Source organism: Sphingomonas endophytica (genome assembly GCF_014199415.1).
GTDB lineage: Bacteria > Pseudomonadota > Alphaproteobacteria > Sphingomonadales > Sphingomonadaceae > Sphingomonas > Sphingomonas endophytica.
In genome coordinates this window covers 1-56,455 of record NZ_JACIJN010000002.1, presented here as the reverse complement: position 1 = coordinate 56,455, position 56,455 = coordinate 1, and the positions used below count along the sequence as shown (strand labels likewise).

General features: G+C 66.9%; 51 protein-coding genes, 1 tRNA gene and 4 pseudogenes (1 of these 56 cut by a window edge). 42 read left to right on the top strand and 14 right to left on the bottom strand.

What is annotated here, in order from left to right; genetic code table 11:
- Positions 1-1,243 carry the 3' end of a DUF11 domain-containing protein gene (locus FHS97_RS03035; protein ID WP_184033150.1) on the top strand. The gene continues 3,704 nt to the left of window position 1, outside the view, so 1,243 of the gene's 4,947 nt are visible here — the last part of the coding sequence; its start codon lies beyond the left edge, outside the window; the stop codon is at positions 1,241-1,243.
- 52 nt (positions 1,244-1,295) lie between these two features.
- Here FHS97_RS03035 and FHS97_RS03030 read toward each other — a convergent pair whose 3' ends face one another.
- From FHS97_RS03030 to FHS97_RS03020, 3 genes are read right to left on the bottom strand one after another with little or no spacing between them, the layout of a single operon-like run.
- A complete protein-coding gene (locus FHS97_RS03030; protein WP_184033149.1) occupies positions 1,296-1,667 on the bottom strand; it encodes a response regulator in 372 nt (123 codons plus the stop codon).
- Positions 1,664-3,733, bottom strand: a complete 2,070-nt coding sequence (locus tag FHS97_RS03025; RefSeq protein ID WP_184033148.1) for an ATP-binding protein — start codon at positions 3,731-3,733, stop codon at positions 1,664-1,666. Before FHS97_RS03025 ends, FHS97_RS03030 begins: the two co-directional genes overlap by 4 nt.
- Positions 3,730-4,383: a response regulator gene (locus FHS97_RS03020; protein ID WP_184033147.1), complete on the bottom strand. Its 654-nt coding sequence runs from the start codon at positions 4,381-4,383 to the stop codon at positions 3,730-3,732. The genes FHS97_RS03025 and FHS97_RS03020 overlap by 4 nt, the downstream gene beginning before the upstream one ends.
- Before the next feature lie 206 nt (positions 4,384-4,589).
- Here FHS97_RS03020 and FHS97_RS03015 point away from each other — a divergent pair, with 206 nt between their 5' ends.
- Both FHS97_RS03015 and FHS97_RS03010 read left to right on the top strand, forming a co-directional pair.
- Complete coding sequence (locus FHS97_RS03015; RefSeq protein ID WP_184033145.1) at positions 4,590-5,117, top strand: hypothetical protein; 528 nt, start codon at positions 4,590-4,592, stop codon at positions 5,115-5,117.
- Positions 5,118-5,164: 47 nt separating this feature from the next.
- A complete protein-coding gene (locus tag FHS97_RS03010) occupies positions 5,165-6,223 on the top strand; it encodes a spore coat protein U domain-containing protein (protein ID WP_184033143.1) in 1,059 nt (352 codons plus the stop codon).
- Between the two features lie 3 nt (positions 6,224-6,226).
- Here FHS97_RS03010 and FHS97_RS03005 read toward each other — a convergent pair whose 3' ends face one another.
- The 5 genes from FHS97_RS03005 to FHS97_RS02985 all read right to left on the bottom strand — a co-directional run bounded on the left by FHS97_RS03005 (position 6,227) and on the right by FHS97_RS02985 (position 11,682).
- Entirely contained in the window at positions 6,227-7,021 is a 795-nt protein-coding gene (locus FHS97_RS03005) for a MetQ/NlpA family ABC transporter substrate-binding protein (RefSeq protein WP_184033141.1), read from the bottom strand.
- 8 nt (positions 7,022-7,029) lie between these two features.
- Positions 7,030-7,695, bottom strand: a complete 666-nt coding sequence (locus FHS97_RS03000) for a methionine ABC transporter permease MetI (protein ID WP_184033139.1) — start codon at positions 7,693-7,695, stop codon at positions 7,030-7,032.
- Complete coding sequence (locus tag FHS97_RS02995) at positions 7,692-8,420, bottom strand: methionine ABC transporter ATP-binding protein (protein WP_184033137.1); 729 nt, start codon at positions 8,418-8,420, stop codon at positions 7,692-7,694. Before FHS97_RS02995 ends, FHS97_RS03000 begins: the two co-directional genes overlap by 4 nt.
- Positions 8,421-8,575: 155 nt before the next feature.
- Positions 8,576-9,322 carry an SDR family NAD(P)-dependent oxidoreductase gene (locus FHS97_RS02990; protein WP_184033135.1) on the bottom strand — a complete coding sequence of 249 codons (747 nt, stop codon included), beginning with the start codon at positions 9,320-9,322 and terminating at the stop codon, positions 8,576-8,578.
- A gap of 68 nt (positions 9,323-9,390) precedes the next feature.
- Positions 9,391-11,682, bottom strand: coding sequence for a TonB-dependent receptor (locus FHS97_RS02985; RefSeq protein ID WP_425506277.1), 2,292 nt, complete (start codon positions 11,680-11,682; stop codon positions 9,391-9,393).
- Between FHS97_RS02985 and FHS97_RS02980 the strand changes: the two genes are divergently transcribed.
- Both FHS97_RS02980 and FHS97_RS02975 read left to right on the top strand, forming a co-directional pair.
- Positions 11,681-11,872 carry a hypothetical protein gene (locus FHS97_RS02980; RefSeq protein ID WP_184033131.1) on the top strand — a complete coding sequence of 64 codons (192 nt, stop codon included), beginning with the start codon at positions 11,681-11,683 and terminating at the stop codon, positions 11,870-11,872. The two genes, FHS97_RS02985 and FHS97_RS02980, sit on opposite strands and share 2 nt — an antisense overlap.
- Positions 11,873-12,236: 364 nt before the next feature.
- A complete protein-coding gene (locus tag FHS97_RS02975; RefSeq protein ID WP_184033129.1) occupies positions 12,237-16,682 on the top strand; it encodes an NACHT domain-containing protein in 4,446 nt (1,481 codons plus the stop codon).
- Positions 16,683-16,768: 86 nt separating this feature from the next.
- On the opposite strand, the pseudogene FHS97_RS17360 reads toward FHS97_RS02975, so the two are convergent.
- Positions 16,769-16,963: pseudogene (locus FHS97_RS17360) on the bottom strand (IS630-like element ISSpo6 family transposase); the annotation flags it as partial.
- Positions 16,964-17,445: 482 nt separating this feature from the next.
- On the opposite strand from FHS97_RS17360, the gene FHS97_RS02970 reads away from it, so the two are divergent.
- From FHS97_RS02970 to FHS97_RS02960, 3 genes are read left to right on the top strand one after another with little or no spacing between them, the layout of a single operon-like run.
- Positions 17,446-19,707 (top strand): ATP-binding protein, encoded by a 2,262-nt coding sequence (locus FHS97_RS02970; RefSeq protein ID WP_184033127.1) that lies wholly within the window; start codon positions 17,446-17,448, stop codon positions 19,705-19,707.
- A complete protein-coding gene (locus FHS97_RS02965) occupies positions 19,704-20,807 on the top strand; it encodes a hypothetical protein (RefSeq protein ID WP_184033126.1) in 1,104 nt (367 codons plus the stop codon). The genes FHS97_RS02970 and FHS97_RS02965 overlap by 4 nt, the downstream gene beginning before the upstream one ends.
- Before the next feature lie 3 nt (positions 20,808-20,810).
- Positions 20,811-21,614 carry a hypothetical protein gene (locus FHS97_RS02960; protein WP_184033125.1) on the top strand — a complete coding sequence of 268 codons (804 nt, stop codon included), beginning with the start codon at positions 20,811-20,813 and terminating at the stop codon, positions 21,612-21,614.
- Here the strand turns inward: FHS97_RS02960 and FHS97_RS02955 are convergent.
- Positions 21,562-23,211, bottom strand: coding sequence for an N-6 DNA methylase (locus FHS97_RS02955; protein WP_184033124.1), 1,650 nt, complete (start codon positions 23,209-23,211; stop codon positions 21,562-21,564). The two genes, FHS97_RS02960 and FHS97_RS02955, sit on opposite strands and share 53 nt — an antisense overlap.
- A gap of 467 nt (positions 23,212-23,678) precedes the next feature.
- Between FHS97_RS02955 and FHS97_RS02950 the strand changes: the two genes are divergently transcribed.
- The 12 genes and pseudogenes from FHS97_RS02950 to FHS97_RS17740 all read left to right on the top strand — a co-directional run bounded on the left by FHS97_RS02950 (position 23,679) and on the right by FHS97_RS17740 (position 32,504).
- Positions 23,679-24,347 carry a DNA methyltransferase gene (locus tag FHS97_RS02950; RefSeq protein ID WP_184033123.1) on the top strand — a complete coding sequence of 223 codons (669 nt, stop codon included), beginning with the start codon at positions 23,679-23,681 and terminating at the stop codon, positions 24,345-24,347.
- Between the two features lie 244 nt (positions 24,348-24,591).
- Positions 24,592-24,876, top strand: a complete 285-nt coding sequence (locus FHS97_RS17750) for a transcriptional regulator domain-containing protein (RefSeq protein ID WP_425506276.1) — start codon at positions 24,592-24,594, stop codon at positions 24,874-24,876.
- 49 nt (positions 24,877-24,925) lie between these two features.
- A complete protein-coding gene (locus tag FHS97_RS02945; RefSeq protein ID WP_184033122.1) occupies positions 24,926-25,414 on the top strand; it encodes a DUF2285 domain-containing protein in 489 nt (162 codons plus the stop codon).
- Positions 25,415-25,549: 135 nt separating this feature from the next.
- Positions 25,550-25,819: a helix-turn-helix transcriptional regulator gene (locus FHS97_RS02940; protein ID WP_184033120.1), complete on the top strand. Its 270-nt coding sequence runs from the start codon at positions 25,550-25,552 to the stop codon at positions 25,817-25,819.
- Complete coding sequence (locus tag FHS97_RS02935) at positions 25,820-26,875, top strand: replication initiator protein A (protein WP_184033118.1); 1,056 nt, start codon at positions 25,820-25,822, stop codon at positions 26,873-26,875.
- On the top strand, positions 26,875-28,035 hold the full coding sequence (locus FHS97_RS02930) for a DNA cytosine methyltransferase (protein WP_184033117.1): 1,161 nt from the start codon (positions 26,875-26,877) through the stop codon (positions 28,033-28,035). The genes FHS97_RS02935 and FHS97_RS02930 overlap by 1 nt, the downstream gene beginning before the upstream one ends.
- A complete protein-coding gene (locus tag FHS97_RS02925; RefSeq protein WP_184033115.1) occupies positions 28,032-28,550 on the top strand; it encodes a DUF2840 domain-containing protein in 519 nt (172 codons plus the stop codon). The genes FHS97_RS02930 and FHS97_RS02925 overlap by 4 nt, the downstream gene beginning before the upstream one ends.
- Positions 28,547-29,092: a S26 family signal peptidase gene (locus tag FHS97_RS02920; RefSeq protein WP_184033113.1), complete on the top strand. Its 546-nt coding sequence runs from the start codon at positions 28,547-28,549 to the stop codon at positions 29,090-29,092. Before FHS97_RS02925 ends, FHS97_RS02920 begins: the two co-directional genes overlap by 4 nt.
- A 44-nt stretch (positions 29,093-29,136) precedes the next feature.
- Positions 29,137-29,472 carry a DUF736 domain-containing protein gene (locus FHS97_RS02915; protein ID WP_184033111.1) on the top strand — a complete coding sequence of 112 codons (336 nt, stop codon included), beginning with the start codon at positions 29,137-29,139 and terminating at the stop codon, positions 29,470-29,472.
- A gap of 4 nt (positions 29,473-29,476) precedes the next feature.
- Positions 29,477-30,172, top strand: coding sequence for a lytic transglycosylase domain-containing protein (locus FHS97_RS02910; protein WP_184033110.1), 696 nt, complete (start codon positions 29,477-29,479; stop codon positions 30,170-30,172).
- Positions 30,173-30,452: 280 nt separating this feature from the next.
- A pseudogene (locus FHS97_RS17745) lies at positions 30,453-31,082 on the top strand (hypothetical protein); the annotation flags it as partial.
- Between the two features lie 189 nt (positions 31,083-31,271).
- A complete protein-coding gene (locus FHS97_RS17740; protein WP_425506281.1) occupies positions 31,272-32,504 on the top strand; it encodes a DUF3363 domain-containing protein in 1,233 nt (410 codons plus the stop codon).
- Here the strand turns inward: FHS97_RS17740 and FHS97_RS02900 are convergent.
- The gene (locus tag FHS97_RS02900) at positions 32,501-33,313 is read right to left on the bottom strand and encodes an AraC family transcriptional regulator (RefSeq protein ID WP_184033106.1); all 813 of its coding nucleotides are present in this window, start codon (positions 33,311-33,313) and stop codon (positions 32,501-32,503) included. The two genes, FHS97_RS17740 and FHS97_RS02900, sit on opposite strands and share 4 nt — an antisense overlap.
- Positions 33,314-33,387: 74 nt before the next feature.
- Here FHS97_RS02900 and FHS97_RS02895 point away from each other — a divergent pair, with 74 nt between their 5' ends.
- The 5 genes and pseudogenes from FHS97_RS02895 (at position 33,388) to FHS97_RS17355 (ending at position 39,211) form a co-directional block, all read left to right on the top strand.
- A complete protein-coding gene (locus FHS97_RS02895) occupies positions 33,388-34,929 on the top strand; it encodes an efflux transporter outer membrane subunit (RefSeq protein ID WP_184033104.1) in 1,542 nt (513 codons plus the stop codon).
- A gap of 176 nt (positions 34,930-35,105) precedes the next feature.
- Entirely contained in the window at positions 35,106-36,182 is a 1,077-nt protein-coding gene (locus FHS97_RS02890) for an HlyD family efflux transporter periplasmic adaptor subunit (protein WP_343053349.1), read from the top strand.
- On the top strand, positions 36,179-37,714 hold the full coding sequence (locus tag FHS97_RS02885; RefSeq protein ID WP_184033102.1) for a DHA2 family efflux MFS transporter permease subunit: 1,536 nt from the start codon (positions 36,179-36,181) through the stop codon (positions 37,712-37,714). The genes FHS97_RS02890 and FHS97_RS02885 overlap by 4 nt, the downstream gene beginning before the upstream one ends.
- Positions 37,715-37,839: 125 nt before the next feature.
- Positions 37,840-38,238: a hypothetical protein gene (locus FHS97_RS02880; RefSeq protein WP_184033101.1), complete on the top strand. Its 399-nt coding sequence runs from the start codon at positions 37,840-37,842 to the stop codon at positions 38,236-38,238.
- 4 nt (positions 38,239-38,242) lie between these two features.
- Positions 38,243-39,211: pseudogene (locus tag FHS97_RS17355) on the top strand (LysR family transcriptional regulator).
- Between the two features lie 16 nt (positions 39,212-39,227).
- On the opposite strand, the gene FHS97_RS02870 reads toward FHS97_RS17355, so the two are convergent.
- Complete coding sequence (locus FHS97_RS02870; protein WP_184033100.1) at positions 39,228-39,479, bottom strand: helix-turn-helix domain-containing protein; 252 nt, start codon at positions 39,477-39,479, stop codon at positions 39,228-39,230.
- 103 nt (positions 39,480-39,582) lie between these two features.
- Here FHS97_RS02870 and FHS97_RS02865 point away from each other — a divergent pair, with 103 nt between their 5' ends.
- From FHS97_RS02865 to FHS97_RS02855, 3 genes are all read left to right on the top strand, one after another.
- Positions 39,583-39,882 carry a DNA -binding domain-containing protein gene (locus tag FHS97_RS02865; RefSeq protein ID WP_184033099.1) on the top strand — a complete coding sequence of 100 codons (300 nt, stop codon included), beginning with the start codon at positions 39,583-39,585 and terminating at the stop codon, positions 39,880-39,882.
- A 108-nt stretch (positions 39,883-39,990) separates the two neighbouring features.
- Positions 39,991-41,982, top strand: coding sequence for a conjugal transfer protein TraG (locus FHS97_RS02860; RefSeq protein WP_184033098.1), 1,992 nt, complete (start codon positions 39,991-39,993; stop codon positions 41,980-41,982).
- A gap of 12 nt (positions 41,983-41,994) precedes the next feature.
- Positions 41,995-42,429 (top strand): ribbon-helix-helix domain-containing protein, encoded by a 435-nt coding sequence (locus tag FHS97_RS02855; RefSeq protein WP_184033097.1) that lies wholly within the window; start codon positions 41,995-41,997, stop codon positions 42,427-42,429.
- 21 nt (positions 42,430-42,450) lie between these two features.
- On the opposite strand, the gene FHS97_RS02850 is transcribed toward FHS97_RS02855, so the two are convergent.
- A complete protein-coding gene (locus FHS97_RS02850; RefSeq protein ID WP_343053348.1) occupies positions 42,451-42,942 on the bottom strand; it encodes a DUF2867 domain-containing protein in 492 nt (163 codons plus the stop codon).
- 243 nt (positions 42,943-43,185) lie between these two features.
- On the opposite strand from FHS97_RS02850, the gene trbB reads away from it, so the two are divergent.
- The 13 genes and pseudogenes from trbB to FHS97_RS17350 all read left to right on the top strand — a co-directional run.
- Positions 43,186-44,190, top strand: coding sequence for a P-type conjugative transfer ATPase TrbB (trbB, locus tag FHS97_RS02845; protein ID WP_184033093.1), 1,005 nt, complete (start codon positions 43,186-43,188; stop codon positions 44,188-44,190).
- The gene (locus FHS97_RS02840; RefSeq protein ID WP_184033091.1) at positions 44,187-44,519 is read left to right on the top strand and encodes a TrbC/VirB2 family type IV secretion system protein; all 333 of its coding nucleotides are present in this window, start codon (positions 44,187-44,189) and stop codon (positions 44,517-44,519) included. The genes trbB and FHS97_RS02840 overlap by 4 nt, the downstream gene beginning before the upstream one ends.
- Positions 44,519-44,794, top strand: coding sequence for a VirB3 family type IV secretion system protein (locus FHS97_RS02835; RefSeq protein WP_184033089.1), 276 nt, complete (start codon positions 44,519-44,521; stop codon positions 44,792-44,794). Before FHS97_RS02840 ends, FHS97_RS02835 begins: the two co-directional genes overlap by 1 nt.
- A 12-nt stretch (positions 44,795-44,806) precedes the next feature.
- Positions 44,807-47,245, top strand: coding sequence for a conjugal transfer protein TrbE (gene trbE, locus FHS97_RS02830; RefSeq protein ID WP_184033087.1), 2,439 nt, complete (start codon positions 44,807-44,809; stop codon positions 47,243-47,245).
- Positions 47,242-48,003: a P-type conjugative transfer protein TrbJ gene (gene trbJ / locus FHS97_RS02825; RefSeq protein WP_184033085.1), complete on the top strand. Its 762-nt coding sequence runs from the start codon at positions 47,242-47,244 to the stop codon at positions 48,001-48,003. The genes trbE and trbJ overlap by 4 nt, the downstream gene beginning before the upstream one ends.
- Before the next feature lie 8 nt (positions 48,004-48,011).
- Positions 48,012-48,281 carry a putative entry exclusion protein TrbK-alt gene (gene trbK-alt / locus FHS97_RS02820; RefSeq protein WP_184033084.1) on the top strand — a complete coding sequence of 90 codons (270 nt, stop codon included), beginning with the start codon at positions 48,012-48,014 and terminating at the stop codon, positions 48,279-48,281.
- A gap of 3 nt (positions 48,282-48,284) precedes the next feature.
- Positions 48,285-49,613 carry a P-type conjugative transfer protein TrbL gene (trbL, locus tag FHS97_RS02815; protein ID WP_184033083.1) on the top strand — a complete coding sequence of 443 codons (1,329 nt, stop codon included), beginning with the start codon at positions 48,285-48,287 and terminating at the stop codon, positions 49,611-49,613.
- Positions 49,613-50,302 (top strand): conjugal transfer protein TrbF, encoded by a 690-nt coding sequence (gene trbF / locus FHS97_RS02810; RefSeq protein ID WP_184033082.1) that lies wholly within the window; start codon positions 49,613-49,615, stop codon positions 50,300-50,302. The genes trbL and trbF overlap by 1 nt, the downstream gene beginning before the upstream one ends.
- Positions 50,303-50,352: 50 nt before the next feature.
- Entirely contained in the window at positions 50,353-51,258 is a 906-nt protein-coding gene (trbG, locus tag FHS97_RS02805; RefSeq protein ID WP_221233114.1) for a P-type conjugative transfer protein TrbG, read from the top strand.
- 86 nt (positions 51,259-51,344) lie between these two features.
- On the top strand, positions 51,345-52,499 hold the full coding sequence (locus FHS97_RS02800) for a TraB/TrbI/VirB10 family type IV secretion system protein (protein ID WP_221233113.1): 1,155 nt from the start codon (positions 51,345-51,347) through the stop codon (positions 52,497-52,499).
- A 5-nt stretch (positions 52,500-52,504) separates the two neighbouring features.
- Positions 52,505-52,747: a DUF2274 domain-containing protein gene (locus FHS97_RS02795; protein ID WP_184033079.1), complete on the top strand. Its 243-nt coding sequence runs from the start codon at positions 52,505-52,507 to the stop codon at positions 52,745-52,747.
- Between the two features lie 147 nt (positions 52,748-52,894).
- A complete protein-coding gene (locus FHS97_RS17825) occupies positions 52,895-53,632 on the top strand; it encodes an HVO_A0114 family putative DNA-binding protein (protein WP_484592883.1) in 738 nt (245 codons plus the stop codon).
- A pseudogene (locus FHS97_RS17350) lies at positions 53,629-54,672 on the top strand (recombinase family protein); the annotation flags it as partial. The gene FHS97_RS17825 and the pseudogene FHS97_RS17350, both read left to right, overlap by 4 nt.
- A 576-nt stretch (positions 54,673-55,248) precedes the next feature.
- Here FHS97_RS17350 and FHS97_RS02785 read toward each other — a convergent pair.
- A tRNA-Ser gene (locus FHS97_RS02785) sits at positions 55,249-55,339 on the bottom strand.
- 90 nt (positions 55,340-55,429) lie between these two features.
- Here FHS97_RS02785 and FHS97_RS02780 point away from each other — a divergent pair.
- On the top strand, positions 55,430-56,281 hold the full coding sequence (locus FHS97_RS02780; RefSeq protein WP_184033078.1) for a peptidylprolyl isomerase: 852 nt from the start codon (positions 55,430-55,432) through the stop codon (positions 56,279-56,281).
- The last annotated feature ends 174 nt before the right edge of the window (positions 56,282-56,455 follow it).

Here is a 56,455-nt window from a genome sequence, read left to right as displayed (position 1 = left end):
CACCGGGCGCGACCGGACCTCGCAATTGCTGACGCTGGGCGGCACGCAGTCGGTCCTCGACGGCAAGCTGACGCTCACCGGCCAGACGCAATTCGCGCCCGGCGGCGACACCGACAGCCTTGACTTCCCCGCTCGCCACCAGCTGCTCGCCGGCTACCGGCTGACCCCCGGCGTCCGGCTGATCGGCGGCTATGAGGTCGCGCAGGGCGCCGGCAGCGACGCGCAGACCGCGCGCCTCGGGTTCGACGTCGCGCCGTGGACCGGCGGCAAGTTGTTGACGACGCTCAATCAACAGGCGTCGGGCAGCGAGGACGCGCCGCGGCTGTTCGCGCAATACGGCCTCAGCCAGTCGCTGCCGATCGGCGCGCGCTGGATCGTCGACGCCTCGCTCGACGCCAGCACCACGCTGCGCGGCCACGCCGACCCCGCCACGGCGCTCAATGCCTTCGGCGCGCTTGCCCCCGGCATCACCGTGCAGGACAATGGCGGCGGCGATTATGCCGCGATTACAATGGGTGCCAGCTATCGCGCCCCGCGCTGGTCGTGGAACGGCCGCGGCGAATATCGCGCCAGCGCGCAGGGCAACCGCTTCGGGCTGACCACCAACCTGTTGCGCCCGCTCGGCGAAGGCCGGTCGCTCGCGCTCGGCGTGCGCTGGTACGGGGTCGGGAATGCCTCGTCGCTGACCGCCGACGCCGCGTTGGCATGGCGACCGATCGACAGCCGCTGGTCGATTCTCGAGCGTCTGCAATGGCGTGACGACCGTGCCGGCGCGGGCATCACCGCCGCCAACGTGCTCGGCGTCGCGGCGGGGGGCGACCTGTTCCAGGCGACCCGCCGCGCGATCAACAACATCGCGATCAATTACCGCAGCGGCGCGGAAGGCGACGGCCATGGTCTTGAGATGACGCTCTATCACGGCGTCAAATGGGTGCGCGGCAGCTTCGGCGGCGACGATTACACCGGACTGACGCAGATCGTCGGCGCAGAGGTCCGCCGCGACCTCGGCGCGCATGTCGACCTCGGCGTGCAGGGCTCGGTCCAGCACGGCATCACCAGCCGCACGCTGGCGTTCAGCGCCGGGCCGAACATCGGCGTCTCGCCGGTCCGCGACCTGTGGATCAGCGCCGGCTACAATGTCAGCGGCTATCGCGACCGCGATCTCGCGCAGGATCGCTACACCCGCCGCGGCCCGTTCGTGACGCTGCGCCTGAAGCTCGACCGCAACGCCGCGCCGCGCTGAGGTCGGCCATCGGCGGCGGCACCGGCCCGCTTCGACGTAAGTGGATCAAACTCTAGGGCAGCAGCGCGCGCACCTGCACCGCCAGCGTCAGCGGATCGAACGGCTTGACGATCACCCCCCGCGCCCCGGCCGCGTACAGCGCGACCAGTTCATGCGCGCGGCTGTGCGCGGTCATGAAGATCACCGGCAGGTCCGGCACGATCGCCCGCACCGCGCCGAGCAGCGCCGGCCCGTCCATGACCGGCATCGTCACGTCGAGCAGCGCGGCATCGAACGGCGGCCCGGCCGCAATCGCCGCCAGCGCCTCGTCGGGCGTGCCGACCGCGACCAGCGTCATCGCCGGATCGAGCCCGAGCGCCAGCGTCACGATCGTGCGGATATCGGGATCGTCGTCGACGAGCAGCAGCCGCAGCGGCCCGGTCATCGGTGCGCCCCCAGCTCGCGGAGCTGTCGCCGGATGGTCTCGACCACCGCCGCCAGATCGTGCCGTCCCTTGACCAGCACCGCCGTCGCGCGCCGCGCGATCTCCGGCGGCACGTCCGCCGCAGTGAGCAGGACGAGCGGGATCGGTTGCCCGCAGGCGTCGAGCAGCTCCGGTATCAACGCCGCGCCCGTGCCGTCGCCCAGCGCCATGTCGAGCAGGACCAGCGTCGGTCGCCGGTCGCGCATATCGGCGCGTGCCGCATCCAGCCCCTTGGCGCAGATCATCGTCGCGACATCCTCCAGCGCCACGGTCATCGCCTCGCACAAGTCGTGATCGTCATCGACGTGCAGGATCAGCGGCGTCCCCGCCTGCCCCGCCGCGTCGCCGGTCGCATCCGTGAGCAGCGGCAGGTCGAAGGCGAACCGCGTCCCGCCACCCGCGCGGTCCTCGAACCAGATCGTGCCGTCCAGCCGCCGGACGATCTCGCGCGCGATCGCGAGCCCCAGCCCGGTGCCGCCCGAGGCGCGCTGCGACTGGAAGCGGTCGAACAATCGCGAGCGCAGGTCGGCGGGCACGCCCGGGCCATGATCGTCGACGCTCACCCGCGCGCGTCCCCCCGCCACCTCGGTGCGCAGCGTGACGGTATCGCCGCGCGCCGAGGCGTGGATCGCGTTCGACACCAGATTGGTGACGACCTGGAGCAACCGCCCGACGTCGCCGGCGACCATCACCGGCGCGGGCGCGACCACATCGACCAGCGTCATCGCGTGTCGCTGCGCCACCCCTTCGCCATCGAGCGTGGCCTGCGCGGTGATTGTCCGCAGATCGAGCGGCTTGCGCGCGATCGTCAATTGCCCGCTCTCGATCCGGTCGACGTCGAGCATGTCGTCGATGAGCCGGATCAATCGCCGCGCGTTATTGTCGGCGATCGCCACCAGCCGCACCGCCTGCGGCGGCCATTCGCCGGCATCGGCGGCACGCAACAGCGCCAGCGATCCGACCACCGAGGTCAGCGGCGTCCGCAATTCGTGGCTGACGGTCGAGATCAGCTCGTCCTTGGCGCGGGCGATCCGCAGCCGGTCGGACGCATCGCGCAGCGAGAGCACGAGCCGGTCGCCATCCGGGCCATGCATCACCCCGATCGCGACATCGACGGTCACGTCGCTGCCGTCGCGCCGCCGCGCGACCTGATCGGGGAAGACGCCGCGCGCCGCGCCTGCGCCGAACCGCGCGCGAAGGTCGTCGTCGCCCGCGCGCGATGGCAGCACCGTCGCCAGATCGCGTGCGCTGAGTTCCGCCGCGCTATAGCCCAGCAAGTCCTGCCCGGCGGCGTTGATCGTCTCGATCGTCCCGCCGGTGGTGACGATCAGCAGCGTGTCGGTGGTACTCGCCAGGATCGCGGCGTGGCGCGTCGCGGCCTCGTGCGCGGCGCGCGCCGCCGCATGGCGTTCCGACAGCGAGCGCCACAACGCCAGGATGATGCCGAGCAGGATCAGACCGGCCAGCGCGCCGCTCACCTCGAGCAGCCGGTAACTGTCGTCGCGATGGCGCCTGAACGAGGCCGAACGCTCGGCGCTGCGGGTGCGTTCGGCCGCCGCGGCGGCCGCCACCGCGTCGCGCAGCGCGTCCATGATCCGCTTGCCGCGCCCCGACGCGACCTCCCGCCGCATCGCCGCGGCATCGCCGCGCTCGAACAGCGCGATCGTCGCGTCCAGCTCGGCGAACTTGGCCGCGATCGCCGGGCGCAGCGACCGGCCGGCCGCGCCCGCCGCGCCCAGCAGTCGCTCGACCTCGGCGCGCGCCGGGGCATAAGGTGCCAGGAACGCACGATCGCCCGTCAGCAGCAGCCCGCGCTGCGCGGTCTCGGCGTCCTTCACCGCCGACATCAGCAGCAACAACACCCGCTCGCGCTCGAACGATCGCGCCGCTTCCGCCTGCGCTTCCAGCGACCGTGCATGTTCGACGCCGGTCCAGCCGATCAGCGCCGCCAGCAGGAGCGGCGTCAGCGTCGCGATCAGCAGGAAGCGCCACCGCGACGGCGGAGCGGGTGGCGCAAGCGCGGTCACGGCTCCGCGCGGCCGATCAGCGGTCGCGCGGCGAGCAGCGCCTGCGCGCGGTTGGCGACCCCCAGCTTGCGGAAGATCGCGGTCAGATGCGCCTTGACCGTCGCTTCGGTCACGCCGAGGTCGCGCGCGATCTGCTTGTTCGCGCGCCCGTCGGCCAGCGCCACCAGCACCGCGCGCTGCGCATTGGACAAGGACGCCAGCCGCGCGCGCAGGTCGGCCAACCCGGCCGCATCGGCCGGCGCGACCGGCGGGAAGATACGCTGCCCGCCATCGACGCGCCGCAGCCGCTCGGCGAGATCGTCGAGCGGCAGGCTCTTGAACAGATAGCCCGCCGCCCCGACCGCGCGCGCCGCTTCCACCAGCCGCGATTCCTCGCTGGCGGACACCACCACGATCGGCGTGGTCGGCGCATCCATCTGCAAGGTCAGCAGTCCGGAGAAGCCGCGCGCATCGGGCAGGTGGAAATCGAGCAGGATCATCCGCATCGGCGATCGTTGCGTCAGCGCGCGCGCCTCGGCGATCGAACCCGCCGCCACCACCGAAACGCCCGGCAGCGCCGCACGCGCCGCCATCGCCAGTCCCTCGCGGGTCAGCGGATGGTCATCGGCGACCAAGGCGCGTCCTCCCAGCCTGCGTCCGTCTTCTGCCATGCCGTTGTGGTTGCAGTTGTTATCGCTATCGAAGATTGCGGTCCCCTCCCCCGTTGTCCAGATGCAATTGCAACCAAAACCCAAGTAACTGAGTAACATAGCATAGGATGATTGTACTGATTGACTCCATCTCGGATGCTATCCGCGAGGCGGCGAGGCTCGCGGGGCATCGCGGTTGGCGCTTCCGGCGCTGCGCCGCTTCGGCCGTGGTCGTCGGAGACGATGACATCCTGCTGCACGCGGCTGATGAAGCGGATCCGGCGGAGCTGCGTGCGCTGCTGCTCGATCGTGTCACGCCCGCCCTTGCCATCGCGTCGCGGGAGTGGATCGCGGCGACCGACTGGAGCGCACGCGGCTATGTCGCCGCCATCGACCTCCGCCGGCTCGGGGCGGACTTGCCCGCTGCCGTCGCCGAATGGCGCCACGCCGAGCGGCTCGCCACGATCGAGCGGCTTGACGCGACGTTCGGTACGGCGGCGGTCACGAGGCTGCTGCAGGGCCTGCGCTGCGCGCTGAAGGCGGTGCTCGATGCGCCCTATGACGCGCGGCTGGCCGCCGAGGCGCATCGTATCGCCGGCCTCGCCGGGACGCTGGGCTTTGCGGCGCTCGGGCGGCATTGGCTGCGCGTCGCCGAGCACCGGCAAGCCCCCGATGCCGCGACCCGCCGCGCTACCGCCCATGCGCTCGCCACGCTCGACCGCGCCGAAAACCGCGAGGCTTTCACGATATCTTAGTTACTCCGCTCTTAGGGTAGCGGCCTGCCTAGCGGCTTGAGAGCATGATGTCCCGCGCCATCCCGTCCCGATCGTCGACCCTGTGCCGCGCGCTCCTGCTCGCGCTGACGGCGGTCCTCGGGGCGTTCGGCGCGACGCCTGCGCTCGCCGCCGCCTGCACCGCCACCGCGCTGACCGCGACCGATCTCGGCAGCTTCTCGCCCGCCGCCGTCGCCACCACCGGCGCGGTGCCGGCGTTGCGCAGCCGCGCCGGGCTCGTCTGCACGCCGGGGCTGCTCAAGGTGTTGAGCGGCAATTACATCAAGGCGACGTTCCAGAGCCGCAATGCGCTCAAGCTCGCCCCGGCCACCGCCGGCGCGCCGACGCTCTCCTATGCGCTGTCGGCCGATCCCAACAACAGCGTGCCGATCGCCAACAACGGCACGGTCGATTACATGCAGGGCGATCTGCTGAACCTGCTCGGGCTGCTCGGCGGCACCTCGGCCGAGCTGCCCTTCTTCGTCCGCCCGCTCGCCACCGCCGGACTGGCGGAGGGCGTCTACACCGATCGCCTGACGATCAAATGGGACTGGTACATCTGCCAGGGGATCGGCGCGCTTGGCGCGTGCATCCTCGGGCTGGAGAAGGACACCGCCACCACGATCGTCGACATCACGCTGACCGTCGCGGCGCGCAAGTTGGTGCTCACCGCCAGCGGGAGAACCACCTGGGATCCGGTCAACGGCACCAGCTTCCCCAAGGCAGTGCCGGGCGGCAAGCGCCGGGTCAGCGTCCAGCTCAACAACCCCGACATCGTCGCGACCGACGGCAACGTCACCGTGGTGATGCCGATCGCGCCGCTCCAGACGCTCGCGCTCGACGGCGACGGCACGTCGGCCGGGCTGGTGAGCTTCGCGATGACCCCGTCGGGCAATGCGGTCGCGCTCAGCTATGACGGGCCGGCAAGCACGAGCGACGATGTCGACTTCTCCGCCGATCAGGGGCTGACCTGGACCTACGTGCCCGGCGCGACCGCCGGACTGACCAACGCGATCCGCTTTCGCCCCCGCGGCCGGGTCCCGGCCGGGGCGACACTCGACTTTTCGGTCCCCGTGACGGTTCGATAGCAATCAGAAGGCCGGTAAAACCGCGCCGTTATAGGTCCGCTGGATGAACGCACGCGTCTGCGCACTGTGCAAGGCAGCCACCAGCTTGCGCACGCGCGCGTCTTTTTCCGCTCCCGGGCGTCCGACGACGTAATTGACATAGGGTGACTTCCGGTCCTCGATCACCAAGGCGTCGCGCACCGGGTTCAGCCCGGCATCGAGCGCATAATTGGTGTTGATCAGCGCGAGATCCACCTCACCCAGCACCCGCGGCACGGTCGCCGCTTCCAGCTCGCGGAATTGTAACCTCTTGGGATTGACGACGATATCGCGCAACGTCGGGAGCGGATCGGCGGGGTTCCTCAGCCGGATCAGCCCGGCCTGCTGCAAGAGCAGCAGCGCCCGCCCGCCGTTGCTCGCATCGTTGGAGAGCGCGACGCTTGCTCCGGCTGGCAGCGCGGCGATGCTCTTCCAGCGCCGCGAATAGCCCCCCAGCGGCTCGACATGCACCGCCGCGACCGGCACCAGCCGCGTGCCGTGCGCGCGGTTGAACTCGTCGAGATACGGCTTGGTCTGGAAGTAGTTGACGTCGATCTGCCCCTGATCGACCTGCACGTTCGGCTGCACATAGTCGTTGAAGACGCGCACCTCCAGCGTCACGCCCTCCTTCGCGAGCAGCGGCCTGGCCTGTTCGAGGATCGCGGCATGCGGCACCGCCGTGGCGGCGACGGTCAGGCGATTGGGCGTGCTGTCCTTTGCCCCGCACGCGGCCAGCAGGAGCGCGGGCACGGACGACAGGAGCAGGCGGCGATGCAGCATGATGATCCTCAACGATGGTCGAGGCGGCGCGCCAGCTGGTCGCCGCCATATTGGATGAGCTGGACGAGCACGACCATCAGCACGACCGTGACCAGCATGACGTCGGTCTGGAAGCGCTGATAACCGTAGCGGATCGCGAGATCGCCGAGCCCGCCGGCCCCGACGACCCCCGCCATGGCGGTGAAGGAGACGAGCGCGACCGCAGTCACGGTCGCCCCGGACACGAGCCCCGGAAGTGCCTCGGGCAGCAGCGCTTTGGTGACGATTTGCCAGCGCGTTGCCCCCATCGCCTGCGCCGCCTCTATCGTGGTGCGCGGCACGTCGCGCAGTGCCTGCTCGACCAGCCGCGCATAGAAGGGGGCGGCCGCGACGACGAGCGGCGGGATCGCCCCCGCCACCCCCAGCGACGTGCCGACGATCCGCAGCGTCACCGGAATCATCACGATCAACAGGATCACGAACGGGATCGAGCGCAGCACGTTCACCACCGACCCCGCCAGCCGATTGAGCCACGCGCGCTCCGCCAGCTGCCCGCGGTCGGTGAGAAACAGCAGCACGCCCAGCGGCACGCCGGAAAGGATCGTCAGCAACAGCGACGCGGCGAGCATCACCAGCGTCTCGCGCGTCGCGATCGCGACATCGCCCCACACGACATGCGCGAACAGCCCGCTCACGCCGCATCCCCCAGCAGCGCGAGCGTCGCGGCATGACGGGCGCCGCCGAGCACCGCATCGACCGTGCCGCTTTCGACCACACGCCCGCGGTCGAGCACCGCCACCTGCGTGCAGACCGCGCGCACCACCGACATCTCATGCGTAATCAACACGATCGTCAGCCCGAGTTCGCGGTTGAGGTCGCCGAGCAGGGTCAGCACCGCGCGCGTCGTCTCCGGGTCGAGCGCGCTGGTCGCCTCGTCGCACAACAGCACGTCGGGCCGGGAGGCGAGCGCACGCGCGATCCCGATCCGCTGCCGCTGTCCGCCCGACAGATGCGCAGGATAGACGCCGGCCTTGTCCGCCAGACCGACACGTTCGAGCAGCTCCGCCACCCGCGCGCGCCGCTCGACAGTGGAGACGCCGGCGAGTTCGAGCGGCAGCGCGACATTGCCCGCGAGGGTGCGATTGGCGAGCAGCCCGAACGACTGGAAGATCATCCCCACGCGTCGCCGCACCGCGCGCAGTCCGGCGGCTCCGGTCGCTTCGAGCGACTGCCCGTCGACGCGCACCACACCCGCGCTCGGCCGCTCCAATCCGTTAAACAGCCGCAGCAGCGTCGACTTGCCCGCGCCCGAGCGGCCGATGATCCCGAAGACCGCGCCCCGCGGGATCGTCAGCGAGATAGCGTCCAGCGCGACCGTGCCGTCCGCAAACCGCTTCGACACCTGCTCCAGCACGATCATGCCGCCACCGCCACCTGCGCGGCAGCAAGCGGGCGGGATCGCGGCGGATGATCGTGGCAACACGCGGAGGGTTTCATTTCGGCTGCGTAATAGCCGCTCGAGGCGCACGCCGGGAGGAAATTCGCCTTCGAGCCCGCCTAGCCCAGCTTGCGGCGTCAGCCGCCGCGCGCGACCTGAAAGCCCGCGAACGACTGGCTGACCGGCATCAATTCCAGCCGGTTGACGTTCAGATGCGGCGGCAGCGTCGCGATCCACAGCACGGTCGCCGCGATATCCTCGGCGGTCATCGGCGTCGCGCCGGCATACAGCGTATCGGACGCGCCCTGGTCGCCGCCGGTCCGCACCAAGGTGAATTCGGTTTCGACCATCCCCGGATCGATCGCGCTGACGCGCACTCCGGTGCCGTGCAGGTCCGAGCGCAGGTTAAGCGTGAATTGCTGCACGAACGCCTTGGTGCCGCCATAGACGTTCCCGCCCGGATACGGGTACGTCCCGGCCACCGACGCGATGTTGACGATCCCGCCCTTGCGCGCGATCAGCCCCGCCAGCAACCGGTGCGTGATCGACACGAGTGCGGTGACATTGGTATCGATCATCGTCCGCCATTGATCGAGATCGGCCTTCTGCGCCGGCGCGGTGCCGAGCGCGAGCCCGGCATTGTTGACGAGCAGGTCGATGTCGCGGAACCGCGCCGGCAGAGCGTCGAGCGCGGCATCGCGCGCCGCTTCGTCGCGGACGTCGAAGACGGCGGCATGCACGCGGTCACCGAACGCATCGGCCAATGCGGCAAGCCGGTCGGCACGACGTCCGGTCGCGATCACCTGCCAGCCCGCGTCCGCCAGCGCGCGGGTCGTCGCCTGACCGATCCCCGAGGTGGCACCCGTGACAATCGCCGTCTTCATCCGTCCGTCTCCCGTGCGCCGTGCCACCATGATCGGCGGCGCGTGACCATGGGCGCGATCTGCAACGATCACAGATGCATTTCCAGCCCCGCCCCCAACGTCTGCGGATCGCCGACGATGCCGCGCCGGCCGTCCGGGCCGCGATATTGCAGATAATCGGCATCCAGCAGGTTGCGCGCGAACGCGAACACCGTCCACCGTCCGGCGTCGTAGCCGATCCGGGCATTGACCACCGTCCGGCCCGGCAGGCGGTTCTGCCCCTGCGCGACGCCCACGTCGGTATAGACGCCGCTGCGGTAATTGGCGTTGACGTTGCCGGTGATCGCTCCGGCGCGTGCGTTGACGCCGCCCGCCAGCGTCCAGCGCGGTGCATAGGGGAATTGCGACCCGGTCAGATCGATGATGCTGGTCGCGCCGGCCGGCAGCGCGAAGCGATCGAAGCGCGTGCGCACATGCCCGGCCGAGACATAGGCGTCGAGCAGGCGATTGACGCGTCCGAGCACCTCCAGCTCGCCACCGTACAGATGCGATTTGCCGGCGTTGACGGTACTATAGTCGAAGGCGTTGAGCCCGAAGAACGCGTTGGTCTGCTGGTCGCGCCAATCGACGTAGAAGACGTTGGCATTGATCGTCAGCCGCCCGTCGAGCCAGCGCGATCGCAGCGCGCCTTCGTAATTCCAGCTATATTCGGGATCATAGGGGGTCAATGTCGCCCGCGCGATATTCTGGCTCGACCCGCCCGAGCGATAGGCGCGCTGCACCGTGACGGCGGTGGTCAGCTCCGGCGTCCATTCCATGCTGATGCCGGCTTTGGGCAGGAAGGCGTCGAAGCTGCGGGCGTTGCTGGCGCGCGCCGACGCCGCCTGCGCGACGAGCGCCAGCACGCCGCGGTTGATCGCGATCACCGCGCGATGGAGCGGCGTCCCGGCGGCCGCGAACACGGTCGGCGCGGGCAAGGTGCCGTTGAAGGTTGCGGTCGTTTCCGCGCCGTAGCGATTGTCCTCGTGATCGTAGCGGAAGCCGCCGATCAGCGAGAGGCGATCGGTGACGCGCAGTCGCGCGTCGCCGAACAACGCCGCATTGCGAACGCGCATCGGCTGGTCGGCGACGTAGCGGACCGGGATCTGCGGCAGCACGGCGACATAGGCGGTGGCGATCTGCCGCGCGGTTGCCGCGGGAAAGCCGCCGCCTTGCAGCAATTGGGTGATCGTGGCGACCGGCGTAACGATGTTCACGCGGCTGTTGGCATCGTACAGGCCCGCGCGTCGGTACGCCCAGGCACCCAGCACGCCGCTCAGCCGCTCGCCATCGTAGTTGAGCCGCAGCTCCTGCGTCCACGTCCGGTAGCGGCTGTCGTTGTTGATATATTGCACGTCGGCCGCAGTGCCGTCGCCGTCGGCCAGCGCGAGGGTCGCGGTGCGGTTGAACGATGTCACCCCCGACAGGCGCACGCGCGGCGCGATCTCGTAGCCGATGTTCAGCACGGCGATGTCCGACCTGATATAGCCGCGGTTCCGCTGGTCGTTGCTCGACTGACGATGCTTGTAGAAGTCGGGCGTCGTCAGTTCGGTATATTCGTAGAGATAGCCGCCGTCGCGCCGCACGCGATTGTAGCTCGCGCGCACGTCGAGCCCGGGCAGCGCCTGCGGCGTCCAGCGGAGTTTGCCGCGCAGGTTGAGCAGCGCCAGCTTGTCGTCATAGCCGCCGCGCGTCACGTTGCGGATCAACCCGCGATCGGCGCGACGCTCCGCCGACACGCGGACGCCGAGCTCGTCGCGGATCAACGGCCCGCCGATCGCCGCCGAAAAGGTGCGATCGTCTTGATTGGTCCACATCACGCGCCCATCCGCGCCGTAATCGGTGACGGAGGCGTCGCGCGTGGTCAGCACCACCGCGCCGGCCAGCGCGTTCAGCCCCTGGATGGTCGACTGCGGCCCGCGCAGCACCTCGACCTGCTCGACATCCCACAGGTCGGTCGGCCCCCCGAACAGCGCCAGTCGCGGGATCGGCGCACCGTCGACATAGACGGTCGCGGTATCTGCGTTCCCGCCCGCGCCGATGCCCTGATTGTTGATGCCACGGATCGTGAAGCCCGCCGCGCCATAGGTTTCCGAGACGTTGGCAGTGCGGTTGTAGACATCCTGCACGGTCAGGATGTTCTCCTGCCTGATGCGTTCGGGCGTGGTCACCGCGACGCTGGTGGTGGTCTGCTGAAGCGTCCGGTGCGATTTCTCGCCGGTGACGATGATGTCGTCCGGCTGCGTGTCTGCCACTGCGGTGGCTTGCGTCTGTTGCGCATGGCCCGGCGATGCGACGATCAAGCCGGTGGTGCAGAGCAGACAGGAAAAGAACTTCATCATGGCCCCCTTTTTGCGGCGGGCTACGCATGATCGTAATGCGAATCAATATCAGATTGCCAAGGTGCTGTTTCTACAAGCGCCTTTGACCGAAGGAATGAGGCCGGCGGTGAGTAACAGCGAGCAGATGCCGCAGCGCCCCCGTGACGAAAAGCGGCGAGGATATGTGCCGGCCCGTGACCTGCCGGCCTGATCAACGATCGTTTTAACGGGCTAAGTGGCGGGCCGCGCCAGACCCGGATGAGCACTATGTCTACGCTATAGCCCTCTAGATCCCGATTTTGGGACATTTCTGCCGTTTCCTAGCGAAGGGTTGAACGGCAGATTTTGCCAATACTCGACATCCGCCGTCTGCCCGACCCGCACCGGAGAACGACAGAGATTGGGCCGTTTCCAGCAACGCCGCTTTTTGAGCTGATGCTGCCATAGGCGGACAGCAAGAATGCCTACGTTCGGCAAGTGTAGCTCCCTATCGGAAGCGCCCCAATGCCCTGCGCCCGGGACCTTTATGGCAGCTCATTGCGTCCTTAAATGATGAGGCTTGCCGAGGAACCGATATGTCTCTGCCCGATATTGATTTCAAAGAGATCCGCCTGCACGGCAACCAGGCGGACGCCTTCGAAGAGCTGTGCTGCCAGCTCGCTTCGGACGAGGCGTCGTCCGATCGGGTGCGGTTCGACCGCAAGGGACGCGGGGGCGATGCTGGCGTCGAATGTTTCGAGACGCTCGCCGACGGCTCGGAGATCGGTTGGCAGGTCAAGTTCTACTGGGACATCGACTCGATGCTGCGCTCGCTCGGCAAGTCGCTCGACACCGCGCTGGTCAAGCATCCCAAGATGCGCAAGTTCATCGCCTGCTTCCCCTTCGACCTTGCCGATGCCCGCAAGGACGGCACGACGACTGCGCTGGAAAAATGGGACGCCTGGCGCGCCGAGCGGATCGCGCAGGCGGGAACGGTCGGGCGGACGATCGAGATCGAGCGCTGGGACGCGCATGCCCTGCGGCAGCGGCTGACCAGCAACAACCCGCGCGCCGCAGGGCGCGTCGCCTTCTGGTTCGACCGGCAGCTCTTCACCCAAGACTGGTTCGCCGGCAAGTTTATGCGCGCCAAGGCCGGGCTCGGGGAGCGCTACGACCCCGAAGGCCATATCGATCTCGCGATCGGACGCGCGATCCGGGCCGTCACCGGCGATCCAGCCTTCTTCGTCGAGTTGGGTGAGCTCGGCGATGCGATCCGCCGCGCTGCTGGCGAGGCGTTCCCGATTGTCGGGACGACCGTTGCGGACGCGTGCGATGCCGCTGCCGCGGCGCTCCATGCCGCCGGCCGGTCCCGCATCGTGCCGGCCGCTTCGCTATGCGAGGCGGTGCGCGCCGCCGCCGATGCGGCATTTGCGCTGCATGATGAGCTGGATGCCGCCAATGGCGAGCGAGATCCGAGCAAAGCGATGGGAGCAGTGTCGGACCTGGCGGCGCGGCTTCGCGGCATCCTGACCGAGCTTCGCCTACCGCACTGGGCGCTGCTGGACCGGTGGTCGCTGCTGGTCCACGGCGACGCCGGCAGCGGCAAGTCGCATCTCCTCGCAGACGCCTGCGCGCATCAGCTGGCGGCGGGCTGTCCGGCATTGATGGTGCTGGGCGGCACGCTCGCCGACGACGAACCCTGGAGCCAGATCCTCAAAGGGCTCGACCTTCCCCGCCATCTCGAGGTCAGCCAATTCCTCGGCGCGCTCAATGCCGCGGGCGAAGCGGCGGGAGTGCGCACCCTGATCGCGGTAGACGCGCTCAACGAGAAGAACGGACAGGCGATCTGGCCCGAGCGGCTCGCGGGTCTGCTCCACGACATCAAGCAATTTCCCTGGATTGCCGTCGTCCTTTCGTGCCGCACCACCTATCTCGAGCTGGTGATTCCTGACACGCTTGACGCCGCGAAACTGCCGCGGATCGAGCATCGCGGCTTTTCGGTCGGGGAAGTGCGCGCCTATCTGCGACAGCGCGGGATGACCTTGCCCGAGACGCCGCTCCAGGCTGGAGAGTTCCGCATCCCCTTGTTCCTACGGCTATATTGCGACGCGCTTGAGTTCGAGGGCGAGGCGCTGCTGGCACGTGGACTCGGCGGCGTTACTGAAATCTTCCGCGCCTATACCGACGCGGTGGCCCGCCGTGTGCAGCGCCAGCTGAAGGTGCCGCCCGGCCGCAGTCCGGCCGCGCAGGCGCTCGCCGGGCTGGCGCGCGAGATGGCCGACACCGGCCGCGCGGACATCCCGCTCGACCGTGCCGAGGCGATCGTCCGCGCCGTCCATCCGGGTCGGTCGGCCGATGAGGATCTGCTCTTCCAGCTCGAGAATGAAGGGATGCTTGCAGTCGATCCGATGTTCACCGCCTCTGGCGGAATCGTCCAGGCGGTGCGGTTCACCTTTGAGCGGATGGGCGACCATGCGGTCGCGGCGGACCTTCTCGCGCGTAGCGGTGGCAGCGGCGCGGCCGGACTGTGCGCGGCGGGAACGCCCTTGCGCGCGGCGCTCGACGATGACGATAGCTTGATAGTGCCCGGTCTTCTCGAGGCGCTGGCAGTGCAATTGCCCGAGGGCTTCGGGATCGAGCTGCCCGACCTTCCCGGCCTGCCGGCTGCGCTCGAGCCCGACCATGCGTTTGTGCAGAGCCTCCCGGCGCGCCGCCTCGAGGCGTTCACCGCGCGAACCTGGGAATTGGTCGATGCGATCGGCGGTGATGCCCTGCGCTATGATACGCTGATCACCCTTGCCACCGAGCCCGGCCACCCCAACAATGTGCGGCATCTCGACGCCGAGCTTCGCGCGCTGTCGATGGGCGGACGCGATGCGCGCTGGACGATCCACCTCGCCCAATCGCCCGATGCGGCGTTCCATCTGATCGACTGGGTCCGCGCGGCCGACCCTGACGGCATCGCCGACGAACGTGCGGAGCTCGCCGCGACGCAGGTCGCCTGGTTCCTCACTGCGACGCGCCGAGCGTTGCGCGACAAGGCGACTAAGGCGCTGGTCGTGCTGTTCGCCAACCGCGCCGCGCTGGCGACACAGGTTTGGCGGGCCTTCGCCGGGCTCGACGACCTGTACGTCGTCGAGCGGCTCACCGCCGCACTGTTCGGCGCTGGGATGCAGGGGCGCTGGAGAATGGAGGAGCTGCGCGCCGTCGCCGGGATGTTGCACGCCGACCTGTTCGCCGGTGGCAGTCCGCCCGCCAACAAGCTGCTCCGCGACCACGCCTCAGGCCTGATCGGCTATGCCGCGGCACAGGGCGCGCTGCCGGCGGAACTCGACTTGGCGTCGACCAGCCCGCCCTTCTCGAGCGCTTGGCCGATCGAGAAAATCTCCGAGGACCAGATGGAGGCGTTTAAGGTCGCTTATGGCAAAGATGGCGAGCGCCATCGCGACACGATCGTCGCTTCGCTCAAGGACGGTGACTTCGCGCGCTATATCCTCGATCCGGTCGCTCGCCGCTTCAGCCCAGCACCACGCGGCACCGACCCGCTGCCCACCGCGAAGGATTTGAGGGACCAGTGGCTTGCCGATTTCACTACCGGCGCGAGCGAGGCGGAGCTTGCCGCCTACGACACGCTCCAGGCCGCGGTCGCTGCGATTAAGGGAGAGCGGAACGGGCCAGTCCATGCGGACCGGCGCGACGACCTCCGCGCCGCGAAGCGCGCCTTTCGCGACGCCATCGGTCCCGAACGGTTTGAGGACTGGCGCGCGCGCGCCGAGAGCTGGCGCGACGAAGGCATGTACCAGGGCTTTGCGGCGCGTGGGCCGGCCGAGTTCAACCTGGCCTGGGCGCGCCGCTGGGTGACGTGGCGCGCGCACGACCTCGGCTGGTCCGAGGCGCTGCACCAGGAATTCGACCGGCGCATCGGAACCGGCCGCAACAGCCACGAGGTCGAGCGGATCGGCAAGAAGTACCAATGGCTCGCGACCTATGAACTCGCGGCGCGGATGGAAGACAATCTCGCGGTGCTGCCCGGCGAGGAAGAGGATGGACCAAGCCGGTTGCGCGACATCGACCCGTCGATGCTGCGCGAGCGCACCGAAGACGATGGCTGGCGCCGCCCGCGCGAGGCAAGCTTCTGGGCGCCTTATGCTCCGACCATCGACGCCGCCACGCCCGGCGAGGCGCTGGCCTGGCTCAATTCCAGCGCGGCGATGCTCGACGGCGCGGAAAATGTCGAGGTCGTCGATCGGGACGGTCGTCAATGGCTCGTGCTCAATGGGTTTGAGCTATGGGAGGAGGATCGCGACCAGGTTCGCTCGGAATCTTGGCGCAGGATCGGCTGCACTATTCTCCGCGCCGCCGACCTCGGACAGCTGATCGCCCGTCTTGAGGGCATCCACATGACCGGGCATCACGACATGCCGGTCGGCGGTGCCGACGGCTATTATATGCATCTAGGCGAACATCCCTGGGCTTGGCCCGACCGCAGCGACGATGGTTGGATCAAATGGCGGCCTAATGGCGGCGACTGGCAGGCGCCAGCCTTGGCCGTGCGGCCGCCCACCGCTGAATACACAGCGGAGAGCACCGGCTATGATTATTCGATTACCCAGAACATCACCCTCAACCTGCCCGCCAGCTGGCTGATGGACGCGCTCGGCCTGCGCCTCTCCGACGGCCAATCGATCGAATACCGCAATGCCGCAGGCGAAGTGGTATTCATGGATCCGACGGTGTATCGCGTCGGACGTAATGCGGCCTTGGTCGACCGCGTCGCGTTCCTCGACATGCTCGCGCGTGAGGAGCTGGTCGCGATATGGGCGGTGGCGGGCGAGAAAAGCGTGTTCGGTGAATTGCACAGCGATGGTTTTGGCGGGCGCCGGGCCTTCACCCGGCTGTTCCATTCAAACAGTGCTACACTTCAGGCGCTTCCGAGGTTCGAGACGTTCGAAAAGCCTTCGCGTCGTCAGCGCGCGATCCTGCTCGGGGGGGATGCCGACGGGGTGGCGGACGACGAGGAGGATGCCGATGTCGAGATGTGACTGCGATTGACCACGCGGCAGGTAGGCATCGCGGTCGAAACTGCTCTCGCGCAGGCAGGTCCAGCTGTATGACTGCATGATTAGGATCTCGGACTCTTGTGACTGGAAAGCCTGCCGAAGATCACGACGTCACCGCGCGACGAGGCGGCGGCGAGCGGCGTTTCGATCCAGCTTTCGAAGACCTCACGGTTGATCGGCCGGTCGATGAGCCCAGGTGCAGTCAGGCCGTCACAGCGCAGACCGGCGATGAAGGTTTGCGTGACCCAGTGACCGAAGGGCGCGGGGCCCTAAGGCGCTGGCAGAAGTGTCGCGCTCGCGAACCTATGATTTGCCGGCCTGCTAGCCGTGCCGCATGGCGGCCAGCATCAAACACTCTGAGCGTTTGATGCCAAACTGCGAAGCTCCCGCTTGAGAGACGTCACGGCTGCATACGCCTCCGCCCGCGCTGAACTGCCATCTGTGGTGGAGTTCACCAGCCCTACCGAACCCTGAGCACGGGCAAGCAGATTCGTCCATTGCGAACCCTCGAGCGTACTTACCATCTTGTGTAACTCGTCCTGTACCGAGTATCCGTTCTCGGCCCGGACGAGAACGCGGTCGAGGAGGTCGCTCAACCGCTGCGGTACGTTCTGGTCGGCATTTTTTTCGGGTGTTGCCATTCTTACAGCCCTCTACGAGTTTCGCATGCACTTATAGCCACTCCTGTCACCGTGACATGGTTTTGTGCCCGTTACGCATAAATCTGGGCTAGGGACGGCTGAAGATGCAAGACACAGAACTACGGAAAATCATCCAAGCCGAACTCGAGAAAGACGAGCCGGACTGGCACCGGATTGAGCACGCCAGTCGCCAAGTGGTCGACTCCGATCCCGATTTTATCCGCTTCTCCGTCGACGCGGCGCATATCCAGCGCCTTGGCGAAGAGTTGGTGGCCAAGCAAGAGACGGCCCTTTCCGAGCTCATCAAGAATGCGTTCGACGCCGATGCGTCAAAGGTAACGCTGACGTTCGAGAAACACGCCGGACTCGGTGGAGCGCTGACGATCGAAGACGATGGTTCGGGTATGACCGAGGATGTGATTCGTGACGCATGGATGCGCATCTCGACTGCCGCAAAGGCGAATGAGCCGACTTCACCGCGCTTCGGCCGCGTACGCGCGGGCCGAAAAGGCATCGGGCGCTTCGCCGTGCAGCGACTCGGTCGCCAGCTCTTGCTTGCTAGCAAGCCGGCCGGCAGCCCGCTAGGTTACAGGGTCAATTTCGACTGGGAGCGCGATTTCCAGCCAGGACGAAATCTCCAAGACATTTTCAGCGGCGTCGAGCGATTTGAAAAGAAAAGTGAAGAGCAAGGAACTCTGCTCCAAATCCGCAACCTGCGGGACGTATGGCCCGACGCCGCCATCGAGCGGGTCTGGCGTTCCGTGATCCTGCTGCAGCCGCCTTTCGAGCTAGCTCCGGTGCAGCCGAGCACGACGGGTAGCCCTACCGCCGATCCAGGTTTTCAAGTCGTCATCAACGGCGTCTCACAAGCCGAGCAGACCAAGAAATTTTCGATCGAATCGGACTTTCTTGCGCGGGCAGCGGCCATCGTCACCGGGTCTGTCGATGAACATGGTCGTGCCACTGCGCATGTGGTTTCGGCCAAGCTCAACCTCAACGACACAGAGATTTTCGATTTGGTCATGGACCAAACGGGCCCGTTCTCGTTCGAAGCTCGCTACTTCATTTACGTGCCTGACATGTTGTCTGGGATGAAGCAGGCGACTGCTGCGCAGATGGGCCGCCAATTTGGTGGTATTCGGGTCTACCGCAATGGGTTTCGAGTTCTTCCTTACGGCGAAGAGCGCGATGACTGGCTCGGGTTGGACGATATGGCATCCAGGCGGAACACCATTCTTCTGCCGTCAAACAACCGAAACTGGTTTGGCCAAGTGCGGCTCGATTCTTCGGCAAATCCAGCGTTCGAGGAGACGAGTAGCCGCGAGGGTCTGCTCGAGAACCAGGCTTTTACGCAGCTCCAAACATTTCTTCAGCAGGCGCTAATCTGGGCAGCGGGCCGAGTGGGCTTTAAGCGGGACCGCAAAGTAACCGCCGGACAACGTGACTTCGTCTCTGTCGTGAAGCCCTCGCAACTCATCCGTCATCTCCGGATTGGTGGACAAGCCAGCGGATCTGATAGTGAAGAGGTGCTGAAAGCCGCTGAGGCGGCAGCCGCCGATTATGAAAAGCAGGTCGAAGCGAAGCTGGCTGAGTCGCTCGAATACGAGGAGATGCTCCGTATCTTAGCTTCGCTCGGCATCTCGATCAGCGTCTTCGGCCATGAGGTTAAAGGGGCCCAAGACAACTTCCTCGCGCATCTCGCGATCGTCCGGGACGTTATTGCTGGCCTCCGAAACGATGAGGAAAAAGGCGCACTTGGCCATGAACTAGACGATCTGGCATCTGCCTCCGACAGGCTGCTAGACATCGGCGGCTACATCGCCGGGCTGATGTCTAGCACTGAAAGCCGAGAGCTGCGTACTCTATCAGTGCGCGGGGCGCTTGAACGGTTCACTCGCCAGTTCGGCGAATATATGCGCAAGCAAGACATTCGGTTCGACGAACCCGATGTCCAGCCCTCGCACCTGCGAACCGTACCAATGCATTCGAGCGAGTTCGACACCGTTCTGCTCAATTTGTTGACCAATGCTATCAAATCTATGCGCAAAGCTAAGGTTTCGGATCGGCGGGTACGCATGGACGCGCGGCACGTCGGCCGGCATGTCGTGATTGGCTTTGAAGACAATGGCGGGGGCATCCTACCCGAGAACCGGGAGCGCGTGTTTGACGCCTTCTTTACGACGACGACCGGAGTTGAGGATGATGGCGTTGCCGGGCCCGGTACTGGCCTTGGCCTGAAGATTGTGTCGGATATCGCGAACAGTTACGGCGGTGTTGCGCGGGTTGCGGAGCCCAGTGACGGCTACCGCTGTAGGATCGAGATCACCCTTCTGGAAGCGAGCGAACAAGAGGGACGGCAGGAATGAGCAAGACCGGTGTCTTTGTGGACGACAAGGAAAAAGTCTATGCTCGCTTATTGAGCCGACAGTGCATTCTCGATTTTGAACATTTCCTAGTCGATACCGACATTGCGTCTCTAGCTAACCGAATCCTTGAACGTAATCCAGACGTTGTAGCGCTCGATTATCGTCTCGACGAAGAAGTTGGCGACCTTGCAGCGAATAAGACGTTCAAAGCTAGCGCTCTTGCGCAGCATCTGCGCGACAAAGCGGTGAGCGCTCCGGCAGAGGACTTTCCGATAGTTTTGGTTTCGGCAGAAACGAAAATCAGGAGTTTATTCGATCCGGATCGGACGGCGCACGACCTTTTCGATAAGGTCTTCGTGAAGGAGCAGATCCGTGTCGATGCGAAACGCGCGCAGACCGAGCTCATCAGCCTCGCCAACGCTTATGAGACGCTGGCCCAGCAACAGGCCTACAGCTTGGAGACGTTTCTCGACACCTCGGAGGAGGACCGGGCCTTCACCGACCTCCAGGAGCTAAGGACGCCGGTGGAAACGGCGTCAGCGCCGCACCAAGTCGTCGGCTTCCTATTGAAGCAGCTGTTCAACAAGCCAGGGCTACTCCTCGACGATGCCGACACTGCGGCGCGCTTAGGGATCACCCAGCCATCGTTTGAGGCTGTTCGACCAAAGCTCTTCGAGGCGGGTCTCGCCTATTCGGGCCAGCTTGCGGAGGGTTGGCCACGCTGGTGGGCGCACCGTGTCGAAGCTTGGTTGGAAGAGAAGTTAGGCACGCGACCAATCACTACGACGGCGCTCGAGCGAGCCAAACGGCTCGGCACCGCGCTTGAACTTTCACTCGAGCCGGCGAGGTCGCCATGGACGCGAAGCGACGACGAGAAAATATCCTTCGCATGTGCCTCCTGCCGTCGCGGTGCCGAGGTCAGACATTCGGTAAGCGCGTTCGAAGGCGCGGTTCCACGCTATCGCATCGCCCGGCGGATCTGTTGGGATTGCGTCCAGACAGGCCGCTACGAGCACGAACATCCAACGCTTCGTATCGACGAGCTCGACGAACGGGTTGCGGCCAAAGTGCGAACAATGAACAAGCCGGCGGCGCGCTGACGAATGAAAAAGATTAAAGGCTCGCAAAAGGGCAAAGGTAATAAGCAGCCAGCGGCTTTCGAGCCTGCGCTTTGTCTAATCGAGCCGGTGATCGCTCGCGATGCGGGCGAGGCACTGATGACCGTTGCTCGCAGGCTCGGTGATGCAGGAGTGTTGACCGTCGAGGGCGCTAGGATCCTCGAAACACAAGGTAGAAGGATTAAGCAATCCCCGAAGCCAAGCGAATGGTCATTGCTGATCGACCCTGACGAACGCGTGAAATTTGAATGGACCCAAGACAAGAACGGTCACCATATTCAGCCTTGGCTTTGTGCTAATTTGGTCGTCAACCAGAGCCTTGCTGGCCGCCCTCCATTCAGCGCGTTGGACATCGCTATCCAGTTCGACGATCTGAACGACGAGCCGGTCGCGCGCTGGCACGTTGATCTCGCCAATGAGAAAGATGACGCGTTTCAACCCGGACCGCTGTTTCATCTTCAGTTTGGCGGTCACCAACAAGGTTTTCGGGATCGTGATCACCCCCTGAAGGCGCCGAGGTGGTGCCATCCACCGATGGAGGCTGCCCTCCTCTGTGAAGTGATCGCCGCCAACTTTTTCGAAGAAAGGTGGTTGGTCCTACGTGAGGATCCAGCTTGGTGCGAGGCGATCGCCCATTTTCAGCGGCTCTGCTACCCTTCCTACCTCAACAAACTGGCGCAAGCCCTGCTTAAGCCTCGCGCGACTTTGCTTAACGAGGTTTGGGCAGGCGATTGGGTTAAGAGCGCTCGACTCGCTTCCGATCAGGCCTCCGCCGCTCGCGCATCGTAACGAGCGCTAAGCGGAGGTGGTCCAGTTGCCCGGCCGAAAGTCCAGATTGCCCGAGAACGAGCGCGTCAGCCACGAGGGAAGCACTGACCGCATCGCCACCTCGAAGATGGCGATCTATGTCGGCGAAGCCTCGTTCAATCGCGTCGGGCGCGAGCTCGGGCATCAGCACCTGGATGCGTTCGGCATCGCGAGGCTCGTGCTTAAGCACACCTGAGCCGTAGCGCCGACCCACCATCTCGGCCGAAATCTGGGAGAATGTCGTCAGAAGGCTGATCGCCAGCAACTTGTGGTCGGACGAATTCGCCTTGTGACGAAAATAGACACGATGAACGGTATTCGTACTATTGCAGCCAAGCACATTAAAAACAAGTCGGGGCCCGTCGTGATGCATAACCGGCAGGAAAGCGTCAGGAAACTTGCCATCGCACGGCTGGTGCCAGATGCTCCGTTTTCGAAAAGTGCCTATGCTGGTTAGACGCTCAGCGTCGAATGTCGCCAGATAGTGCGACATCCGCCGATTGCTCTCGACTTCCCGTGTTTCGATCAGCCATCCGCGCTCACCCTTTTTCAGCGCAGCCGCATGATCGGAGGCCGTGAAAGTCAGCCCAGGTGCTTGCCGATACTTGGATAGGATTGGACTACAGTCGGCTTCGACGAGCCCGGCCGGATCGAGGCTTGACTGGGGAAGGACGAAAAATGGGTTAGCCCCGGTGACGATACCGATCTGGACCTTCGCGAAGTCGCCAATGGTTCGACAGAAGGTATCTTCGGTTAGCGCCGTGAAACAGCCCAGATCGCCCGATTTGAGGCTGAGCGCTGCCGGGCTCACGCCGGTTGTGTTGCCAGTCCACCGGCCGAAGCTCCAATCGGCAATCAGCGCGCGAAGCTCAGCAAGCGTTTGCGCTTCGCCGAGTTCGATTACACCTTCTGTGGCGCAACTGCGATGTCCGTCAGCGAGCAAGATTACCGTCTCTTCGTCAGCGCCCTCATCAAGAAACAGCCGTTCGCGGATTACGATCGCCGCGCAACGGTCGAAGTGTTGGCGGAGATAGTCTCTGCACGATGCAGCATAATCGGCCTGCAGGGCGGCTCCCGGAAGAACCCAAGCCATCCGGCCACCTTCCTCAAGAAGGGAAACCGAATGCGCCAGAAAATAGGCCCATAGGCTGGCTCGCCCGCCAACGTTTGGCACGCCCCAAGTTCGGGCGCCGAGTTCTTTTCGGCGCTGCCGACCGATGCGCTGGTGCGGTATGTAAGGGGGATTGGCGAGCACCGTTGTGAAGCAGTGCGGCCAGCCCGCGCCGGCCTCACAATCGAGGAAGTCAATATGCCGGAACTGATCGAGGTCAACGGGACGGCTGAAAACCGTTGATAGGTGCTCGAAGGCGACGGGGTCTATGTCGCAGCCGAAAATGCTGGCAACCGGGTCGGTGGATCCAAGCATGTCGAGGCGCTTGAACGCCGCCTCAAGAAATCCGCAGCCACCAAAGCTCGGCTCGAGAACCGTGTCCCTGCCGCTGCGAATCGCCCAATCAGCCAAAATCTGGCTAAGCTCGACTGGCGTATAGAAGGCGCCGATTTTGCGGCGGTCAGCCAAGCCGCGTGAAGTCTGCGGCGTTACTAAACTGGCCAACCTATTTCCCCATCATCTCTCACTTCCACGATCGAGCGCCTTGTACGATAGTCGGACCTCAGCAGGGGGTCCAGCTTATTTGGCATGTGTGAGGCGCGATTGAACATCTAAACGCGTTCTCGCCGGACCCATAATGCGGGGATCATTCCGTTCGCGTTAATGCTACAGGGGCTTAGGGCGCCTGCTCGTCATTCGGCCGCAAGCGGCAGGATTCTAAGGGCGCTGCCCCACGCGCGGGTCAAGGGATCGCTGACGCTCGTCCGAGCCGGTTTCCCCGGCCTTCCTCCACGTCGTTCCTCCGTTCCGTGCAGGTCGGGAGATCCCCCTCCGGCCCGGACGCCCTTGCCCCTTGCTACCCCCGCTCTCGCCGAGGGGCAGGAGGTCAGACGCGGCGCTGCGCTGCGCTGACCTCCAGCACGAAGGACAAGGCCATGACCACCACAGTCAACGCCCCCCGCAACATGATCTTCAACGGCGATTGCATCGACGTAATGCAGGCGTTCGATACCGGATCGGTGGACATGATCCTGACCGACCCGCCCTATGTCACCAACTATCGCGACCGGCAGGGCCGCAGCGTCGCCAATGATGACAACGGGCGCTGGCTCAAGCCCGCGTTCGCCGAGATGCACCGGGTCCTGAAGGACGGCGAATTCGCGGTCAGCTTCTACGGCTGGAACAAGGTCGACCTGTTCATGGAGGCGTGGCGCGCGGCGGGCTTCCGCATCGTCGGGCATCTGGTGTTCCGCAAGCGGTATGCCTCGTCATCGCGGTTCCTGCGCTACGAGCACGAGCAGGCGTATCTTCTCGCCAAGGGCACTCCCCGGATGCCGGCGCGCGTCATCCCCGACGTGATCGACTTCCCGTATTCGGGCAACCGGCTCCATCCGACGCAGAAGCCGGTGGAGGCGCTACGTCCGCTGATCCAGGCGTTCAGCCGGCCGGGCGACTTGGTGTTCGACCCGTTCAGCGGATCGGGATCGACGCTGGCGGCGGCGCAGGCGCTGGGCCGCGATTGGGTCGGGATCGAACTGGACAACGGCCACTATCGCACCGCCACCCGCCGGCTGGCGGAGGCGAACCGAAGGGCCGCCGCTTAGGCTGCCCTCCCATGCCGAGCATCGCCCGCCGGCCACCCGCCGGCGGGCGGCCATGCCTCCCGCAGGTCGGCATGGCCGCATGTGGCGTGCTCGCCGGACTGCGCCCGGCTCGCCAAGACTTGATTAAATACATCCGATATGGAAGAAGTCGTTTACCAATATCGATCGCGCAACGCGATCTACATATCGGCAAAGACCATCTGCAAATCTTCGTCGCAGTAATCGACGCTTCCTCTTTCCAGCGATGCTGCGCTGGCAGGAAAGAGGGGACGCCATGCCAAATATCGATTGGCGCACGCCGGCCACTTACGCTCATGCTCGGAACATCTCGACCGCCGGCTTCGCGTGGGAGTTCCTACGCCGCGATCCCGAGTATCGTCGCGACTTCCGCCGCGTGAAGGCGTCGCCGCGCGGGACGGTCGAGGCACAGGCCGCGTTCACCGACCGATGGGGGTTGCGATTTCCCGGCAGACCCGGACCGGCCCGCCGACGAGGCACCGCCGTTCTGGTCGCCTGCGCTGCTGCCTGACGCCTTCGAGCTGCGGCACGCCGTCCCGCCGGCCGACGATCCGGCCGCGATGCCCATACGGCTGTCCGAGCTTCCCGGTATCGACGTGCGCGTATCCACAGACGGAATTTGGCATGGCGTCTGGCGCACGATCGGCGCCGAGCACCGCTTCCAGCTCGCCGTCCCGCCACCGAGCAAGGCCGCCACTTACATCGTCGTCCTGCCGCTGGACCGGCTGCTCGAACTGCGCGCCGACGCGGTGGTGCGCTTCTGGCTTGCGCTGCAAGGTCGTCCGCCCGGCGACCGGCGTCACGTTCTGCCGGCGCAGACCCGCGCCCGCCTGATCCTCGCCCTGCGCGCGCTCGACGGTCGGCTGGACGGCGCCAGCTACCGCGACATCGCCAGGGTGCTGCTCGGCTTCCGTGGCAGCAAGGCCGATTGGGACAGCGATCCGCGCAAGAACCAGGCCCGCCGCCTCGTCGCCGATGGCCTGCGCCTGATGCGCGGCGGCTATCGCGATCTGCTCGTCTACCCCGTCCGGCTGCCGCCCCGGGGCTGATCGTCATCCCGCCGGGGTGCCGGAATCGCACCCCCCTGATTCCGGCACGCTGCACGCCGCCGGTTCTCCGCCACGGTTCGCCATAGCCCGCTGCCACCCCCCGGCAGCCCGCCATGCACCGCCGGAGACCCGACCATGCTCGATCCCAAGACGGGGTTGCCACCCCGCTACCTGCGCGCGCCCGATGCGGCGCGCTTCCTCGGCATCTCGATCCGCACGCTGGAGAAGCACCGGACCTACGGCACCGGCCCGACCTATCGCAAGGTCGGCGGGCGCGTCCTGTATTCGGTCGAAGACCTCCAGGCGTGGACCGCCATCGGTGCGCGCAAGTCCGCGTCCGAACAGACCGCCACCCGCGTCTTCCCCGCCCGCCCGCTGACCGCGGCCGAGAAGGCGTCGCTCTGAATGTCGGGCGATGCCACCCGGAGCGAGCGCCGGCAGCTCGACCCGTTCGTCGTCGCGATCGGCGATGCCACGCCGCGCGACCAGCGCGACCTGATGGAGCGCCCGTTCTTCTCGCTCGCCAAGGCCAAGCGGACCGCGCCGATCCTCTACGAGTCCGGCGGTCAGCGCGTCGAGGTCCACGCCATGCCCGAACACGGCATGGCGACGATCTGGGACGCCGACGTGCTGATCTGGGCGGCGAGCCAGATCGTCGAGGCCGCCAATCACGGCCTGCGCACCTCGCGCTTCCTGCGCTTCACGCCCTACCAGATGCTGCTCGCGATCGACCGCGCCACCGGCGCGCGCGAGTACCGGCTGCTGAAGGGCGCGCTCGCCCGGCTGCAATCGACGGTAGTCCGCACCACCATCCGCCACGGCGAGCATTGGCGGCGGCACCAGTTCTCCTGGATCAACGAGTGGGAGGAGCTGACCACCCGCGACGGTCGCGTCGAGGGCATGGAGTTCGTCCTGCCCGAGTGGTTCTATCGCGGTGTCGTCGACCGCTCGCTCGTGCTGACGATCGACCCAGCCTATTTCCGGCTGACCGGCGGCATCGAACGCTGGCTCTACCGCGTCGCCCGCAAGCACGCCGGCCACCAGCCGCACGGCTGGACCTTCGACGTCGCGCACCTCCACCAAAAGTCCGGCAGTCTCGCGCGGTCTTCCGACTTCGCGCTCGACCTGCGCCGCATCGTCCAGCGCCAGCCGCTGCCCGGCTACCGCCTCGACATGGCGCGCGACGGGCGGCGCGAGCTGCTCCGTATATGGCCCGTTTCGCCGTCCACAGTGCCTGTGGACGGACCTGTGGAAACGCTCGTGACTTCGGGCGCAAACGGTATCGGGATTTCGGGCGCAGCCCTATCGGGACTTTGGGCGCACGAACCGCAGTTAAGTCTGTGGCCCGAAACGCTGAATCTGGCCCGTAACTTAGAATCTAACAGAGAACCTAACTCTATTGCTGTCGCGCGCACGCGCGGGCGGCCCGGTGCCGGTGCCGCCGAAGGGCGCGAACGGTGATGCGCGCGCTCGACCTGTTCAGCGCGGCGGCCGGCGGCTGGACGCTCGGCCTGCACCGCGCCGGCTTCGTCACCGTCGCCGCCTGCGAGATCGTCGAATGGCGACGCATCCTCTACGCGGAGAACAATCCCGATGTCCGCCTCTACGAGGATGTGCGCAGCCTCACGGCAGCTCGACTTGTTTCCGACCTCGGCTTCCTCCCCGACATCGTCGTCGGCAGCCCGCCCTGTCAGGACATCTCGGTCGCCAACACGCGCGGGCGCGGGATCGACGGCGAGCGGTCGCGGCTCTACCTCGAAGCCGTCCGGCTGGTCGGAGACTGCCGCCCTCGCTGGTTCGCTTTTGAGAACAGCGCTCACTTGCGAACTCGCGGCGCGGACCGGCTGCTCGATGCGCTGGCGGCGCTCGGCTACGCCTGCGAACCATGCGTGGTGGGTGCTGGAGACCTCGGCGCCAACCACGAGCGCAAGCGATCCTGGCTCGTCGGCTTCGACCCCGACCAGCTCGCCGCCCGCGCTGCTGGCGACGCCGCGGCGATCGGATGCGGACCGGGGCGGCCGCGGCGACGTGCTGAGCCAGTTACAGGGCCACGCCAGCCGCCATGCCGGGATGCTGCCGACGCCGGTGAAGCCGAACGGTGGTCGCCGACTCAGCCGGCAGGAGATCGAGAGCGGCAGGCGCTCGAACGGCGCGAAGGCGCAGGTCGACACACCGAACCTGCTCCGTCACGCGGCCGACATGCTGCCGACGCCGACGAAGCGCGACCGGCGGATGGACGCATGGTCCCCGGCCTACGATCGGCGCAAGTCGCCGACGATGGACGCAGTGCTCGACGGGGCGATGACCGGCCGGGCGCCGGACCGGTGGACCTATGCCCGGTCGATCGCGGCGCTGCTGAAAGAACACGGGCTGACTGGAGCCTCGCGGACCTTGCCCGTCACCTACGGCTGGATGATGGGCTATCCGCCGGGCTGGCTGACGCGCGCCTTGCGCTCGGCGATGGACGCCGGCCGGCTGCCGCCGGCCTGATCGTCGAGGCGTTCGGCGACGCCGTCCTGCCGCAGATTCCAGAAGCCATCGGCCGCGCCATCCTGCGCACCGAAGCCGCGCTCGCCGCGGTGATGGCGCGCGACTTACACCATCGAGGAGAGCATCCATGACCGTCGCAGCAATGCGCGCGGGCACGTTCGCCGTGGCGTCCGCGCGACCGTTCGACAGCCTGACGCATGTCGAGTTGACCCACATCGAGAAGCGGCTGGAGAACTGGATCAGGTTCGGCCGGCACGTCGGCGAGCGGATCGTCGACCGCCGCCGCCGTGTCTTCTCTTTCCGGCCCGGGAGCGTCTTCGCCTTCGTCCGCTGGGCGGCGAACGACTACGGCACGGTCGCCTCGCGCATCGATATCGTGCGCGCGGTCGATCCGGGCGAGCCGTACCAGACGCTGCCGTTCGTCCGTCCCGGCGGCGACATCCTGCTGCGTGTCGAAGGCTGGCCGAAGGTCGAGCGGGTGCTCCGCCACATCGACACGGTGGACGCCGCGGGCGTCGACCCGTGCGACGCGGCGCCCGATCACTGGCGGCATGTCCATAACCGGATCGCGACCGGCGAAGAGCCGCGCGGCTATACCGCCGAGCGCCACCGGGCGTGGCTCAAGCGCCGGGAGATCGAGCGATGAGCCGCCGCGGCTATGTCACCACGGCTGTCGTCGCCAGTCTGTCGTTGGCCCTGATGGGCGCGATCGAGGTGACGCCGCGCCTGCTATGGAATGCCTCCGCCAGCGTGCCGGTCGGCCTGTATGCGCTGCGTCCCACCGGGCGGCTGGCGACCGGCGATCTGGTCGCGGTGACACCGCCGAGGCCGCTCGCCTGGTTCCTCGCCACGCGACACTATCTGCCGCTCGACACGCCGCTGATGAAGCGGGTGATGGGTCTGCCCGGCCAGCGCGTCTGTCGCGTCGGCAACGCCGTCACCGTCGATGCCGTGCCACTCGGCGACGCGCTCGACCGGGACCGGCACGGCCGCCCGTTGCCGGTCTGGCGGGGCTGCCGCCGTATCGCTTCGGGCGAAGTCTTTCTGATGAACCCGGCCGTGCCGGACAGCCTCGACGGCCGCTACTTCGGCCCGCTGCCCGCTACCACGGTCATCGGCATGGCGACGCCGCTCTACACCGACGAGGCCGGCGACGGCCGCTTCGTCTGGCGCGCGGCGATGCACTGACCCGCACCCCTTCACCATCCCAGCAACGACCAGGAGGCTTTCCCATGCCGCAGATCGGCACCTTCATGCGCACGTCCACGGGTTTCGCCGGCCGCATCCGCACGCTGTCCTTCGACACGGAGTTCGTCATCGTACCGGCCGAGCCGACCGATGCCGGGAACGCGCCCGACTATCGCATCCACCTTGGCGACACTGACGGCCCGGAGGTAGGCGCCGGCTCGACCCGTACCGGCGAACGTGCGGGCGAGTTCGTCGCCATCGTGCTCGACGATCCCGTCTTCCTCGCACCGGTCCGCGCACGTCTGTTCCGCGATGTCGACGACGACACGGCATGGTCGCTGCACTGGAACCGGCTGCCGCGTCGCGGCGAGCGGGACTGATCGGATGCGCCCCATCGTCATCCGCACCGCGGCTGCGCTGCTCACCGTCACCGCCACGGCAGCGCCGATCCCGCCGGCCGGCGCGCAAACCTCGCGGCCGGTCCGCGCGATACTGGTCGATCCATATGCCGGGCACATAGCGGAAGCGTCGCGGCGCTTCGACATCCCTGCGGCATGGATCAGGGCGGTGATGCGCGCCGAGAGCGCCGGCGATCCGCAGGCATCGTCACGTGCCGGTGCGATCGGCCTGATGCAGGTGATGCCGGCGACATGGGCGGAGTTGCGCGTCCGCCACGGCCTCGGTGCCGACCCCTACGATCCGCGCGACAACATCCTCGCCGGCACCGCCTATCTCCGCGAGCTGCACGACCGCTACGGCAGCGTCGTCGCCATGCTCGCCGCCTACAATGCCGGTCCCGGTCGCTACGAAGCGTCACTGGCCGGGCGCTCGCTACCCGCCGAAACGCGCGCCTACGTGGCCGCCATCGTGCCGCGCATCGACGGCCGCGACGCAGCTGGACCTATCGTGGTCGCGGCGGCCGATCCGTTCGCGTGGACGCGAGCGCCGCTGTTCGTTGCACCATCGGCGCGCGCATCCGATGTTGATCCGGTGACGGGCGGAACCGCCGATACCACCGTAGCATCTGCGCAGGAGGACCGTTTATTCGTCGCATCCGCTGCGCGGAGATCGAGGCCGTGACGGGTGCGATTGGCAGCGTTGTCGGCACCTCGGCATTGAGCAGGCGACAGGTGGAAACGGCGGTAGGAGAGGCAGGAAGGGAGAAGCAGGCGGAGGGCAAGATAAAAGCGGACAGCACCCCATGGGTCCGATCCGGGGGGCGAGCCCTTGTCTGCACACTGTTTGGAACGGCACCGTCTCCGGGTCGCCGTAGTGCCGCGATGCGCGGCAACGCCCGTATCCACCGCGTTTCTCGCGGCACTCCGCGCCTGAAATCTCGATTTCGGCCGGATCAGCGGCTATGAGCAAGGATGACGACAACCGCTTCCGCCCGAAGTCCGGCCGCATCCGCTCCGATGCATCGAAGGCCGGCCAAGCCAAGAGCTTCCTCACCAAGGTCAGGAAGATCGCGCGCCAGCAGAGCACGGCCGCGCCGCGTCGTTCGTCGTCAGCCAAATCCGGCGGCGGCGCGAAGACCGAAGCGAAGCGCAACGGTCTCACCGGACCAGGCGTCCGCCGTGGACGAGGCGCCAGTTTCGTCCAGGCCCGGAACCTCACTGGCGGCTGGCGTCACAGCGCGGCGGGGAGCCGGCGGGTCATCGTCAAGACTAGGTTCGTCCGCGCCGCCGGCAAGAGCGGCAAGGCCGCCGCCCATCTGCGCTACATCCAGCGCGACGGCACCTCGCGCGACGGCGAGCGCGGCCGGCTCTATTCGGCGACCGAGGACCGCGCCGATGGCGATGCTTTCCTCGATCGCGGCAAGGACGATCGTCACCAGTTCCGCTTCATAGTCTCGCCGGAAGACGCTGCCGACATCGAAGACCTCACCGGCCACACCCGCGACCTGATGCGCCAGCTCGAAGCCGACCTCGGCACCAAGCTGGATTGGGTCGCGGTCAACCACTTCAACACCGGCCATCCGCATGTCCATATCATCGTCAACGGCCGCGAGGATCTCGGCGAGGATCTCGTCATCAATGGCGACTATCTCGCCAACGGCATCCGCGAGCGTGCGAGCGAGTTGGCGACGCTAGAACTCGGTCCCGTCACGGAGATCGAGCAGCGCCGCAAGCTGACCGCCGAGATCGACCAGGACCGCTTCACGCGCATCGACCGGGCGATGCTGAACGAGGCCGAGGGTGGCGCACTCGACCTGCGCCATGCCCCGAACGATCTGCGGGGCCAGGAGGACCGGACGCTTCGCATCCGCCGTCTCGGCAAGCTGGAGAAGATGGGCCTCGCCACCGAGCCGTCCTCCGGCGTCTGGGAACTCAGCGACCGGCTGGAGCCGACGTTGCGCGAGATGGGCGAGCGCGGCGACATCGTGCGCACCATGCATAAGGCCATGCGGGCCGAGGGCCATGACCGCGATCCGATGAGCTTCCAGATTCACGATGCCGCGCCCGCGACCCCGATCATCGGCCGCGTGGTGGACAAGCATCTCACCGACGAACTGGGCGAGAACCTGACACTGGTGATCGACGGCATCGACGGGCGAACCCACCACGTCTCCGGTATCGAGCCGACCCGCGTCGAGGATGCCCGCATCGGCAGCATCGTCGAGATCGGGCCGGCGGAGAACACGGTGCGTCCCGCCGATCGCGCTATTGCGGGTATGGCCGAAGACGGCATCTACCGGCCGAGCCGCCATCTGGAGCGGGCGCGATTCGACGGCCGCATGCCGGGCGGCGACTACGAAGGCTTTATCGACGCCCATGTCCGCCGGCTGGAGGCCTTGCGTCGCGGCGGTATCGTCGAGCGTCTCGACGCCGACCAGTGGCGCATCCCCGGCGACTTCGAGGCCCGCGCCGCCGCCCACGATGCCGGACGAAACGCACGTGCCAACGTTCGCGTCCTCTCGACCTTCGACCTCGAACGGCAGATCAGCTCGGACGGGGCGACCTGGCTGGACCGGCGACTGATCGGCGCGGGCGCGTGCGACCTGTCGCCGGCCGGGTTCGGAGATCAGGTGCGCGAGGCGATGGAGCGGCGGCGCGAAACGCTGATCGACCGAGGCGATGCCTCCCGACAACCGAACGGGCGAGTGACCTTCCGACGCAATCTGGTCGCCGCGCTTCAGGAGCGGGAGGTGACCGGCACGGGTGCGGCGCTGGCCGCCAGGAAGGCAATGCCGTTCCGCGCCGCCGCCGATGGCGAGACGGTCAGCGGCACGTTCACCGGAACCGTCCAGCTGTCGAGCGGCAAGTTCGCCATCGTGGAGAAGAGCCACGAGTTCACGCTCGTCCCGTGGCGGCCGGTCATCGATCGCCAACTCGGCCGCGAGGTGTCCGGCATCGTGCAGGGCGGATCGGTGTCATGGCAGCTTGGACGATCAAGAGGGTTAGGGATTTAGGTGTCGCGTGTCGCGAAGTAATGAGCCGGCGAGTCTCCAAAAGCTCGGCGGAACATCGCGATGAAATTGCTGGGCGTCGCATAGCCGAGCGCATCTGAAACGACCGCAACAGGATCGCCACGCGCGAGCATTTCGAGCGCATGGGTCAGCTTCGCCTGCTGTCGCCATTGCGCGAAGCTCAATCCCGTCTCCGCCAGTACCAGACGCCGGAGCGTCCGGGGCGATACCGCGCCCCATGAAGCCCATTCTTCCGCGGTACGCTCGTCGTCCGGTCGATCCAGAATCGCCTTCGTGATGCGCAAAAGGCGCGGATCGGTCGGCATGGGGAGGTGCAGCGGCTCGTGTGGCGCTCGGCGGATTTCATCCAGCAGCACGGCGACGACCCGTTCCTGTTCAGGTTCGAGGCTCTCCTGCGCCGTCCACGATACGGCGCGGCGGACCAGAGAGCGCATCAGATCGCCGATCCCGATCACGCAGGGTTTGCGGGGTAGGTCACCGCTGACGGCAGGGGCCGTCAACACGCTCCAGCCGCTCATCGCTCCGCTGATGCTCACCTTGTGGGGGACATCGGGCGGCATCCATCCAGCGCGATGCGGCGGAAGCAGCCAGGAGCCGTGCGACGTGCGGACATGGATCAGGCCGCTCTCGACGCAGAACATCTGACCACGCCTATGGCTGTGCCAATCATATTCTCGCGTGCCCAACTGGAAGTCCGTGGACGGTTCGTCGCTGCCTCGCAGCGCAACCAGCGGAGGGCCATCTAGGCGGTCGTCGATATCCGTTTCGACCTTCGTCAGCTGCCTGTCCATCGTTGGCCACTTCTCGGCATTTTCTGTCCGTATGCCGTTACCGCATCCGCTTGGGTTTGTCCAAATGTCCGGTCATGAAATCAGCATTTTTCGACAGGAAGCCGAACGTAGCCATCGGCGCGCGCCGGGCGGAAGCCCATCGTCTTTCGCTGCCGTCCCAAGCACTCATTCTCGCCGCGGTGATGTCGTCGTTGGCAGGATGTGCGAGCCGGGCCGGCATTGAACCTTCGGGGCATATCGCCGAAGCTGGCGACTTGCAGGCGAGCCGATCGCTTGTTCGAGAACTGCGGGAGGCTTCAGCCTGGCCTGCAACCGATTGGTGGCGCGGTTTGGGCGATCCGCAACTCGATCGATTGATCGACGAAGCGCTCGCCGGCACTCCCGATCTTGCCGTCGCCGATGCGCGCGCGAGAGATGCGGAAGCAGCCACTTCCTCCGCCCGAGCGGCACGCGGTCCCGCGCTGGATGGGAATACCAGCGCGGCCGTTAATCGCCGCAGCAACCAGGCATGGCCCCTCGACCTCGGCGGCGGACGGAACGCATTCGTCAGGGATAGCGCCGTCAATCTGTCTTGGGACTTGGATCTTTGGGGCGGAAAGCGTGCGGCGTGGGAAGCGGCGGTCGGTCGAGCGCAGGCCGCCGAAGTCGATCGGCAGGCGGCGCGAATCGAGCTGTCGACGGCCATCGCGCGCGCCTATGTACGGCTTGGCTACGTCTCTGCCCGGCACGACATCGCCACCGCGGAACTTGCCAGAGCGCGGAACCTCCTCGATCTCGCGCGCCAGCGCAGCCGGAGCGGCATCGAAGACCAGCTTCAGGTCCGCCGTGCCGAAGGCGACAGCGCCACCGCCGAGCAGGAGATCGCGCGGGCCGATCGGGAAATCGGCTCCGCACGGATCGCGTTGGCGATCCTGCTCGGCAAGGGACCGGATCGGGGACTGGAAATCGCCCGACCGAGCCTGCTCCGTCCTGCCGCCGTCACGGTGCCGCCGAACCTGCCGAGCGACTTGATCGGCCGTCGCGCCGACATCGTCGCCGCCCGATGGCGGGTCGAGGCGAGCGGTCGCGATATCGATGCCGCCAAGGCCGAGTTTCTTCCCAACATTTCGATCGCTGGACTGGCAGGCTTCTCGTCGCTTAATGCTGGCAGCCTGATCGGCGCTTCCGCGCTGACCTATCGCTTTGGCCCAGCGATCAGCCTGCCACTGTTCGACGGCGGACGGCGACGGGCCAACCTCGCCGACCGCGACGCAGCCTATGACTTGGCCGTCGCGCAATACAATAAGACGCTAGTTGCGGCGCTGAACACGGTCGCCGATCGGCTCGGCAATCTGCGCTCCCTGGCGAAACAAGTCGAAGCCCAGCAGCGCGCGACCGATGCCGCGAACGCCGCCTGGTCGATCGCCGAAACCCGCTATCGCGCCGGGATCGGCAGCTACCTCGAAGCTCTGTCGGTTCGTCAGCAACTCCTGGCGGCGCAGCAACGCATGGCATCGCTCAATGCCGAGCAAGTCGATCTCTCTCTACAACTCATCGAAGCGCTGGGCGGCGGTTATCGTCCCGATCCGCAGGATCGGCGTGCTGTCAAGCCAGCGCCTGTGAAAGATCCCGCATGACCCAGGAAGCATCCAAATCAAGCTCCACGCCATCGTCGACGGATGGGCCTCCTCCATCCCCCCGCCGTCGTCGCCTTCTTCAAGGCATCGCTGCGGTTGCTATCCTCGCCGCAGCCGGATCAGGAGGATGGTACTGGACCGCAGGCCGGTGGCGGGTCTCGACGGACGATGCGTATGTGGCGGCGAACCTCGTCCCCGTCATGCCGCAGATCGCCGGCACGGTCGTTTCGATCGCCGCCGACAATGGCGACCTGGTCCGGGCCGGGCAGACCGTGGTCGGGATCGACCCGACCGACAGCGGGATCGCAGTCGAGGCGGCGGAAGCCAATCTGGCCAGCGCGGTCCGAAAGGTACGCGGACTTTACAACAACGCCACCGGCGCGCGCGACGCCCTGACGGGGGCCGAGGCCGATGTGACGGCCCGTACTTCCGCACTGGAGAAGGTCCGGGCAGATTATGAGCGTCGCCGAACTCTGGGTCAGTCGGGCGCGATCGCCGCTGAGGATGTCGCCCATGCCCGCGATGCCCTGACGGCGGCCGAGGCGGCTTTAACCGCCGCGCGAAGCTCACTTGCGACATTGCGCCAGCAGTTCCAGGCGACGAACGCGCTCGTCGACGAAACCGCCTTGTCCTCTCATCCCGACGTGAAGGCCGCGGCGGTGCGCTTGCGAGCGGCGCTGCTCGAACAGGCGCGCACGAGCCTGAAGGCGCCGATCGCCGGCTATATCGCCAAGCGGACCGCGCAGATCGGTCAACGTCTCCAGCCGGGTGAACCGCTGATGGCGATCGTTCCGCTGCGACAGGCGTGGGTGGATGCCAATTTCAGCGAAACCCAGCTTGCCAACGTGCGCATCGGCCAGCCCGTCACGATCCGCTCCGATCTCTATGGCGGCGATACGCACTACGCTGGCAAGGTCGAGAGCATCGGCGTCGGCACGGGCAGCGCCTTCGCCCTGCTGCCCGCGCAGAATGCGACCGGCAACTGGATCAAGATCGTCCAGCGGATACCCGTGCGCGTCGTCTTCACCGACCCGCGCCAACTGGATGAGCATCCGGTTCGGGTCGGCATGTCGATGCGGGTCCAGATCGACGTGCATGATCAGGGCGGCGCGGTCCTGCCGTCCTCCCCGCCGACCCGACCGCTCTTCTCCAGCGACCTTTACCGCCAACAGCTCGCCGAGGCGGATGCCAAGATCGCACAGGTCATTCGCGTCAACAGCGCAGCCCAGTCCGCCGCGACGGTGAAACCATGAGCGGTGCCGCTTCGCAGGCGCAGGCGTCTGCGTTCCGGCCGCCAAGCGTGCCGCTCGCGACGCTCGGACTGGCACTCGCGGTCTTCATGCAGGTGCTCGACGGCACCATCGCCAACGTCGCCTTGCCGACCATCGCCGGCAATCTGGGGGTCAGCCCCAATCAGAGTGCCTGGGTCGTCACCACCTTCTCGGTCAGCAACGCCATCGCCCTGCCGCTCACCGGCTTTCTGGTGCGGCGCCTCGGCCAGGTGCCGCTCTTCCTCGGCGCGACACTCGCTTTCACCGTCGCCTCGCTGCTGTGTGGCCTCGCGCAAAGCCTTGAGATGCTGGTTCTCTTCCGTGCACTCCAGGGTGCCGTCGCCGGGCCGATGATCCCCACGACACAGGCGCTCATGCTGTCGATATACCCGCCCGAGAAGCGCGGCCTTGCATTGTCGCTCATCGCGATGGTGACGGTAGTTGCGCCGATTGCCGGGCCGCTTCTCGGCGGCTGGGTCACCGACAGTTATTCTTGGAAATGGGCGTTCTTCATCAACGTGCCGGTCGGCCTGTTCGCATGCGCCGTCGTTGCCGCGCAGATGCGGGGTCGGCCGGAGAAGACCGAGCCGGCGAAGGTCGACGTCGTCGGTCTCATCCTGCTGGTGATCGGCGTCGGGGCGCTGCAACTCGTGCTCGACAAGGGCAACGAGGAGGATTGGTTCAACTCGTCCTTCATCGTCCTCTCCACGATAGTCGCCGTGTTCGGGATCACCGTGTTTCTGGTTTGGGAACTGACGGAGAAGAACCCGATCGTGAACCTGCGGCTCTTCGCGCATCGCAACTTCGCGGCGGGCAGCATCACGTTGATGCTGTCCTACTCGGCCTTCTTCGCCGTCAACGTGATCGTCCCGCTCTGGCTCCAGAAGACGCTCGGCTACACCGCCATGTGGGCCGGGCTGGCGGTCGCGCCGATGGGCATCCTGCCCGTGCTGCTGACGCCGTTCATGGGACGCTACGCTCGGCGCTTCAACATGCGCCTGCTCGTCTGCACCGCTTTCGCGATCCTGGCGACGACCTCGTTCCTGCGATCCGGCTTCGTCGTGCAGATCGACCTTCAGCACATCGCCACGTTGCAGTTGCTTCAGGGCTTGGGGCTGGCGCTGTTCATCATGCCGATCAACACGATCCTGCTGTCCGACCTCAAGCCGAACGAGATCGCGGCCGGCTCCGGCCTGTCGACCTTTCTGCGGACGGTAGGCGCCAGCTTCGCCGTCTCGGTGACATCCTTCCTCTGGGACAGGCGTGCGCTTCGGCACCATGCGCATCTGACCGAAGCGGCGAGCTCTTATGATCCGGCTACCCGCCAGGCGCTTGCAGCCGTGGGACATGGCAAACCCCTGATCGCGGAAACACTGCTGAATCAGACGATCAACCTTCAGGCCGAGCAGATCGCCTTCAACGAGGTGTCGTTCGCACTGGGATGCATATTTCTTGTTGCGATCGGGTTCGTCTGGCTCGCCAAGCCGCCGTTCGTTCCGAAGCCGAAGCCGTAGCGCGCCAATTACCACTGCACTACACTTCGGCCACTTCTCGTTATAAATTGTCCAGATGACGTTACCGCAGCTCGATCACTTCACCGCATCACAGTTCATAGGACTATACTGTTTGGATATGCGACATGCGCGAATTCACCTTCGATCTGCACGACGTATCAGAGTTCCCGATTATCCGGTCGCATGCGACCGCCGCACGACCTGGATATGCTCCGCAATGGGAACGCGAGATGGAGGCGCTCGTCGCGAAGGCCAAACCGTTCGTCATCATTTTCGAGGGCGAACGGACGGACGAAACCCAGGAGGATCGCAAACAACGCGGCATCTGGCTCAAGCACAACAAGTCCCGCCTCGGCGCGATCTGCAAGGCACTTATCAGCATCGAGGAAAGCGAATTAAAGCGGATCGCTGTCAAGGCTCAGTCGGCAATGGCCGCTAAGGCATTCGGTATTCCTATGATCGTGGTTGGCTCGGGTTTCGAGGCCCGTGAGGTGGCGCGAGAGTTTCTGGGATTGATCGGGTGATATCGTGACACGGCTGTTCCGTTCGAAAAATAGCCATGATCCAAAAGAACATACCTTCCTTTGCTCGACCAAACGCATTCCACTTGTATCGTTGCGTCAAGTTTTGACCGTCGCCGAATATTTGAACTTCCATCACGCGGCCAATCATCTCGGCGTGAGCCAGTCGAGTGTCAGCGCGCGAATAAAGGCGCTTGAGGAGGAACTTGGTATTCTAATCTTCGAGCGTCGCCATCGCGGGGTGCGTCTCACCGAAGCCGGCAGGCGTTTCGTGGTCGAGGTGTCGGCTGGCATCGAACAGGTCGATCATGCGGTACGCACGGCCAGCACGCTTTCGATGGGCACCAGCGGTAGGCTGGCGATCGGCTTACATTCGTCGATGGCAGGCGGGTTCCTCGCCGACTTACGACGTCGCTTCCGGAGTGATTATCCAGAAGTTGAACAGACTGTCGTAGAAGGAAGGGCGGCGGAAACGATCAGCAATTTGCGCGGAGCGAAGCTCGACGTTGCGTTCGTTATGGGGGCGGTCGATGTGCCCGACTGCCATTCGAAACCGCTATAGAAGGAGCCGTATGTCGCTGCACTGCCCATATCGCACCGGCTGGCGGACATCAGCTTGCTGTCATGGCGTGACATGGCTGCTGAGACGTTTCTCGTCCGAGAAGGCGGCGCAGGCCCTAATCTGAGAGACCAGATCGTACGGCGTCTCGTCGAACGTGGATATACGCCTCGTCTGCGTCGTAGCGATGTCGGGCGAGATACGTTGTTGCATATGGTAGAGGCAGAAGAAGGGATCACGCTGACAAGCGGTGCCGCCAGTTTCCTACCGATCCCCGGTGTCATCTTCCGCCAGATTGTCGACGAGTCCGAGCAGATCCAATTCCATGCGGTATGGTCGCCGCATAATCGCAACGCCGCGCTCAAAAATCTGCTTGATCTAGCCAATGCGATGGGCAGCGCTGAATCGAATCCTTAGTCGACCCACTTCGGCGCTATTCTCTGGGTCCAATCTCTGGCTTGATCTTGGCAAGGATATCGCCGGTTGCAATCCTCAACGCCGCGCTGATGTCGACGAATTCGATCACGTCGATCCTACGCTCACCGCTCTCATACTTGGCGACGAAGGATTGCGGCTTATTCAACAGGCCAGCCAGTTCGGCCTGAGTGAGGCGTTCAGCCTTGCGCGCCTCGACGAGGAGTGATTGCAGCAGCATCTGCCGAGGCGTGCGCAAGGACTTCTGCATTCGACCCGGCTCTCCGATCAGGGGGAGCCGGTCCGCTAATCCTGACTTGGGATTATCCCATTTCAGGATTAGAATAGGTGGATGCCTGAAGGACGACCATGCGATGAGGATCAAACCCGAGCTTGACCCGGAGGTTGATGACTTGGCTCCCAGCGAGCCGAAGATCACGACCTACGACGAACGGCATTTCGTAACGTACATGCGCCTGCTCGACGCCGACGCAGACCGCGCCGACTGGCGGGAGGTAGCGACGATCGTCCTGCACCGTGATCCCGTCGCCGATGAGTGCCGGACACACGCGTGCTGGGAGAGCCATCTGGCCCGCGCGCAGTGGATGACACATACGGGCTATCGGTGCCTTCTCGAACAGGCTGCCATTAAAGCGCAGCACCGGCCGCACTGACCATCCCTTTTCTTCGCCACAGTATCCGGCAGCCCACTCGCCAGCGATTTTCATTGCCAGCGCCGGAGACGTGCATTCTCTGATCGGCTCCCTTTCGATGGAGCCGGTATGCGCGGAGGCCAGATACTCTGGGGGCAGGTCGCCCTCGTTCTCGCGATCGTTGTCGCCACCACTTGGGCGGCGACGCAATGGACGGCGTGGCGGCTCGGCTTCCAGCCCCAGCTCGGCGCGCCGTGGTTCGAGGTCGCTGACTGGCCGGTCTATCATCCGCCGCTCTTCTTCTGGTGGTGGTACTGCTACGACGCCTATGCGCCCGCGATCTTCGTCGAGGGCGCGATCATCGCTGCATCGGGCGGCCTCGTCTCAATCGTGGTGGCGATCGGTTTGTCGATGTGGCGGGCGAAGGAGGCGAAGAACGTCGCGACCTACGGCTCGGCGCGCTGGGCGTCGCCGGAGGAGGTGAAGGCGGCAGGGTTGCTCCGCCCGGACGGGGTGCTGCTCGGCCGGCTCGACCGCGACTATCTCCGTCACGACGGCCCCGAGCATGTCCTGTGCTTCGCGCCGACGCGCTCAGGCAAGGGCGTCGGCCTCGTCGTCCCGACGCTGCTGACCTGGCCGGGCAGCGTCATCGTCCACGACATCAAGGGCGAGAACTGGACGCTGACCGCCGGCTTCCGAGCCGGGCACGGCCGCGTACTGCTGTTCGACCCGACCGACGCGGCGTCCTCTGCCTACAACCCGCTGCTGGAGGTGCGGCGCGGCGACATGGAGGTCCGCGACGTGCAGAACATCGCCGACATCCTCGTCGATCCCGAAGGTGCGCTCGACAAGCGCAACCATTGGGAGAAGACCAGCCACTCGCTGCTGGTCGGCGCGATCCTCCACGTCCTTTACGCCGAACCTGACAAGACGCTGGCCGGCGTCGCCAGCTTCCTGTCCGATCCCAAACGTCCGGTGGAAGCGACCCTGCGCGCGATGATGTCGACGCCGCATCTGGGCGAAGCCGGCGTCCATCCGGTCATCGCCTCGTCGGCCCGCGAGCTGCTCAACAAGTCCGACAACGAGCGGTCCGGCGTGCTGTCGACCGCCATGTCGTTCCTCGGCCTATACCGCGATCCCGTGGTGGCGAAGGTGACGGCGCGGTGCGACTGGCGCATCGCCGATCTCGTCGCGGGCAAGCGCCCGGTCAGCCTTTACCTTGTCGTGCCGCCATCCGACATCGCCCGCACCAAGCCGCTGATCCGGCTGATCCTCAACCAAGTCGGACGTCGGCTGACCGAGGAGCTGAACGGATCGGCCAAGCGCCACCGCCTGCTGCTGATGCTCGACGAGTTTCCCGCGCTCGGCCGGCTGGACTTCTTCGAGAGTGCTCTGGCGTTCATGGCCGGCTACGGCATCAAGAGCTTCCTGATCGCGCAGAGCCTCAACCAGATCGAGAAGGCTTACGGCGCGAACAATAGCGTGCTCGACAACTGTCATGTCCGCGTCGCCTTCGCGACCAACGACGAGCGCACCGCCAAGCGCGTGTCCGATGCACTCGGCACCGCGACCGAAATGCGCGATTCCACCAACTATGCTGGCCACCGGCTGTCGCCCTGGCTCGGGCATCTGATGGTGTCGCGGCAGGAGACGGCCCGGCCGCTGCTCACCCCCGGCGAGGTGATGCAGCTTCCTCCAGCCGACGAGCTGCTGCTGGTCGCGGGCCTGCCGCCAATCCGGGCGAAGAAAGCACGTTACTACGAGGATGCCCGTTTCCGCGAACGGCTGCTGCCGCCTCCCAAGCCGACCGAACCGAAGCACACGGCGACATCGCCAGCAGACGACTGGTCGGCGCTGGCGATCCCAACGCCGATAGTAGGATCGGTGCAGAGCAGTGCCGATAGCAGCGTCGCCGATCCGGCCAACGCCGGCATCCGCCGCGAGCCGGATCTGCCCGAGCAGGAGGAGATCGCGCCGCCCGAGCACCCGGCCGTCAACGAGTTCGACGTGCTCGACGACGACCCCGACGTCGACGCCGCGAAGGCACGCAGTCTTCGCAGCCAGATCACGTCCGTCGCGCGGCAGGCGTCGATGGACCCGGCCGATGGCATCGAGCTTTGAGGAGGATTGGCCATGCCGACCAAGACCCGCATGAACGTCTACTTCGACCCGGACCTGCTGAAGAAGGTCGAGGCGCTGGCGCTCCGCCGCAACGTATCAAAGTCCGCCATCGTCGAAGCCGCCGTCGCGTCCTTCCTGTCGGCGGATGCCTCCGAACGGCTTGAGGCGGTGTTCGCGCGCCGCATGGACCGGATCGGCCGCCAGATCGATAACATGGACGAAGACCTCGCCATCGTCGGCGAGACGCTGTCGCTGTTCATCCGCTTCTGGCTCACCGTCACCCCGCCGCTGCCCGACAGCGCGCAGGCGTCCGCGCGGGCGAAGGGCAGCGAGCGGTTCGAGGGCTTCCTGCAAACGCTCGGCCGGCGGCTCGCGACCGGCGACCGGTTCCTGAAGGAACTGTCGCGCGATATCGACGGAGGCAGAAATTTGGATGCGGGTGCCTGACGCCGCCGAGCATCGCGCCTGCTACTGCGTCATCCCGGTCTCGACCTTGCGTTTCAGCCTTCTGAGATCATTGTGGACGATCAGCTTATGCGCGGGTCCGACCGGCAGCATGTAGAGGCGACCAAAGGCATTGTGCGTGAACACGGACGCGGTGATCGTGACCGACCGACCATGCGTTGAAAGGCAGATCATGACATCGAGGTGCCGATCGCGTTCGGTCAGAACCAGCATGTCCGCGGCAACGTGCTCGACGAGGAAGAAATCGAGCCGGTCGCCGACCTTCGCCACGTCGCACCGCGCGCCTGAAAACCCGCCGATGCGCTTGACGCCAAATAGCGACGAGATCGCGTCCCTTGCCTTGAACGCCAGATGCATGAGCGGTTGAGGCTCGGACCGCATGAGATTCCAAGCCTCTAGCGGCGTGACGGCAACAGGGAGAGTGATCGAGCGGCTGTCGTAGTAATCGAGTTCCTGCTTTGGGCGCAGGGTCATAACGGGCGATGCAGTATCCACGTAGTTTCCTCGCCAGTCGCTGTCAGAAGTCAGCATAGAAGGCGGCGAACAGAGTCGCCACCTCGCGGCTGAGTCTATCGATCTGAAGGCTGCGCCTGCTGGGCAGCCGCTCCCGCCGATTGCCGCCGTTTCTTCGCCATGCCCGCACGGGCTTCGATACTTGTTGAAACGGCCGAGTTTCAGGCTCTCTTACTCGACCCCGTTCGGGACCGCTGATGTCGCCCCGGCAGGAACGGGGATCGCATGGCGGGGACGCAGCACAATTCGGAAGGTCTGGCGCGGGGCACGCGGATGCTGCGCACCGCGCTCGGCCCTGCCATCGCCCGGCTGCTGGAAGACCCCGCCGTCGTCGAGGTGATGCTGAACCCGGACGGGCGCATCTGGATCGACCGATTGTCCGAGGGGCTGGCCGACACAGGCGAGCGGTTGTCACCGGCCGATGGCGAACGCATCGTCCGGCTGGTCGCGCACCATGTCGGCGCGGAAGTCCATGCCGGTGCCCCGCGCGTGTCGGCCGAGCTGCCCGAGACGGGAGAGCGGTTCGAGGGACTATTGCCGCCGGTCGTCTCCGCGCCAGCCTTCGCCATCCGCAAGCCCGCGGTCGCGGTGTTCACGCTCGACGACTATGTGGCGGCCGGCATCATGTCCGAGGCCCAGGCCGAGGTGCTGCGCGAGGGCGTCGCATTCCGCGCCAACATCCTCGTCGCGGGCGGCACATCGACCGGCAAGACGACGCTGACCAACGCGCTGCTGGCAGAGGTCGCGAAGTCCGCCGACCGCGTCGTCATCATCGAGGATACGCGCGAGCTGCAATGCGCCGCGCCCAACCTCGTCGCCATGCGGACGAAGGACGGTGTCGCCTCGCTCTCCGATCTCGTCCGCTCCTCTTTGCGCCTGCGCCCCGACCGCATCCCGATCGGCGAGGTGCGCGGCCCCGAGGCGCTCGACCTGCTGAAGGCATGGGGCACCGGCCATCCCGGCGGGATCGGCACCATCCACGCCGGCAGCGCGATCGGCGCGCTGCGGCGGATGGAGCAGCTCATCCAGGAAGCCGTCGTCACCGTCCCGCGCGCGCTGATTGCCGAGACGATCGACCTCGTCGCCGTCCTGGCAGGTCGCGGCTCGATGCGCCGCCTCTCCGAGCTTGCCCGCGTCGAAGGGCTCGGCCCGGACGGCGACTACCGCGTCGTGCCCGCCGAACGACCGGCGGCCTCGCTCACCCCCACCAGCACAGGAGACTTTGCATGACCTCTCGCTTTCGCCTTGCCCGCCGCCGCTTCGAGACCGCGGTAGCGGTCGTCGTCATCAGCGTGATGACCGCCCCGGCCGCCCACGCCTCCGGCTCGTCGATGCCGTGGGAGGCGCCACTCCAGTCGATCCTCAAGTCGATCGAAGGACCGGTCGCCAAGATCGTCGCGGTTATCGTCATCATCTCGACCGGCCTCGCGCTCGCGTTCGGCGATACGTCGGGCGGCTTCCGCCGGCTCATCCAGATCGTCTTCGGCCTGTCGATCGCGTTCGCCGCATCGAGCTTCTTCCTGTCGTTCTTCTCGTTTGGCGGCGGGGCGCTGGTCTGATGGCCGGCGATCCTGCCGGCGAGGTGCCGGGCTTCGCCGTACCCGTCCACCGGGCGCTGACCGAACATATCCTGCTCGGCGGCGCGCCGCGCGGACTCGCCATCCTCAACGGCACGCTGGCGGCGGCGCTCGGCCTCGGCCTGCGCCTCTGGCTGGTCGGCCTCGCCGTCTGGGCGGTGGGGCATGTCGCGGCGGTGTGGGCGGCGAAGCGCGACCCGATGTTCGTCGACGTCGTGCGCCGCCACCTGCGCATCCCCGGCCACCTGTCGGTCTGAGGGGCGCAAATCATGATGCACCTCGCCGAGTATCGCCGCACCGGCGCGCGGCTCGCCGACTTCCTGCCTTGGGCGGCGCTGGTCGGCTCCGGCGTCGTCCTCAACAAGGACGGCAGCTTCCAGCGCACCGCACGCTTCCGCGGCCCCGACCTCGACAGCGCAGTCCCGGCCGAACTGGTCGCTGTCGCCGGCCGGCTCAACAATGCCTTCCGCCGGCTGGGGAGCGGCTGGGCGATCTTCGTCGAGGCGCAGCGCCACCCCGCCGTGACCTATCCGGCGAGCGTTTTTCCCGACGCCGCCTCCGCGCTGGTCGATGCGGAGCGCAAGGCGGACTTCGAGGAGGCCGGTGCGCACTTCGAGTCGAGCTACTTCCTGACCTTCACCTATCTGCCGCCGGCCGAGGATGCCGCGCGGGCCGAAGGCTGGCTTTATGAGGGCCGCGAGCGGAAGGGCATCGACCCGCACGAGGTTCTGACCGGCTTCGTCGACCGCACCGATCGCGTCCTGCGGCTGGTCGAGACCTTCATGCCGGCGTGCCGCTGGCTCGGAGACGCGGAGACGCTCACCTACCTCCACGCCTGCGTCTCGACGCACCGGCACCGCGTCCGCGTGCCAGAGACGCCGATGTATCTCGACGCGCTGCTCGCCGACCAGCCGCTCACCGGCGGGCTGGAGCCGATGCTCGGAACGCAGCACCTGCGCATCCTGACCATCACCGGCTTTCCGACCGCGACCACGCCCGGCCTGCTCGACGAACTGAACCGGCTGGCTTTCCCGTATCGCTGGTCGACCCGCGCGATCCTGCTCGACAAGACCGATGCGACCAAGCTGCTCACCAGGATCAGGCGGCAGTGGTTCGCCAAGCGCAAGTCGGTCGCCGCGATCCTCAAGGAGGTAATGACCAACGAGCAATCGGTGCTGGTCGATACCGATGCCTCGAACAAGGCGGCGGACGCCGATCTCGCGCTTCAGGAACTCGGCGCCGACTATGCCGGCATCGCCTACGTCACCGCGACGGTGACGGTATGGGATGCCGATGCACGCATCGCCGACGAGAAGCTGCGACTGGTCGAGAAGGTGGTGCAGGGTCGCGACTTCACCGCGATGGCCGAGACGATCAACGCGGTGGACGCGTGGCTCGGCAGTCTGCCGGGTCACGTCTACGCCAACGTCCGGCAGCCGCCGATCTCGACTCTCAACCTCGCCCACATGATCCCGCTGTCGGCCGTCTGGGCCGGCCCGGAGCGCGATGAGCATTTCGACGCGCCGCCGCTCCTATACGGCCGAACCGAAGGCTCGACCCCCTTCCGCCTGTCGCTCCACGTCGGCGATGTCGGCCACACGCTCGTCGTCGGCCCGACCGGCGCGGGCAAGTCGGTGCTGCTCGCGCTGATGGCGTTGCAGTTTCGCCGTTACCGCCACGCGCAGGTGTTCGCCTTCGACTTCGGCGGCTCGATCCGTGCCGCCGCGCTGGCGATGGGTGGCGACTGGCACGATCTCGGCGGCGGACTGACCGAGGGCAGCGACGCCAGCGTGTCGCTCCAGCCGCTCGCCCGCATCGAACAGACGGCCGAGCGCGCATGGGCGGCCGACTGGCTCGTCGCCATCCTGACGCGCGAGGGCGTACAGATCACGCCGGAGGTGAAGGAGCATCTCTGGACCGCGCTGTCGTCGCTGGCGTCGGCGCCGGTCGAGGAGCGCACCGTTACCGGCCTCGCCGTGCTGCTCCAGTCGAACGACCTGAAGCAGGCGCTGCGGCCCTATTGCGTCGGCGGCGCGTGGGGCCGGCTGCTCGACGCGGAAGCCGAGCATCTCGGCAGCGCGACCGTCCAGGCGTTCGAGACCGAGGGGCTGATCGGCATCGATGCGGCGCCCGCCGTGCTCGCCTATCTGTTCCACCGGATCGAGGACCGGCTCGACGGATCGCCGACGCTCATCATCGTCGACGAGGGCTGGCTGGCGCTGGACGACGAGGGTTTCGCCGGGCAGCTCCGCGAGTGGCTGAAGACGCTCAGGAAGAAGAACGCCTCCGTCGTCTTCGCGACGCAGAGCCTGTCGGACATCGACGGGTCGGCCATTGCGCCCGCGATCATCGAAAGCTGCCAGACCCGACTGCTGCTCCCGAACGAGCGCGCGATCGAGCCGCAGATCACCGCCATCTACCGGCGGTTCGGCCTCAACGACCGCCAGGTCGAGATCCTCGCGCGAGCCGTCCCCAAGCGCGACTATTACTGCCAGTCGCGGCGCGGCAACCGCCTGTTCGAGCTGGGGCTGTCCGAGGTGGCGCTGGCGCTGTGCGCCGCATCCGCGCGCACCGATCAGCAGGCCATCGCCGCGATCGTCGCCGAGCACGGCCGCGTCGGCTTCCTCGCCGCATGGCTGCGCCACCGCGGTGTCGGCTGGGCCGCCGACCTCATTCCCGACCTCACCAACCTGGAGACACCATCATGATCCTGCGCCGTAGCCGCGCGGCGCTCGTCGCCGCGTCCATCCTCACCGTGCCGCTCGCCCTGTCGCCGATGCTGTCCGCGCCCGCCGGCGCGCAGTGGACCGTGTTCGACCCGTCGAACTACGCGCAGAACGTTCTCCAGGCGGCGCGCACGCTTCAGCAGGTGAACCAGCAGATCGCCTCGCTCCAGAACGAGGCGACGATGCTCGTCAATCAGGCGCGCAACCTCGCCGGCCTGCCGTACTCGTCGCTCCAGCAGCTCCAGCAGAACGTCCGCCGCACGCAGGCACTGCTCCAGCAGGCCCAGAACATCGCCTTCGACGTGCGGTCGATCGACCAGGCGTTCCAGCGGCAATACGGCAGCGCGTCGATGACCGCGTCCGACCGGCAGCTTGTTACCGACGCCCGGTCGCGTTGGCAGAACACGGTCGGCGGGTTGCAGGACGCGATGCGCGTGCAGGCCGGCGTCGTCGGCAGCATCGACGCCAATCGCACGGAAATGGCGAACCTCGTCACCCGCAGCCAAGGCGCCACCGGCGCGCTCCAGGCGACGCAGGCCGGCAACCAGCTCCTCGCGCTTCAGGCGCAGCAGCTCGCCGACCTCACCGCGATGATGGCGGCGAACGGCCGCGCGCAGGCGCTGTCGGATGCCGAGCGGGCGGCGGCGGCCGAGCAGGGTCGCGAGCAGCGCCGCCGCTTCCTCGCGCCGGGCACGGGCTACCAGCCCGGCAACGCGCGCATGTTCAACCCCGGCAACTGAGGCGGACGATGCAAGGGAAGACGCTCGCCCGCATCGGCGCCGCCGCGTTCGCCGGCATCGCCATCACCGCCGCCGCGATCGAGATGACGCGCAAGGAGAAGCCGGTGGTGCCGGTCACGGTCGACGTGTCCACCGCACCGGCCGATCCGCTGCGCGAGGCGCTCGCCCGCTGCCAGTTCATGGGGGAAGCAGCAACGCGCGATCCCGGATGCCTGAAGACATGGGCCGACAACCGCGCCCGCTTCCTCGGGAAATCCACCGCTGCGGAAGGACGCTGAGCCATGCAGGGCACCGGCGTCATCGACAGCTTCCTCGGCGTCTTCACCCGCTACATCGACAGCGGCTTCGGCCTTCTGTCGGGTGAGGTCGCCTTCATCGCCACCACGCTGATCGTCATCGACGTGACGCTGGCCGCGCTGTTCTGGTCGATGGGCGGCGACGACGACATCATCGTGCGGCTGGTGAAGAAGACGCTGTTCGTCGGCGTCTTCGCATACATCATCGGCAACTGGAACAACCTCGCCCGGATCGTCTTCGACTCGTTCGCCGGGTTGGGCCTGAAGGCGAGCGGCACCGGCTTCTCCGCCGCAGACCTGATGCGGCCCGGCAAGGTCGCGCAGACCGGTCTCGATGCCGGCCGCCCGCTGCTCGACTCGATCTCCGGGCTGATGGGCTACTGGTCGTTCTTCGAGAACTTCATCCAGATCGCCTGCCTGCTGTTCGCCTGGGCGCTGATCCTGCTCGCCTTCTTCATCCTCGCCGTCCAGCTCTTCGTCACGCTGATCGAGTTCAAGCTGACCACGCTCGCCGGCTTCGTGCTCATCCCCTTCGGCCTGTTCGGCAAGACCGCTTTCATGGCCGAGCGCGTACTCGGCAACGTCATCTCGTCCGGCATCAAGGTGCTGGTGCTCGCCGTCATCGTCGGAATCGGTTCGACGCTGTTCGGCGAGTTCACCCGCGGCTTCGGCGGCCGGACGCCGACCATCGACGATGCGATGGCGATCGTGCTCGCCGCGCTGTCGCTGCTGGGCTTGGGCATCTTCGGTCCCGGCATCGCCAACGGCCTCGTCTCCGGCGGGCCGCAGCTCGGCGCGGGCGCGGCGATCGGCACCGGCCTTGCGGCGGGTGGCATGGTCGCCGCCGGTGGTGCTGCGATCGGTGCCGTCGCGTCTGGTGGCGCTGCCCTCGCAGGCGGTGCCGCCGCTGCTGCGCGCGGGGGAGCGGCGCTCGCCGGTGGCGTGTCCACCGCCTATCAGGCCGGTGCGGCAGGACAGTCGGGCATGGCCGGCGTTGCCTCCAGCCTCGGCAACGTCGCCAGCGCGGGCGGCAAGGCGGCGGTATCGCCGCTCAAGCGCGCCGCCGGTCGCGCGGCCGACAGCCTCCGCTCCAGCTTCCAGGCCGGCAGCCGTGCCGTCAGCGGCGATGCCGCGCCGGACGGTGACGGCCCGGCTCCCGCGGCTCCAGCGGCGGGAGGCCCACCCGCATGGGCGAAGCGCATGAAGCGTTCGCAGCAACTCACCCACGGCGTCCAGGCCGCTGCGCACGCCGTGCGATCCGGCGACGCGCATGGCGGCGGCTCTTCCATCTCCCTCGACCAAGGCAACCGCTGATGACCCTCTTCAAACGACCCGCCGCGCATTACGGCAAGTCCCCGCAGCCCGAGACCCCGTACCAGCGCGCCGCGCAGGTCTGGGACGACCGCATCGGCTCCGCCCGCGTCCAGGCGCGCAACTGGCGGCTGATGGCGTTCGGCTCGTTGACGCTCTCCGCCGGCCTGTCGGCCGCGCTGGTCTGGCAGTCGGCGAGCGGCTCGATCGTGCCGTGGGTGGTGCAAGTCGACCGGCTCGGCCAGGCGCAGGCGGTGGAGCCGGCCACCGCCAGCTTCCGCCCGACCGATCCGCAGATCGCCTTCCACCTCGCGCGCTTCGTCGAGGAGGTCCGTAGCATCCCGGCCGACGCGATCGTCGTGCGGCAGAACTGGCTCCGCGCCTACGACTTCACCACCGCAGCCGGGGCACAGGCGCTCAACGATTACGCTCGCGCCAACGACCCGTTCGCCAGGGTCGGCAAGCAGCAGATCGCCGTCGACGTGTCGTCGGTCATCCGCGCATCGTCCGACAGCTTCCGCGTCGCATGGACGGAGCGGCGCTATCAGGACGGCAGCCTCGCCGAGACATCGCGTTGGACCGCGATCCTCACGGTGGTCGTCCAGCCGCCGCGCGATGCCGAGGCGCTGCGCAAGAACCCGCTCGGCATCTACGTCAACGCGATCAACTGGTCGAAGGAGATGGGCCAGTGAGCGCGCCTGTCCGCCAGATCGTCGCTCCCGCCGTGCTGCTCGCGGCCACCATGCTCGCCGGTTGTGCCACGGCGCAGAAGCCGCCGGAGATCACATACGACGCCGAGGTGCCGCCGCTGCCGCCCGTTCCGGTGGTCGCCGCGCCGGCACGGCCCCGGCCGCTGCATGTTCCGCCGCCGTGGACACCGGCGCGGGGCGGTCAGCCTGCCGGCACCGCGATTGCTCACGTCGAGAACGCCAACGCCGCCGCCCGCGTCCAGCCGCGCCGCGAGGGATATTACAACGCCATCCAGATCTATCCGTGGTCGGAAGGCGCGCTGTACCAGGTCTATGCCGCGGTCGGGCAGATCACCGACATCGCCCTCGAACCCGGCGAAAGCCTGACCGGCGCCGGCCCGATCGCGGCCGGCGACACCGCGCGCTGGATCATCGGCGACACCGAGAGCGGATCGGGCGAGACGCGTCGCGTCCATGTCCTCGTCAAGCCGACGCGGGCCGACCTTTCCACCAACCTCGTCATCACCACCGACCGTCGCCTCTACATGATCGAGCTGCACGCGGGCGAGCGGCCCTACATGCCCTCAGTCGCGTGGAGCTATCCGGCGCCGCCGCCCTCACCGCAGCCGACGGTGCCGGCGACGCCGATCGTCCCGGCCGCCGCCGAGCGCAGCCATCGCTATGCGCTGAGCGGCGACGCGCCGCCGTGGCGGCCGGTCGCGGTCTACGACGATGGCCGGCGCGTCTACGTCGAGTTCCCGCTCGGCATCGTCCAGGGCGAGATGCCGCCGCTGTTCGTCGTCGGCCCCGAAGGCGAGCCGGAGATCGTCAACAGCCGCGTCCACGGCAACATCCTCATTGTCGACCGACTATTCGGTGCCGCCGAGCTGCGGCTCGGCAAGGGCGACCGCCAGCAGACCGTCCGCATCCTCCGCACCGATGGAAGGCCATCGTCATGAGCACCATCGATCCCGCGAAGAGTGCGCCGAGCCAGCCGGACACAGACGACGACGCCCAGCCGCTGACCGGCGAGCCGGTCGCGCCGATGCGGCTCCGACCGGAGCCGCCGCGTGTCACGCGCATGTCGCGCAAGGCGCTGGCGGTGCTCGGCGGCGTCGCCAGCGTCGGTCTCGGCGGCGCGCTGATCTATGCGCTCCAGGTCCAGCAGGGCGGCAAACCGGCCGAGGAGGTCTACGCGGCCGAGGGCCGCTCGACACCAGACGGACTCGCCGCGCTGCCGAAAGACTATACCGGCCCGGTGCTCGGCCCGCCGCTGCCCGGCGATCTCGGCCGCCCCATCCTCGACGCGCAGAACCGCGGCCAGCCGGTGCCCGTGCCGGGGATCGACGCGCCGGCTGGACCCGCCGCGCCCGATGCCGAGATCGAGCGCCGCCGCCAGGAACTGGAACGGCGGCGGCAGGAGGTGGAGGCGGCGCGCACCAGCCGCGTCTTCTTCCAGTCCGGTGCGCAGACCCCGGCGACCAGCGGCGTGCCCAGCGACGGGATGCCAAACCTCGCCGGCATGGGCACGCCCGGCCAGACCGGCACGCCCACCGCGCAGGATCGGCAGCTCGCCTTCCTCAACCAGCCCGCCGACCGGCGCACCGTTGCACCCGACCGGGTGACGGGGCCGCCGTCGCCCTATGTCGTGCAGGCCGGTGCGGTGATCCCGGCCGCGCTCATCACCGGCATCCGCTCGGACCTGCCCGGCCAGATCGTCGCGCAGGTGACAGAGAACGTCTACGACAGCCCGACCGGGCGCCTGCTGCTGATCCCGCAGGGCACGCGGCTGATCGGCCAGTACGACAACGGCGTCGGCTTCGGTCAGCGCCGGGTGCTGCTCGCATGGACCCGCCTCATCTTCCCCAACGGCCGTTCGATCGTGCTGGAGCGCCAGCCCGGTGCGGACGCGCAAGGCTATGCCGGGCTGGAGGACGGCGTCGACCACCACTGGTGGGATCTTGCCAAGGCCGCCGGCCTCTCCACGCTGCTGTCGGTCGGCGCACAGGCGGGCAGCTCGGGCGAGCAGGGCGACCTCGTCCGTGCGCTGCGCCAGGGCGCGTCGGACGGCATCAGCCAAGCTGGCCGGCAGGTGGTCGGCCGCCAGCTCGACATCGCGCCGACGCTCACCATCCGGCCGGGCTTCCCGGTCCGCGTGATCGTCACCCGCGACCTCGTCCTGGAACCCTATAGGAACTGAACATCATGGCGAAGCTGAAGCTCGGACCCATCGCCGACGACAAGCCCGTGAAGGTCACGCTGGAACTGCCGGCGGACCTGCACCGCGATCTCACCGCCTACGCCGAGGTGCTCGCTCGCGAGAGCGGGCAACCGGCTGCCGACCCCACGCGGCTGATCGCGCCGATGCTGGAGCGATTCATGGCGACCGATCGGGCGTTCGCGAAGGCACGGCGGGCCGGCGGCCCGTCTGCCACTGCGATCGGCTGACGCCATCGAGGTATCGCGTCATGCTCACTTCACCGCGAGGAACGAGGCGGCAGGATCGCGGGGCGGGACCGTGCCCCGACCAACAGCAGGATACCTCATCGACATCCGTGCCCGACCGTCATCCTCGTTCCACCCGCCGCGCAGGCGATGCCGCCGGTATTCTGCCCGACGATCTCTACGACTACTACACCGTCGAGCCGGACCAACGGGAAGGACCACCGCCCGCCGCCGCGGCGAAGACGTGGCGCGTCACCGACGACTGGCCCGAGCGCGTGCCAATCACCGAGGCCGAGATCGAGGTGTTCGAGCGATGGTTCGGCGACCTCTTCGACGAGCTGTTCGGACCGACCGGCCGATAGGCGCGCGCGACGAGCGTCGGTTGCCCCATCATTTCCCTGGCCGATGTTGTCTATTGATAATAATTGTCGTGGACAGCATTCGGCCTGCCTGACGTTCGTGCCCGGCCCGGCGGCTGCCAGGACGGGAGACGCGCGCACCGTGACGACGCTGACGATCGGCATCGCCGACACCGAAGAGATGAAGGCCCGCGCCAGACGCATCATGCGAGGCGAGGAACAGCCGGCGTCCGGCGAGCCGGCGGTCTGGTTCGGCTCGACCGAATCCTTCGCCCGCATCCTGTCCGCCGCCAACCGCGACATGCTCCGCCTCATCGCCGAGCGCGAGCCGGAGTCGCTCGACGCCCTCGTCGCGCTGACCGGTCGCGCCAAGCCCAACCTGTCCCGCACGCTGAAGGCCATGATCGCCCACGGCATCGTCCGCATGGAGCGCAGCGGGCGCAAGCTCGCACCGAAAGTCATCCCCGATCGCGTCGTGCTGACGCTGGAGCTGATCCCGACATCCGACAAGCAAGGAGAACAGCCGTGAACGCCGAAACGCCCGTCATCGCCCAGCGCGCCGTGCTCTACCTGCGCGTCTCGACCATCCGGCAGGCCGAGCACGACGTGTCGATCCCCGACCAGAAGCGGCAGGGCGAGGCGTACTGCGCGTCGCGCGGCTACCAGCTCGTCGACACGTTCGTCGAGGCGGGAGCGTCGGCAACCAACGACCGCCGCCCAGAGTTCCAGCGCATGATCGAGGCCGGCACCTCGAAGCCCGCGCCGTTCGACGTGGTTGTCGTCCACTCGTTCAGCCGCTTCTTCCGCGACCATTTCGAGCTGGAGTTCTACGTCAGGAAGCTGGCGAAGAACGGTGTGCGTCTCGTCTCGATCACGCAGGAGATGGGCGACGACCCGATGCACGTCATGATGCGGCAGATCATGGCGCTCTTCGACGAATACCAGTCCAAGGAGAACGCCAAGCACGTCCTGCGCGCCCTGAAGGAGAACGCCCGGCAGGGCTTCTGGAACGGCTCGCTGCCGCCGATCGGCTACCGCACCGTCGCGGCCGAGCAGCGCGGCGCCAAGACCAAGAAGAAGCTGGAGATCGATCCGCTCCACGCCGACACGATCCGCCTGATCTACCGCCTCGCGATCGGCGCCGAGGCCGATCACAGCCAGATGGGCGTGAAGGCGATCGTCAAGCACCTGAACGCCCGCGGCATCTTCACCCGCGACGGCGGACGTTGGGGCATCGGCCAGGTCCACCGTATCCTGACGCGGCGTACCTATATCGGCGAACACGAGTTCAACCGCCGCTCCAAGACCAAGGAGAAGAAGCCCGACGCCGAGGTCGTGACGGTCGCGGTGCCGCCGCTGATCGAGCGCGCCACCTTCGACGCGGTGCAGGCGCTGATGAAGGCGCGCAACCAGAAGACCGCGCTGCCGCACCGCGTCGTCATCGGCCCGACGCTGCTGACCGGCATCTGCTTCTGCGGCAATTGCGGAGGCGCGATGACCATCCGCACCGGCAAGGGCGGGCGCTACCGCTACTATGCCTGCTCGATCAAGGCGCGGCAGGGGGAGACCGGCTGCAAGGGCCGCGCGATCCCGATGGACAAGCTGGACAGCCTCGTCGCCGGCCATATCGAGGAGCGGCTGCTCGACCCCGACCGGCTGGAGGAACTGCTGGAGACGATCCTTGGCCGTCGCGAGGAGCAGTCCGAGCGCCGCCGCGTCCACATCGCCGAACTGAACCGCCGCGCCGCCGAATCGGAACTGCGGCTCAAGCGCCTCTACGACGCGATCGAGGCGGGCGTCGCCGACCTCGACGATCCGGCGCTCAAGGAGCGTATTGCCGGCCTCAAGGTGATCCGCGACCAGTCGCGCGTCGACGCCGACCGGGCGCAGGCGATGCTGGAGAGCACCGGCGAGCGGGCGATCACGCCGGAGATGGTCGGGCGGCTGTCACAAGTCGCACGCGAGCGGATGCGGCTCGACGGGGGCGGCTATCGGCGGGATCACCTCCGCGCGCTCGCCCAGCGCGTCGAGGTTGGCGACGACGAGGTGCGCATCATGGGATCGAAGAGCGACCTGCTCAGGACGCTGGTGGCCGCGGAAGGAGGGAAATCGGCGGGGATCGGCGTGCCCGCTCGGGTACTGAAATGGCGGAGCGGGAGGGATTCGAACCCTCGATACGCTTTTGACGTATACTCACTTTCCAGGCGAGCGCCTTCGACCACTCGGCCACCGCTCCGCATGCTTGGAACGGCGGCACTAGTCGGAGTCGCCATATTGCGCAAGCGGGTCGATTGCCTCCCGCACGGGGTTGCGCCACGATGCGGCCATGTCGACGCTTGCCGCCCTCCTGCTGCTCACCCAGGCGCCCGCCGCCGCGACGCCCGCGTCCCATGAACCGATCGCGAGCGACTGGCGCACGATCCCCGATGACGAGCTGCTGGTGATGCGGCTGAAGGGGGACCGCATCGTCGTGATCCGGCTCGCGGCAGCCTATGCGCCGCTGCATGTCGCGAGCATCCGCATACTGGCGCATGCGCATTGGTGGGACGGACTGAGCGTCTATCGCGTGCAGGAAAACTGGGTCGCGCAATGGGGCGATGCGACCGAGCAGAAGCCGCTTGCCCCCGGCGTTCCCAGCCATTTGCCGCCCGAGTTCGAGATCGCGCGCTTCGCCCCCGCCCAGACGCTCACCCGCCCCGATCCGCATTCCGCCATATCGGGCATCACCGCGGACGGCTGGCCGGTCGCCAGCGACGGGCGCGGCCATGCCTGGCTGACGCATTGCTATGGCATGGTCAATGTCGCGCGCGACGCCGATCCGACCTCCGGATCGGGTGCGGAGATGTCGACGCCGATCGGCCAGTCGGCGCGACGGCTCGACCGCAACTACGCGTTGGTCGGGCGGATCATCGCCGGGATGCAATATCTTTCGTCGCTGCCGCGCAGCGATGCGCCGATGGGCGTCTATGCCGATGCAGCCGAGCGTACCCCGATCGTCGCGATGCGGCTCGCCAGCGACATGCCCGCCGCCGAGCGCCCGCGCTACCAATATCGTGCCGCCGACAACCAGCGCTTTGCGGCGATGATCCGCCGCCGCGAGAACCCGCCCGCGCCGACGATCGGCGGTGGCGGGATCGAGGTCTGCGAAGTACCGCTGGAGGTGCGGCGGGTGCCGTGAAATGACCGGGCGGTGGGGCCGCCCGCTCAGTCCCACCGGCCTTGATCCGGAGCCCGCTTCTCGACGGCAGAAGCGGGATCCCCCTGAGTTCACAAACGAAGTGCAACACCTGAGACAGGTGCTGCCATGTCGAGATATCGTCAGCTTACGCTCGAGGAGCGGTGTTCGATTGCC

Excerpts from the sequence above, each read along its gene's own strand:
- trbJ (WP_184033085.1), top strand. The coding sequence starts at position 47,242 with ATGATCCTGCGCCGTAGCCGCGCGGCGCTCGTCGCCGCGTCCATCCTC.
- FHS97_RS02840 (WP_184033091.1), top strand. The coding sequence starts at position 44,187 with ATGACCTCTCGCTTTCGCCTTGCCCGCCGCCGCTTCGAGACCGCGGTA.
- FHS97_RS02945 (WP_184033122.1), top strand. The coding sequence starts at position 24,926 with ATGCCCATACGGCTGTCCGAGCTTCCCGGTATCGACGTGCGCGTATCC.
- FHS97_RS03005 (WP_184033141.1), bottom strand. The coding sequence starts at position 7,021 with ATGCTGCATCGCCGCCTGCTCCTGTCGTCCGTGCCCGCGCTCCTGCTG.
- trbK-alt (WP_184033084.1), top strand. The coding sequence starts at position 48,012 with ATGCAAGGGAAGACGCTCGCCCGCATCGGCGCCGCCGCGTTCGCCGGC.
- FHS97_RS02970 (WP_184033127.1), top strand. The coding sequence starts at position 17,446 with ATGCAAGACACAGAACTACGGAAAATCATCCAAGCCGAACTCGAGAAA.
- FHS97_RS02880 (WP_184033101.1), top strand. The coding sequence starts at position 37,840 with ATGCGCGAATTCACCTTCGATCTGCACGACGTATCAGAGTTCCCGATT.
- FHS97_RS17740 (WP_425506281.1), top strand. The coding sequence starts at position 31,272 with ATGCTGAACGAGGCCGAGGGTGGCGCACTCGACCTGCGCCATGCCCCG.
- FHS97_RS02800 (WP_221233113.1), top strand. The coding sequence starts at position 51,345 with ATGCGGCTCCGACCGGAGCCGCCGCGTGTCACGCGCATGTCGCGCAAG.
- FHS97_RS02855 (WP_184033097.1), top strand. The coding sequence starts at position 41,995 with ATGCCGACCAAGACCCGCATGAACGTCTACTTCGACCCGGACCTGCTG.
- FHS97_RS02885 (WP_184033102.1), top strand. The coding sequence starts at position 36,179 with ATGAGCGGTGCCGCTTCGCAGGCGCAGGCGTCTGCGTTCCGGCCGCCA.
- FHS97_RS02930 (WP_184033117.1), top strand. The coding sequence starts at position 26,875 with ATGCGCGCGCTCGACCTGTTCAGCGCGGCGGCCGGCGGCTGGACGCTC.
- FHS97_RS02910 (WP_184033110.1), top strand. The coding sequence starts at position 29,477 with ATGCGCCCCATCGTCATCCGCACCGCGGCTGCGCTGCTCACCGTCACC.
- FHS97_RS02965 (WP_184033126.1), top strand. The coding sequence starts at position 19,704 with ATGAGCAAGACCGGTGTCTTTGTGGACGACAAGGAAAAAGTCTATGCT.
- FHS97_RS02935 (WP_184033118.1), top strand. The coding sequence starts at position 25,820 with ATGTCGGGCGATGCCACCCGGAGCGAGCGCCGGCAGCTCGACCCGTTC.
- FHS97_RS02920 (WP_184033113.1), top strand. The coding sequence starts at position 28,547 with ATGAGCCGCCGCGGCTATGTCACCACGGCTGTCGTCGCCAGTCTGTCG.
- FHS97_RS17825 (WP_484592883.1), top strand. The coding sequence starts at position 52,895 with ATGCCGCCGGTATTCTGCCCGACGATCTCTACGACTACTACACCGTCG.
- FHS97_RS02780 (WP_184033078.1), top strand. The coding sequence starts at position 55,430 with ATGTCGACGCTTGCCGCCCTCCTGCTGCTCACCCAGGCGCCCGCCGCC.
- FHS97_RS02870 (WP_184033100.1), bottom strand. The coding sequence starts at position 39,479 with ATGCAGAAGTCCTTGCGCACGCCTCGGCAGATGCTGCTGCAATCACTC.
- FHS97_RS02895 (WP_184033104.1), top strand. The coding sequence starts at position 33,388 with ATGAAATCAGCATTTTTCGACAGGAAGCCGAACGTAGCCATCGGCGCG.
- FHS97_RS02960 (WP_184033125.1), top strand. The coding sequence starts at position 20,811 with ATGAAAAAGATTAAAGGCTCGCAAAAGGGCAAAGGTAATAAGCAGCCA.
- FHS97_RS02975 (WP_184033129.1), top strand. The coding sequence starts at position 12,237 with ATGTCTCTGCCCGATATTGATTTCAAAGAGATCCGCCTGCACGGCAAC.
- FHS97_RS02940 (WP_184033120.1), top strand. The coding sequence starts at position 25,550 with ATGCTCGATCCCAAGACGGGGTTGCCACCCCGCTACCTGCGCGCGCCC.
- trbG (WP_221233114.1), top strand. The coding sequence starts at position 50,353 with ATGCTCGCCGGTTGTGCCACGGCGCAGAAGCCGCCGGAGATCACATAC.
- FHS97_RS02950 (WP_184033123.1), top strand. The coding sequence starts at position 23,679 with ATGACCACCACAGTCAACGCCCCCCGCAACATGATCTTCAACGGCGAT.
- trbB (WP_184033093.1), top strand. The coding sequence starts at position 43,186 with ATGGCGGGGACGCAGCACAATTCGGAAGGTCTGGCGCGGGGCACGCGG.
- FHS97_RS02915 (WP_184033111.1), top strand. The coding sequence starts at position 29,137 with ATGCCGCAGATCGGCACCTTCATGCGCACGTCCACGGGTTTCGCCGGC.
- FHS97_RS02925 (WP_184033115.1), top strand. The coding sequence starts at position 28,032 with ATGACCGTCGCAGCAATGCGCGCGGGCACGTTCGCCGTGGCGTCCGCG.
- FHS97_RS03010 (WP_184033143.1), top strand. The coding sequence starts at position 5,165 with ATGTCCCGCGCCATCCCGTCCCGATCGTCGACCCTGTGCCGCGCGCTC.
- FHS97_RS02900 (WP_184033106.1), bottom strand. The coding sequence starts at position 33,313 with ATGGACAGGCAGCTGACGAAGGTCGAAACGGATATCGACGACCGCCTA.
- FHS97_RS02835 (WP_184033089.1), top strand. The coding sequence starts at position 44,519 with ATGGCCGGCGATCCTGCCGGCGAGGTGCCGGGCTTCGCCGTACCCGTC.
- FHS97_RS02980 (WP_184033131.1), top strand. The coding sequence starts at position 11,681 with ATGGCCCCCTTTTTGCGGCGGGCTACGCATGATCGTAATGCGAATCAA.
- FHS97_RS02995 (WP_184033137.1), bottom strand. The coding sequence starts at position 8,420 with ATGATCGTGCTGGAGCAGGTGTCGAAGCGGTTTGCGGACGGCACGGTC.
- FHS97_RS02795 (WP_184033079.1), top strand. The coding sequence starts at position 52,505 with ATGGCGAAGCTGAAGCTCGGACCCATCGCCGACGACAAGCCCGTGAAG.
- FHS97_RS02990 (WP_184033135.1), bottom strand. The coding sequence starts at position 9,322 with ATGAAGACGGCGATTGTCACGGGTGCCACCTCGGGGATCGGTCAGGCG.
- trbF (WP_184033082.1), top strand. The coding sequence starts at position 49,613 with ATGACCCTCTTCAAACGACCCGCCGCGCATTACGGCAAGTCCCCGCAG.
- FHS97_RS02865 (WP_184033099.1), top strand. The coding sequence starts at position 39,583 with ATGAGGATCAAACCCGAGCTTGACCCGGAGGTTGATGACTTGGCTCCC.
- FHS97_RS02860 (WP_184033098.1), top strand. The coding sequence starts at position 39,991 with ATGCGCGGAGGCCAGATACTCTGGGGGCAGGTCGCCCTCGTTCTCGCG.
- trbE (WP_184033087.1), top strand. The coding sequence starts at position 44,807 with ATGATGCACCTCGCCGAGTATCGCCGCACCGGCGCGCGGCTCGCCGAC.
- FHS97_RS03030 (WP_184033149.1), bottom strand. The coding sequence starts at position 1,667 with ATGACCGGGCCGCTGCGGCTGCTGCTCGTCGACGACGATCCCGATATC.
- FHS97_RS17750 (WP_425506276.1), top strand. The coding sequence starts at position 24,592 with ATGCTGCGCTGGCAGGAAAGAGGGGACGCCATGCCAAATATCGATTGG.
- trbL (WP_184033083.1), top strand. The coding sequence starts at position 48,285 with ATGCAGGGCACCGGCGTCATCGACAGCTTCCTCGGCGTCTTCACCCGC.
- FHS97_RS02985 (WP_425506277.1), bottom strand. The coding sequence starts at position 11,682 with ATGATGAAGTTCTTTTCCTGTCTGCTCTGCACCACCGGCTTGATCGTC.
- FHS97_RS03020 (WP_184033147.1), bottom strand. The coding sequence starts at position 4,383 with ATGGCAGAAGACGGACGCAGGCTGGGAGGACGCGCCTTGGTCGCCGAT.